This is a genomic window from Rhodanobacter sp. PCA2, assembly GCF_013620825.1.
Classification (GTDB): domain Bacteria; phylum Pseudomonadota; class Gammaproteobacteria; order Xanthomonadales; family Rhodanobacteraceae; genus Rhodanobacter_A.
Genome location: NZ_NJIC01000040.1, coordinates 1 through 57,048, shown reverse-complemented (window position 1 = coordinate 57,048; position 57,048 = coordinate 1). Strand labels below are relative to the sequence as shown.

At 70.0% G+C, this 57,048-nt stretch carries 48 protein-coding genes and 1 other RNA gene (1 of these 49 only partly in view); 29 read left to right on the top strand and 20 right to left on the bottom strand.

Annotated features, from left to right (window positions below; translation table 11 throughout):
• A protein-coding gene (locus PCA_RS12920) for a GGDEF domain-containing protein (RefSeq protein WP_181303027.1) crosses the window boundary here: on the top strand, positions 1–1,267 show its 3' portion. The gene continues 512 nt to the left of window position 1, outside the view; only the last 1,267 of its 1,779 coding nucleotides appear in the window; its start codon lies beyond the left edge, outside the window; it ends in the stop codon at positions 1,265–1,267.
• A 22-nt stretch (positions 1,268–1,289) separates the two neighbouring features.
• Here PCA_RS12920 and PCA_RS12915 read toward each other — a convergent pair whose 3' ends face one another.
• A complete protein-coding gene (locus tag PCA_RS12915; protein WP_181303026.1) occupies positions 1,290–2,576 on the bottom strand; it encodes a nucleoside permease in 1,287 nt (428 codons plus the stop codon).
• Positions 2,577–2,733: 157 nt separating this feature from the next.
• Between PCA_RS12915 and rhtC the strand changes: the two genes are divergently transcribed.
• The gene (gene rhtC, locus PCA_RS12910) at positions 2,734–3,363 is read left to right on the top strand and encodes a threonine export protein RhtC (protein WP_181303025.1); all 630 of its coding nucleotides are present in this window, start codon (positions 2,734–2,736) and stop codon (positions 3,361–3,363) included.
• Positions 3,364–3,573: 210 nt separating this feature from the next.
• On the opposite strand, the gene PCA_RS12905 is transcribed toward rhtC, so the two are convergent.
• The 4 genes from PCA_RS12905 to PCA_RS12890 are packed head-to-tail and all read right to left on the bottom strand — an operon-like array spanning position 3,574 to position 7,820.
• Positions 3,574–4,164: a uracil-DNA glycosylase family protein gene (locus PCA_RS12905; RefSeq protein ID WP_255436837.1), complete on the bottom strand. Its 591-nt coding sequence runs from the start codon at positions 4,162–4,164 to the stop codon at positions 3,574–3,576.
• Positions 4,161–5,534, bottom strand: a complete 1,374-nt coding sequence (locus tag PCA_RS12900) for an FAD-linked oxidase C-terminal domain-containing protein (protein WP_181303024.1) — start codon at positions 5,532–5,534, stop codon at positions 4,161–4,163. The genes PCA_RS12905 and PCA_RS12900 overlap by 4 nt, the downstream gene beginning before the upstream one ends.
• 25 nt (positions 5,535–5,559) lie before the next feature.
• Entirely contained in the window at positions 5,560–5,916 is a 357-nt protein-coding gene (locus tag PCA_RS12895) for a YraN family protein (RefSeq protein WP_181303023.1), read from the bottom strand.
• A complete protein-coding gene (locus PCA_RS12890; protein ID WP_181303153.1) occupies positions 5,916–7,820 on the bottom strand; it encodes a penicillin-binding protein activator in 1,905 nt (634 codons plus the stop codon). Before PCA_RS12890 ends, PCA_RS12895 begins: the two co-directional genes overlap by 1 nt.
• Positions 7,821–7,953: 133 nt before the next feature.
• On the opposite strand from PCA_RS12890, the gene rsmI reads away from it, so the two are divergent.
• The 17 genes from rsmI (at position 7,954) to lpxC (ending at position 26,566) form a co-directional block, all read left to right on the top strand.
• Positions 7,954–8,781 (top strand): 16S rRNA (cytidine(1402)-2'-O)-methyltransferase, encoded by an 828-nt coding sequence (gene rsmI / locus PCA_RS12885; protein ID WP_181303022.1) that lies wholly within the window; start codon positions 7,954–7,956, stop codon positions 8,779–8,781.
• A 71-nt stretch (positions 8,782–8,852) separates the two neighbouring features.
• Positions 8,853–9,215: RNase P RNA component class A (gene rnpB / locus PCA_RS12880), an RNA gene on the top strand.
• A 311-nt stretch (positions 9,216–9,526) separates the two neighbouring features.
• Positions 9,527–9,973 (top strand): division/cell wall cluster transcriptional repressor MraZ, encoded by a 447-nt coding sequence (mraZ, locus tag PCA_RS12875; protein ID WP_181303152.1) that lies wholly within the window; start codon positions 9,527–9,529, stop codon positions 9,971–9,973.
• A gap of 48 nt (positions 9,974–10,021) precedes the next feature.
• The gene (rsmH, locus tag PCA_RS12870; RefSeq protein WP_181303021.1) at positions 10,022–10,963 is read left to right on the top strand and encodes a 16S rRNA (cytosine(1402)-N(4))-methyltransferase RsmH; all 942 of its coding nucleotides are present in this window, start codon (positions 10,022–10,024) and stop codon (positions 10,961–10,963) included.
• Positions 10,964–10,968: 5 nt separating this feature from the next.
• Positions 10,969–11,232: a cell division protein FtsL gene (ftsL, locus tag PCA_RS12865; RefSeq protein WP_181303151.1), complete on the top strand. Its 264-nt coding sequence runs from the start codon at positions 10,969–10,971 to the stop codon at positions 11,230–11,232.
• Positions 11,229–13,091 (top strand): penicillin-binding protein 2, encoded by a 1,863-nt coding sequence (locus PCA_RS12860; RefSeq protein WP_181303020.1) that lies wholly within the window; start codon positions 11,229–11,231, stop codon positions 13,089–13,091. The genes ftsL and PCA_RS12860 overlap by 4 nt, the downstream gene beginning before the upstream one ends.
• Positions 13,088–14,578, top strand: coding sequence for a UDP-N-acetylmuramoyl-L-alanyl-D-glutamate--2,6-diaminopimelate ligase (locus tag PCA_RS12855; RefSeq protein ID WP_181303019.1), 1,491 nt, complete (start codon positions 13,088–13,090; stop codon positions 14,576–14,578). Before PCA_RS12860 ends, PCA_RS12855 begins: the two co-directional genes overlap by 4 nt.
• Entirely contained in the window at positions 14,575–15,942 is a 1,368-nt protein-coding gene (gene murF / locus PCA_RS12850) for a UDP-N-acetylmuramoyl-tripeptide--D-alanyl-D-alanine ligase (protein WP_181303018.1), read from the top strand. The genes PCA_RS12855 and murF overlap by 4 nt, the downstream gene beginning before the upstream one ends.
• A complete protein-coding gene (gene mraY / locus PCA_RS12845; RefSeq protein WP_181303017.1) occupies positions 15,932–17,032 on the top strand; it encodes a phospho-N-acetylmuramoyl-pentapeptide-transferase in 1,101 nt (366 codons plus the stop codon). Before murF ends, mraY begins: the two co-directional genes overlap by 11 nt.
• 1 nt (position 17,033) lies before the next feature.
• Positions 17,034–18,275 (top strand): putative lipid II flippase FtsW, encoded by a 1,242-nt coding sequence (ftsW, locus tag PCA_RS12840; RefSeq protein WP_181303016.1) that lies wholly within the window; start codon positions 17,034–17,036, stop codon positions 18,273–18,275.
• A gap of 149 nt (positions 18,276–18,424) precedes the next feature.
• Complete coding sequence (gene murG, locus PCA_RS12835; protein WP_343204449.1) at positions 18,425–19,480, top strand: undecaprenyldiphospho-muramoylpentapeptide beta-N-acetylglucosaminyltransferase; 1,056 nt, start codon at positions 18,425–18,427, stop codon at positions 19,478–19,480.
• Positions 19,477–20,916: a UDP-N-acetylmuramate--L-alanine ligase gene (gene murC, locus PCA_RS12830; RefSeq protein ID WP_181303014.1), complete on the top strand. Its 1,440-nt coding sequence runs from the start codon at positions 19,477–19,479 to the stop codon at positions 20,914–20,916. Before murG ends, murC begins: the two co-directional genes overlap by 4 nt.
• A complete protein-coding gene (locus PCA_RS12825) occupies positions 20,913–21,878 on the top strand; it encodes a D-alanine--D-alanine ligase (RefSeq protein ID WP_181303013.1) in 966 nt (321 codons plus the stop codon). Before murC ends, PCA_RS12825 begins: the two co-directional genes overlap by 4 nt.
• The gene (locus tag PCA_RS12820; protein WP_181303012.1) at positions 21,875–22,615 is read left to right on the top strand and encodes a cell division protein FtsQ/DivIB; all 741 of its coding nucleotides are present in this window, start codon (positions 21,875–21,877) and stop codon (positions 22,613–22,615) included. Before PCA_RS12825 ends, PCA_RS12820 begins: the two co-directional genes overlap by 4 nt.
• Before the next feature lie 13 nt (positions 22,616–22,628).
• A complete protein-coding gene (gene ftsA / locus PCA_RS12815; protein WP_181303011.1) occupies positions 22,629–23,864 on the top strand; it encodes a cell division protein FtsA in 1,236 nt (411 codons plus the stop codon).
• A gap of 145 nt (positions 23,865–24,009) precedes the next feature.
• Positions 24,010–25,191 carry a cell division protein FtsZ gene (ftsZ, locus tag PCA_RS12810; protein WP_181303010.1) on the top strand — a complete coding sequence of 394 codons (1,182 nt, stop codon included), beginning with the start codon at positions 24,010–24,012 and terminating at the stop codon, positions 25,189–25,191.
• A 460-nt stretch (positions 25,192–25,651) separates the two neighbouring features.
• Entirely contained in the window at positions 25,652–26,566 is a 915-nt protein-coding gene (gene lpxC, locus PCA_RS12805) for a UDP-3-O-acyl-N-acetylglucosamine deacetylase (protein WP_181303009.1), read from the top strand.
• Between the two features lie 124 nt (positions 26,567–26,690).
• Here lpxC and PCA_RS12800 read toward each other — a convergent pair whose 3' ends face one another.
• Positions 26,691–27,146 carry a DciA family protein gene (locus PCA_RS12800; RefSeq protein WP_181303008.1) on the bottom strand — a complete coding sequence of 152 codons (456 nt, stop codon included), beginning with the start codon at positions 27,144–27,146 and terminating at the stop codon, positions 26,691–26,693.
• Between the two features lie 198 nt (positions 27,147–27,344).
• On the opposite strand from PCA_RS12800, the gene secA reads away from it, so the two are divergent.
• Positions 27,345–30,077, top strand: coding sequence for a preprotein translocase subunit SecA (gene secA / locus PCA_RS12795; RefSeq protein WP_181303007.1), 2,733 nt, complete (start codon positions 27,345–27,347; stop codon positions 30,075–30,077).
• A 215-nt stretch (positions 30,078–30,292) separates the two neighbouring features.
• Here secA and PCA_RS12790 read toward each other — a convergent pair whose 3' ends face one another.
• The 9 genes from PCA_RS12790 to PCA_RS12750 form a co-directional block, all read right to left on the bottom strand.
• Complete coding sequence (locus PCA_RS12790) at positions 30,293–31,144, bottom strand: symmetrical bis(5'-nucleosyl)-tetraphosphatase (RefSeq protein WP_181303006.1); 852 nt, start codon at positions 31,142–31,144, stop codon at positions 30,293–30,295.
• Between the two features lie 13 nt (positions 31,145–31,157).
• The gene (gene apaG / locus PCA_RS12785) at positions 31,158–31,541 is read right to left on the bottom strand and encodes a Co2+/Mg2+ efflux protein ApaG (RefSeq protein WP_181303005.1); all 384 of its coding nucleotides are present in this window, start codon (positions 31,539–31,541) and stop codon (positions 31,158–31,160) included.
• Between the two features lie 63 nt (positions 31,542–31,604).
• A complete protein-coding gene (gene rsmA / locus PCA_RS12780) occupies positions 31,605–32,402 on the bottom strand; it encodes a 16S rRNA (adenine(1518)-N(6)/adenine(1519)-N(6))-dimethyltransferase RsmA (RefSeq protein WP_181303004.1) in 798 nt (265 codons plus the stop codon).
• Between the two features lie 5 nt (positions 32,403–32,407).
• Positions 32,408–33,445: a 4-hydroxythreonine-4-phosphate dehydrogenase PdxA gene (gene pdxA, locus PCA_RS12775; RefSeq protein ID WP_181303003.1), complete on the bottom strand. Its 1,038-nt coding sequence runs from the start codon at positions 33,443–33,445 to the stop codon at positions 32,408–32,410.
• Positions 33,446–33,461: 16 nt separating this feature from the next.
• On the bottom strand, positions 33,462–34,823 hold the full coding sequence (locus PCA_RS12770) for a peptidylprolyl isomerase (protein ID WP_181303002.1): 1,362 nt from the start codon (positions 34,821–34,823) through the stop codon (positions 33,462–33,464).
• Between the two features lie 31 nt (positions 34,824–34,854).
• The gene (gene lptD / locus PCA_RS12765) at positions 34,855–37,296 is read right to left on the bottom strand and encodes an LPS assembly protein LptD (protein WP_181303001.1); all 2,442 of its coding nucleotides are present in this window, start codon (positions 37,294–37,296) and stop codon (positions 34,855–34,857) included.
• 191 nt (positions 37,297–37,487) lie between these two features.
• The gene (locus PCA_RS12760) at positions 37,488–38,408 is read right to left on the bottom strand and encodes a histone deacetylase family protein (protein ID WP_255436857.1); all 921 of its coding nucleotides are present in this window, start codon (positions 38,406–38,408) and stop codon (positions 37,488–37,490) included.
• 12 nt (positions 38,409–38,420) lie between these two features.
• On the bottom strand, positions 38,421–38,993 hold the full coding sequence (locus PCA_RS12755) for a cob(I)yrinic acid a,c-diamide adenosyltransferase (protein ID WP_181302999.1): 573 nt from the start codon (positions 38,991–38,993) through the stop codon (positions 38,421–38,423).
• A 2-nt stretch (positions 38,994–38,995) separates the two neighbouring features.
• Entirely contained in the window at positions 38,996–39,595 is a 600-nt protein-coding gene (locus PCA_RS12750; protein ID WP_181302998.1) for a hypothetical protein, read from the bottom strand.
• Positions 39,596–39,694: 99 nt separating this feature from the next.
• On the opposite strand from PCA_RS12750, the gene ubiH reads away from it, so the two are divergent.
• From ubiH to PCA_RS12735, 3 genes are read left to right on the top strand one after another with little or no spacing between them, the layout of a single operon-like run.
• Positions 39,695–40,918 (top strand): 2-octaprenyl-6-methoxyphenyl hydroxylase, encoded by a 1,224-nt coding sequence (gene ubiH, locus PCA_RS12745; RefSeq protein WP_181302997.1) that lies wholly within the window; start codon positions 39,695–39,697, stop codon positions 40,916–40,918.
• Positions 40,915–42,117, top strand: coding sequence for a UbiH/UbiF/VisC/COQ6 family ubiquinone biosynthesis hydroxylase (locus tag PCA_RS12740; protein WP_181302996.1), 1,203 nt, complete (start codon positions 40,915–40,917; stop codon positions 42,115–42,117). Before ubiH ends, PCA_RS12740 begins: the two co-directional genes overlap by 4 nt.
• Before the next feature lie 46 nt (positions 42,118–42,163).
• Positions 42,164–42,958: a dienelactone hydrolase family protein gene (locus PCA_RS12735; protein WP_181302995.1), complete on the top strand. Its 795-nt coding sequence runs from the start codon at positions 42,164–42,166 to the stop codon at positions 42,956–42,958.
• Positions 42,959–43,033: 75 nt separating this feature from the next.
• Here the strand turns inward: PCA_RS12735 and ltaE are convergent, their stop codons facing one another.
• The 3 genes from ltaE to lptF are packed head-to-tail and all read right to left on the bottom strand — an operon-like array spanning position 43,034 to position 46,295.
• Positions 43,034–44,053 (bottom strand): low-specificity L-threonine aldolase, encoded by a 1,020-nt coding sequence (gene ltaE / locus PCA_RS12730; protein ID WP_181302994.1) that lies wholly within the window; start codon positions 44,051–44,053, stop codon positions 43,034–43,036.
• 35 nt (positions 44,054–44,088) lie between these two features.
• Positions 44,089–45,186, bottom strand: coding sequence for an LPS export ABC transporter permease LptG (lptG, locus tag PCA_RS12725; protein ID WP_181302993.1), 1,098 nt, complete (start codon positions 45,184–45,186; stop codon positions 44,089–44,091).
• The gene (gene lptF, locus PCA_RS12720; RefSeq protein WP_181302992.1) at positions 45,183–46,295 is read right to left on the bottom strand and encodes an LPS export ABC transporter permease LptF; all 1,113 of its coding nucleotides are present in this window, start codon (positions 46,293–46,295) and stop codon (positions 45,183–45,185) included. The genes lptG and lptF overlap by 4 nt, the downstream gene beginning before the upstream one ends.
• Positions 46,296–46,391: 96 nt before the next feature.
• On the opposite strand from lptF, the gene PCA_RS12715 reads away from it, so the two are divergent.
• Both PCA_RS12715 and PCA_RS12710 read left to right on the top strand, forming a co-directional pair.
• Positions 46,392–47,879 carry a leucyl aminopeptidase gene (locus PCA_RS12715; RefSeq protein WP_181302991.1) on the top strand — a complete coding sequence of 496 codons (1,488 nt, stop codon included), beginning with the start codon at positions 46,392–46,394 and terminating at the stop codon, positions 47,877–47,879.
• Between the two features lie 92 nt (positions 47,880–47,971).
• A complete protein-coding gene (locus PCA_RS12710) occupies positions 47,972–48,394 on the top strand; it encodes a DNA polymerase III subunit chi (RefSeq protein ID WP_181302990.1) in 423 nt (140 codons plus the stop codon).
• Positions 48,395–48,412: 18 nt separating this feature from the next.
• Here the strand turns inward: PCA_RS12710 and PCA_RS12705 are convergent, their stop codons facing one another.
• Entirely contained in the window at positions 48,413–51,982 is a 3,570-nt protein-coding gene (locus PCA_RS12705) for a hybrid sensor histidine kinase/response regulator (RefSeq protein ID WP_181302989.1), read from the bottom strand.
• Positions 51,983–52,238: 256 nt separating this feature from the next.
• Between PCA_RS12705 and PCA_RS12700 the strand changes: the two genes are divergently transcribed.
• Complete coding sequence (locus PCA_RS12700) at positions 52,239–52,820, top strand: cytochrome b (protein WP_181302988.1); 582 nt, start codon at positions 52,239–52,241, stop codon at positions 52,818–52,820.
• Positions 52,817–53,374: a YceI family protein gene (locus PCA_RS12695; protein WP_181302987.1), complete on the top strand. Its 558-nt coding sequence runs from the start codon at positions 52,817–52,819 to the stop codon at positions 53,372–53,374. Before PCA_RS12700 ends, PCA_RS12695 begins: the two co-directional genes overlap by 4 nt.
• Before the next feature lie 42 nt (positions 53,375–53,416).
• Here PCA_RS12695 and PCA_RS12690 read toward each other — a convergent pair whose 3' ends face one another.
• Complete coding sequence (locus tag PCA_RS12690) at positions 53,417–53,653, bottom strand: glutaredoxin family protein (protein WP_181302986.1); 237 nt, start codon at positions 53,651–53,653, stop codon at positions 53,417–53,419.
• Positions 53,654–53,729: 76 nt separating this feature from the next.
• Between PCA_RS12690 and PCA_RS12685 the strand changes: the two genes are divergently transcribed.
• The gene (locus PCA_RS12685; RefSeq protein ID WP_181302985.1) at positions 53,730–55,112 is read left to right on the top strand and encodes an L-serine ammonia-lyase; all 1,383 of its coding nucleotides are present in this window, start codon (positions 53,730–53,732) and stop codon (positions 55,110–55,112) included.
• Between the two features lie 179 nt (positions 55,113–55,291).
• A complete protein-coding gene (locus tag PCA_RS12680; protein WP_181302984.1) occupies positions 55,292–56,947 on the top strand; it encodes an APC family permease in 1,656 nt (551 codons plus the stop codon).
• Positions 56,948–57,048 lie beyond the last annotated feature (101 nt).

Here is a 57,048-nt window from a genome sequence, read left to right as displayed (position 1 = left end):
CGACGATTTCGGCGTCGGCGACGCCGAGAACGACGTGGGCATCGCGCTGGCCACGCTGGACCAGGTGGACGAGTCGTCCGCGGCCTACCAGCGTGCGCGCCAGGGCTACGCCAAGGTCAAGGCGGAGCAACTGGTGGTGATGGTGGGCGACAACCTCGCGCAGATGTACCTGAAGCAGGGGCGCGCACGCGAGGCGCTGGCCCTGTCCAGGGCCTCGTTGCGGCAGGAGCTGGCCGCGGGACGCATCAGCGACGCGCTGTTCTCCCGCACCGACATCGCCCGGGCCGAAGCCGCGCTGGGCCATCATCGCCGCGCCTATGCGCTGATGCGGGAGACCGTGGAGCAGGCGCGCAAGGCCGGCATCAATGGCCAGCTCGCCGACATGCTGCGGGTGGAAAGCGGCATGGCCGAACAGGTCGGCGACCTGCGCCAGGCGCTGGCCGACGAACGCGAGGCGGGGCGTATCGTCGGTGCGACCGAGACGCCGGCGCTGCGCGCCGTGGAGATCGAACTGGAGCAGCGCTACGCCGCGCGCGAGAAGGAATTGCGCATCGGCGAGCTGGAACACGCGAACGAACTGAAGGACCTGCAGCTGAAGTCGGCGCAGGCCGATGCGGCGCGCCGCCGCGAGGAGCAGCAGCGCGAGCGCGTGGCGAACACCACGATCGTGCTGCTGGCCACGGCCCTGCTGCTGGTCGTGGGCATGCTGGTGCTGCAGCTGCGCGCGCAGCGGCGGCTCGCCGGCGAGCTGCAGGCGCAGACCTTGCGCGATCCGCTTACCGGCATCGCGAACCGGCGCGGGTTCCAGCAGCGCGCCAGCGAGTTGCTGGGCGCGTCCCGCGACCCCCGCAGTCCGCCGCACGTGCTGCTGCTGATCGACATCGACCATTTCAAGAGCATCAACGACAGCATCGGGCATCTGCAGGGCGACCGCGTGCTGCGGCTGCTCACCGACCATCTGACCATGGCGGTGGACGACGGCTGCTTCGTGGCGCGCATCGGCGGCGAGGAATTCACCGTGATGTGCCCGCATGCCGGCCTCGCCGCCGGCATGCGCCTGGCCGAAACGCTGCGCAAGGGCGTGGCGGCGCTGGCGCTGCCGGAAGACCTGCCGCTGGACCGGCTCACCATCAGCATCGGCGTGGCGCAGTTCGACGGCGCGCGCTGCCACGACTTGTCGAGCTGGATGCGCGCCGCCGACATGGCGCTGTATTCGGCCAAGTCCGGCGGGCGCGACCGGGTGATGGCCAGCATGCAGGCGGGCTGACCCGCCGCCGCGGCGCGTGCGTTCAGTGGGTGGGCAGCGGCCGCGCCGCCGCGGCCGCATCGTGCCGGTGCTTGAACAGCGGCACGAACAGCACCGCCATCGCCAGCGCATAGGCCGCGAACGCCAGCCAGATGCCGCGCCAGTCCTTGCAGATCAGCACCGCATCGTCGCAGGCGTGGTTGGTGAAGAAGTGGTCGATCACGAAGCCGGCGAGCAGGCTGCCCAGCACCGCGCCCACGCCGTTCGTCATCAGCATGAACAGGCCTTGCGAGCTGGCGCGGATCTTCGGATCGGCCTGGCCTTCGACGAACAGCGAGCCGGAGATGTTGAAGAAGTCGAACGCCATGCCGTAGACGATGCACGACAGCACGATCATCCACAGCCCGCCCAGCGGTTCCGGGTCGCCGAACGCGAACAGCGCGAAGCGCAGCACCCAGGCCAGCATGCTCATCGTCATCACCGCCTTGATGCCGAAGCGCTTCAGGAAGAACGGGATGGTGAGGATGAACGCGGTTTCCGAGAACTGCGAGATCGAGATGATGATGGTGGAGTACTTCACCGTCAGCAGGTTCGCGTATTCGGGCACCTTCACGAAGTCGCTGAGGAAAGCGTCGCCGTAGGCGTTGGTGAGCTGCAGCGCCGCGCCCAGCAGCATCGCGAAGACGAAGAACACCGCCATGTTGCGGTTCCTGAACAGCACGAACGAGCTGAGGCCCAGGCGCTCGGTGAGGCTGCGGCTGTGCGCGGCGTCCAGCCGCGGCGGGCACTTCGGCAGGGTGAAGGCATACAGGCCCAGCAGCAGCGACGCGGCGGCGGCCACGTGGAACTGCGCCGGCGAGGCCTTGAAGCCGAGCAGGCTGGTGGTCCAGGTGGCGGCGATGAAACCGACCGTGCCCCACACGCGGATCGGCGGGTAGGTGATCACCACGTCCTGCCCCTGCTGCTTCAGCGCGTTGTACGCCACCGTGATCGAGAGCGAGATGGTGGGCATGTAGAAGCACATGTACAGCAGCACCACCCAGAACATCTGCTGCGGATCGCCCGCGTGCGGGATCGCGAGCAGCACCGCCGCGCCCGCGATCTGGAACGCGCCGTACAGGCGCTCCGCATTGACCCACTTGTCCGCCACGATGCCGGCGATCGAGGGCATGAACAGCGAGGCGATGCCCATGGTGGAGAAGATCGCGCCGAAGCTGGTGCCCGACCAGTGCAGGTTCTGGAACCACCACGTGCCGATGGTCAGCAGCCACGCGCCCCAGATGTAGTACTGGAAGAAATTCAGGATGACGAGGCGGAGCTTGAGGCTCATGGATTCCGGATTCCCCTGGCTTGGCCCGGGGAAAGCCCCGTGGCCGCATTGCTGGATCGGAGGAGGGTAGAGGAAGCGGCCGGAGCGCAGCAAGGCGCGGCACGGCGTCGCCGCGGGGCTACACTGCGGCTTCCCGTTCGTGTCCGGTGCGCATCGCATGAACCTGTTCCTCACCCTCGCCGTGGTGCAGCTGATCGCCTTGATGAGCCCGGGGCCGGACTTCTTCTACGTCTCGCAGACCGCCGTGAGCCATTCGCGCCGCGAGGCGCTGGCCGGCGTGGTCGGCATCGCGCTGGGCGTGGCGATCTGGGCGGCGCTGGCGCTGCTCGGCCTGCAACTGCTGCTGCACCGGCTGGCGTGGCTGGAACGGCTGATCGCCGCCTGCGGCGGCGCCTACCTGTGCTGGATGGGCTTGAAGATGCTGCGCGGCGCGCTGGCCGCGCCCGCGAACGGCGCGCCGACGCATGCGGTGCGACTGGCGAACGGCCCCTGGCGCGCGCTGCGCAACGGCTTGTTCACCAACCTCGCCAACCCCAAGGCGGTGGTGTACTTCGGCAGCATCTTCTCCGCCTTCGTCGGCGACGGGCTGGGCGCGGGCGCGCGCTGGGGCCTGTGGCTGATGGTGGTGGCCGAGACACTGCTGTGGTTCGCGCTGGTGGCCGGCGTGTTCGCGCTGCCGGCGATGCGCCGCGGCTACCTGCGCCTGCGCCGCTGGATCGACGGCTGCGCCGGCGCCGTGTTCGTGCTGTTCGGCCTGCACCTGATCTTCACGCGGCGCACGGCTTGAGGCGGGCTCCGAAACCGCAGCCATCGCCGCTACCGCCGCCACCCCGTTGCTGTTGCCGTCATTCCAGCGAAAGCTGGAATCCAGTCAAACGACTCGTGCAGAGCACGCAAATCAGGTTTCGTGTGCTTCGCACGCATGCTTCACTGGATTCCAGCTTTCGCTGGAATGACGATGAGGGGATGGACGACGGATGCGGTGCGGAGGGCGTTCCTAACGCAACGCCTCCGCCACCAGCCGCCGCAGCTCCGGCAGCAGCTCCGCCTCGAACCACGGATTGCGCGTGAGCCACAGCCGGTTGCGCGGGCTGGGGTGCGGCAGCGGCAGCACGCCGCGTGCGAGATGTTCGCGCCAGGCCAGCACGGTATCGGTGAGCGTGCGCCCGCGCCGCTCGCCGAGCAGGCCCGCCTGCGCGTACTGGCCGATCGCCAGCGTCAGCTGCACCTGCTTCAGTTGCGGCAGCAGGCGCGGATGCCAGGTGGGCGCGCATTCCGGCCGCGGCGGCAGGTCGCCGCCCTTGCCGGTGCCGGGGAAGCAGAAGCCCATCGGCACGATGGCGATCTTCCGCGCGTCGTAGAACGTCGCGCGATCCACGCCCAGCCAGTCGCGCAGGCGATCGCCGCTGACATCGTTGAACGGGATGCCGGTCTCGTGCACCTTGCGTCCCGGCGCCTGGCTCACGATCAGCAGCCGCGACTGCAGCGAGGCCTGCAGCACCGGCCGCGGCCCCAGCGGCAGTTGCGCCGCGCAGATGCGGCAGGCGCGCACCTCGGCGAGCAGCTGGTCGAAGGCGGCGGGTTTCAAGGCAGCAGCTTTCCGGGATTGAGGATGCCGTCGGGGTCGAACGCGGCCTTGATGCCGCGCATCAGCTCCAGCGTGCCGCCCTCCAGCGCCAGCGGCATGAACTCGCGCTTGACCACGCCGATGCCGTGCTCGCCCGAGATCGTGCCATCCAGCGCGAGCACCAGCGCGAACAGCTCGGGCAACGCCGCGCAGGCGCGCTCGATCTCGTCCACGTCGCGCGGCAGCAGGTTCACGTGCAGGTTGCCGTTGCCGGCATGGCCGAAGCTCACGATGGGCACGGCGTGCTTTTCCGCCAGCGCGTGCACGCCATCCACCAGCTCGGGCAGGCGGCTCACCGGCACCACCACGTCCTCGTTGATCTTGTGCTGGGTGGCGGCGCGCTGGGCGAAGGAAAGCGCCTTGCGCGCCGCCCACAGGGCGCGGGTCTGTGCCTCGTCGCGGGCGACTTCCAGTTGCACCAGTCCGTCCACACGGGCGGCGGATTCCACGGCCGCGACGGCGCCGTCCAGCGCATCGGGCGCCCCGTCCAGCTCGATCATCAGCAGCGCCTCGGCCACGGGCACGCCGGCTTCGGGCTGGTGTTCGCGCGCCAGCTTCAGCGCCAGCGCATCCATGAACTCCAGCGCGCACGGCGTGGCGGGCTGCGCCATGATGCGGGCCACCGCCTCCATCGCGGCCACGGTGCTGCGATAGGTGGCGCGCAGCGTGCGCAGGCCGGCAGGTTTCGGCGTGAGCTTGAGCGTGGCCTCGGTGATCACGGCCAGCGTGCCTTCCGAACCGACCAGCAGGCGCGTGAGGTCGTAGCCGATCGCGCTCTTGGTGGTCCGCGTGCCGCAGCGGAAACTCTCGCCGTTGCCGGCCACTGCGCACAGGCCCAGCACGTTGTCGCGGGTGGAACCGTACTTCACCGCGTGCGGCCCGGAGGCGTTGCACGCCAGGTTGCCGCCCACCGTGCACCACGGCGCCGAGCCCGGATCGGGCGCCCAGAAGAAGCCGTGCGGCGCCAGCGCCTGCTGCAACGCCTCGTTCGTCACGCCCGGCTCCACCACCGCGAGGCGGTCGTCCGGGGCGATGCGCAGGATGCGGTCCATGCGCAGGAAGTCCGCCACCACGCCGCCTTCCATCGGCACCGAGGCGCCGGTGGAACTGGTGCCGCCGCCGCGCGCGGTGAGCGGCACGCGATGCCCGCGGCACGCACGGACCAGCATTTCCACTTGCGCATGCGCGGTGGGAAACACCACCGCGTCGGGCAGCGCGTGCAGTCGCGAGTTGTCGTGGGCATGGGCGCGGCGATCGGCTTCCGCGAGGGAGAGCGCATCGCCGGGGAAAATCTCGCGCAGCGTATCGAGCAGGGCAGCGGGCAGGGGCATCGGCCTAGCGTAGCGGATTGCCGCCTCAGCCGGCTTCGAACGCTCCGCGCAACCACTCCATGCGCGCGTCGGCGGCGGGCCCGTCGTAGCTGACCACGTCGAAGCGGCAGGCGCGGTGCGCGTGCTGCGGATGGGCCGCAAGCCACAGCTGGGCGGTGCGGATCAGCTTGTCCCGCTTGCCGCGGGTGACCGAGGCAAGCGCGTCGCCGTGGCCGGCGCGCACGCGGTAGCGCACCTCGACGAACGCCACCGTGTCGCGGTCCAGCATGACCAGGTCGAGTTCGCCGTGGCGGGTGGTGTAGTTGCTCGCCAGCAGTTTCAGGCCGGCGCGTTCCAGCTCGGCGCGGGCGCGCTGTTCGAACGCAGCGCCGGCCGCGCGCATCAATGGGTGGACGCGGCGGCGGCCGGTACGCTGCCGCCGTCGGCGGGCGCGGCGACGGCGCCGCTCTGCGCGGGAAGGTCGTCCACCTGCAGGCTGCCGCCCAGCGGGCGGGCGAGGCCGTTCTGGAATTTCGCCCAGATCAGCACGCGGCTGATGCGGCCGAACTGGTCCGCGGTGAGCTGGCCGGAGGCGCCGGGCAGGTAGCTGCCGGGATGGCTGCGCAGCCAGTCGAGATAAGGCACCAGGTTCCAGGCGTCCATGCCGAACGCGAACAGCCGCGCACTGCCGTCGCGGGCGGCGGGCAGCAGGTTGGCGACGTCGTCGTGGCGCGGCAGGCCGGGCTGGGCGTCGAACAGCCACGGCGCGTCGCAGAACTCCACGCCGTTGAGGTCGCCGTCGGCGGTGGGATTGTCGGAGCCGGCGTAGACGTGCGAGGTGGCGAACACTGGCAGCGCAACCCGGGCGATCTGCAGCTGCGGCAGCAGCAGGCGCGCCTGGTTGGGACGCATGCTGATGAAGATGCCGGCGTTGCCCGCGGGGGCGCCGGCGTCGGCGGGGTTGCCGGCGGCGGCATCGGGCGCGGGCGTGGTGGCGGGCGGAAGTTGCAGGCTGGCGATCACGCCGGTGTAGGTCGCGCCGGTGGCTGGCAGCGTGGCCATGCCGCTGACCTCGCCGCCGCGGGCGATCAGCTCGGCCTTGAACGCGCTGGCCGCGCGCTGGGCGAAGTCGTCGCCGGAGATCACCACGTAGGCCTGGTGCAGCCCGCGTTCGATCATGTGGTCGGCGGCCTGGGCGCCTTCGGTTTCCGGCAGCAGGCCGAATTCGCTGGCGTCCGTGGCAGGCAACTGCCGGTTGTCGGGGTGGTTCAGCGCCAGCACCGGCACCGGCAGCGTGGGCTGGGCGAACAGCGCCGCCACCTCGCCGCGGGTGAGCGGCCCGACTACCAGTTGCGCGCCGTCGCTGGTGGCCTGCTGGTAGGCCTTGACCGCGCCGTCGTTGCTGCCGTGCGTGTCGTAGATGCGCACCGAGGCACGCGGCGCACGGGTGCGCGCATCTTCCGCATAGGCAGCAAAGAAGCCTTCGCGGATCGCGTTGCTGGCGGCCGCATACACGCCGTTCTCGGGCAGCAGCAGCGCCACGTGGGCGGGCATCTTGTAGCCCTCGCGCACCTCGGCGCCTGTGCCCGGCACCAGCGTGCCCACCGGTTGCTGCAGCGACGGCGGCGCCTGCGCCACGGTGACGCCGAGCTGGGTGAGCGCCTCGTTCGTCCACGACAGCATGCGGTCGCCCGGTTTCATCGCGGCGGCGCGCTGCTTGAGCGAGGCCACGTCGAGCCTGGTGAGCTGGGCGAGGATCTGCTTGCGGTTCTCCGCGCGGTCCATGCCTTGCAGGCGGTCGTCCATCTGCACGCGCGTGCGGGCGGCGCCCCAATGGTCGCCGGTGGCGGCCTGGGCTTGCGCGCGCAACTCGAACAGCCGGAACTGCAGCTTGTCCGGCACCGCGACGGTGGGCTGGGTGGTCAGCTGCAGCGCAGTGGCGGCGTCGTGGTGGCGCAGCGCGAGTTCGGCACGCAGCAGGTCGAAACGCACGGCGTCGTCGCCCTGCAGGTTCGCGCGCTTGATCTGCGCCAGGATGGGCGCAGCCGTTTCGATCTTGCCTTCCTCGCGCCACGCTTCGGCCGCCAGCAGGCGGTAGCGGTCGGCATGGCCGTCGTATTGCGATGCCAGCGCGAGATAGGCTTGCGCGGCCTGGTCGAACCGGCCTTGCGTGGCCAGCGCTGCGGCGCTGTCCGCCGCGGCGATTTCGGCAGGCGTGGGCTTCGTGTTGCCGGGAACGCAACTGCCCAGTATCAGCGTGGCGGCCAGCAACAGGATGGGGCCGAGGGCCGGCAGGGACGGCCGCATGACGGGGAGCAGGCGCATCGGGAGTCTCTTGTCGTTATTCGCGGCGTATCTGCGCGATGATAGCCGATCGTTTCCGTGACTTGAGGATGCGCCGGACGCCATCGGCGCCCGCCGCCACCGCAGGAGCTTGCGCATGTCGTCCGTTCAACCAGGCTGCCTGTGGGTGGTCGCCACGCCGATCGGCCACCGCGACGATTTCTCCGCGCGCGCGATCGCGACGCTGCGCGAGGCGACGGTGATCGCCGCCGAAGACACCCGCCACAGCCGCCCGCTGCTGCTTCATCACAATATCGTCACGCCGCTGCTGGCGCTGCACGAGCACAACGAGCGCGAAGTGGTGGACGCCGTCGTGCAGCGCCTGCTGGGCGGCGAATCCGTGGCGCTGATTTCCGATGCGGGCACGCCGCTGATTTCCGATCCGGGCTTCCGGCTGGTGCGCGCGGCGCGCGCGGCAGGCATACGCTGCGCACCGGTGCCGGGCGCCTGCGCGGCGATCGCCGCGTTGTCGGTGGCCGGCTTGCCCAGCGACCGGTTCGTGTTCGAGGGTTTCCTGCCGCCGAAATCCGCGGCGCGGCGCGCGCGCCTGCAGGAGCTGGCGGGCGATCCGCGCACGCTGATCTTCTACGAGTCCTCGCATCGCGTGGCCGAAAGCCTGGACGACATGCGTGCGGTGTTCGGCGACGAACGCGAAGCCGTGCTGGCGCGCGAACTCACCAAGCTGTTCGAGACGGTGATCGACGAACCGCTGGCGCAGCTCGCCGCACGCGTGGCGGCCGATCCCGACCAGCAGCGCGGCGAATGCGTGATCCTCGTCGCCGGCCGCGGCGAGGAAGCCGACGCGAAACTCGCCGAGGGCCGGCGCGTGTTCGCGATCCTGCGCGACGAGCTGCCGCCGGCCAAGGCGGCGAAGCTGGCCGCGGCGATCAGCGGCGCCCCGCGCAAGGCCTTGTACGAATCCTGAAGGCTGGCGACGGCGCGCTTTGCCGAATCCCGACTCCCCAATCCCGCATCCCGGCCATTACAATGGTCGCCGGAGTCGGCCGGACAGTCGCGTCGCGCGCAAGCGCGTCGAGGAAAGTCCGGGCTCCACAGGGCAGAGTGCCAGGTAACGCCTGGGCGGCGCGAGCCGACGGCCAGTGCAACAGAAAGCAAACCGCCGATGGCCCGCAAGGGCACAGGCAAGGGTGAAACGGTGCGGTAAGAGCGCACCGCGCGCGGGGCCAACGCCGCGTGGCACGGTAAACCCCACTCGGAGCAAGACCAAATAGGGGAACGATAACGCGGCCCGCGTTGTTCCCGGGTAGGTTGCTGGAGCCAGGCGGCGACGCCTGGCCGAGAGGAATGACTGTCGCGCCGCAAGGCGTACAGAACCCGGCTTACAGGCCGACTCCACCTTTCCCGTCCGACCCCGGCGCAGGCATGCGCCGGGGCTTGGCGCGTGTCCGGGGCGGGCGTGAACGGCGATTCATGCTGGATCGCCTGCACCGGGGCACGGACCGGCCTTTGCGCTGTGGCCGGTCAAATCGATTGCAGAAAAATTTCCGTGCATTCAAGCACCTTGGGAGTGTTCCTCAGAAAGTGCTGGAAACGCGGTCATAACTTCGCCTTTCTCCTTGATTCACAAGCAAAAATGCCTTGACAGTCTCAGGGCCTGCGACTATCGTGGCTTTCAGTGTGAAATCGTGGATATTCGTGGAGTCTGTTACGTGTTCCAGGGCGAGACCGCCATCACCGTCGACGACAAGGGCCGCCTGGCCATACCGACCGCGTACCGCGAGTTGGTGGCGGGCGCCTGCGCGAACCGGCTGGTGGTCACCTACAACCCGTTCGAGCCGGGCTGCCTGTGGCTGTTCCCGCATGCCGAGTGGGAAAAGGTGCGCGACCAGGTCAACGCGTTGTCCAAGGTGGTCAAGGCGCACCGCGACATGCAGATGAAGATCGTGGGCGCCGCCGCGGTGGTGGAGCCGGATGGCGCTGCGCGCATCCTGCTGCCGGCCAGCCAGCGCGCGACCACGGGTATCGAGAAGAAGGCGGTTCTGCTGGGCATGGGCAACAAGTTCGAGCTGTGGAGCGAACAGGCTCACCTCGCCAAGATCCGCCAGACCATCGGCGAAGGCGAAATCACCAACGACATGGCCGCGCTGCAGCTCTAGAGCGCGGCGCGCGGTTTTGCGGGCGGGATACGGGACGGGAGGTGCGGCATGGCCGAATTGCGGCACATCCCGGTAATGCTGGACGAAGCGGTGGAGGGCCTTGCCGTGCAGGCAGGCGGGCGTTATCTGGATGGCACCTTCGGGCGCGGCGGTCATGCCCGCGCGGTGCTGTCGCGCCTCGATGCCGACGGACGGCTGCTGCTGATGGACCGCGACCCGATCGCGGTCGCCGCCGCGAAGGAGGCGTTCGCCGCCGAGCCGCGCGTCGCCATCCGTCACGCCAACTTCGCCAGCCTCGCCGACTGGGACGAGACCGCCGCCGGCCTCGACGGCGTGCTGCTCGATCTCGGCGTGTCCTCGCCGCAGCTCGACGAGGCCGCGCGCGGCTTCAGCTTCATGGCCGATGCGCCGCTGGACATGCGCATGGACACCACCCAGGGCGAGAGCGCGGCGGACTTCCTCGCCCATGCCTCCGAGCGCGAGATCGCCGACGTGCTGTGGCAGTTCGGCGAGGAGCGTTTCAGCCGCAAGATCGCCCGCGCCATCGTGGAGCGCCGCGCGGAAAACCCGTTCACCCGCACCGGCGAACTGGCCGCGCTGATCGAGCGCGTGGTGGGCCGGCGCGAACCGGGCAAGCATCCGGCCACGCGCAGCTTCCAGGCGCTGCGCATCCGCGTGAACGGCGAGCTGGACGCGGTGCGCCGCGGGCTGGATGCCGCGCTGGCGCGACTGAAGCCCGGCGGCCGGCTCGCGGTGATCAGCTTCCACTCGCTGGAAGACCGCATCGTCAAGCAGTTCATCCGCGACCATTCCGGGCGCGTGCAGGGCAGCCGGCGCGGTCCGCCGCAGGCCGCGGCGCCGGCCGAGCTGGCCGCGGTGGGCAAGGCGCAGTTTCCGTCCGAGGCCGAGCTCGCGGCGAATCCGCGCGCCCGTTCGGCCGTGCTGCGGGTGGCCGAGAAGCTGCCCGGGCCGCAGGCGGGGCACGCATGAAGGCGATCCAGGCCATCCTCATGCTCGCGCTGCTGGGCGCCGTGCTGGCCAGCGCGATCAGCGTGGTGTGGGCGCGCCACGAGAGCCGCGTGCTGTTCGTCAGGCTGACCGGGCTGCAGAACCAGCGCGACGACATGAACATCGAATACGGCAAGCTCGAACTGGAGCAGGCCACGTTCGCCGAGCCGCGCCGCGTCGACGAAGAGGCGCGCAGGCAGCTGGGCATGGTCGATCCCAGCCCGCAAGACATCCGGTTGCTGCGCCGATGAGGTGGCGCGACCGCACACGCCCGCAACTGCAGCGTGCCACGCCATCGCCCAGCCGTCGCCGCGGCGCCGGTCCCAGCGCGCGCCAGCGCATGGTGGTGGTGGTGGGCATCCTCGGCCTGGTCTCGCTGGGCCTGGTGGCGCGCGCGTTCGACCTGCAGGTGGTGCGCAAGCAGTTCTACCAGAAGCAGGGCGACGCGCGCTTCCTGCGCGAGGTGCCGATCCCGGTGTCGCGCGGCACCATCTTCGACCGCAACGGCGAGCCGCTGGCGGTCTCCACGCCGGTCACCTCGATCTGGGCGAACCCCGCGGAGCTGCTGGCCAACGACGACCGCCTGCCCGAGCTGGCGAAGGCGCTGGGCGGCAACGCCACCGACATCAAGCGCTACCTGGAGCAGCGCGCGAGCCGCGAGTTCGTCTACCTGCGCCGGCAGATGGCGCCGGAGGCGGCGCAGGCCGTGCTCGACCTGGACATCCCCGGCATCAACGGCCAGCGCGAATTCAAGCGCTTCTACCCGTCGGGCGAGGTGACCGCGCACATCCTCGGCTTCACCAACATCGACGACCACGGCCAGGAAGGCCTGGAACTCGCCTACGACGACTGGCTGGCCGGCAAGCCGGGCGCCAAGCGCGTGATCCGCGACGGCAAGGGCCACGTGGTCGAGGATCTGGAGCAGGTGCGTGCGCCCAAGCCCGGGCAGAACCTCACGCTCAGCATCGACCGCGGCCTGCAGTTCCTCGCCTACAACGAACTGAAGAACACGCTGGAGAAGTTCAACGCCCCGTCCGGCTCGATGGTGGTGCTGGACGTGCGCACCGGCGAGATCCTGGCGATGGCCAGCCTGCCCACCTACAACCCGAACGCGGTGAGCGGCAGCAAGCCGGCGCAGCGGCGCAACCGCGCGCTCACCGACGTGGTGGAGCCGGGCTCCACGATGAAGGCGTTCACGCTGGCGGCGGCGCTGTCCAGCGGCAAGTACACGCCGACCGGTCCGATCATCGATACCGGCAACGGCCACTGGTACTTCTACGGCCACGACATCCGCGACGACGACCCGAACGGCCTGCTCACCCCGACCGGCGTGCTCACCCGCTCCAGCAACGTGGGCGCGGCGAAGATCGCGATGACGCTGGATACCTCGCTGATGTACGACACCTACCGCGCGTTCGGCTTCGGCAACAGCACCGGCAGCGGCTTCCCTGGCGAGGCCTCGGGCTACCTGAAGATCGGCCGCGGCTGGCGGCCGCTGGAAAAGGCGATCATGGCCTACGGCTACGGCCTGAACGTCACGCCGCTGCAGCTCGCGAACGCCTACGCCACCATCGCCGACGGCGGCGTGATGCACACGCCCACCTTCATCAAGGGCGACGACAGCCCGGGCAAGCAGATCATCTCGCCGCAGGTGGCGCACGAACTGGTCGGCATGCTGGAGACCATCACCGGCCCCAACAGCACCGGCGCCAGGGCGCGCATCGCGAATTACAGCGTGGCGGGCAAGACCGGCACGTCGCACCAGGCGATCGCCGGCGGCTATTCCAAGAACACCTACAACTCGCTGTTCGCCGGCATCGTGCCGGCCAGCGACCCGCGCCTTGTCGGCGTGGTGGTGATCAACGGCACCACCAAGGGCGGCTACTTCGGCGGCACCGTGTCGGCGCCGGCGTTCGCCGCGGTGATGAGCGGCGCGGTGCGCCTGCTCGACATCCCGCCGGACAACATCGGCCGCTGGTACGTGGGCGGCCCGCTGCAGGGCAACGGCGGCCTGGTCGGCAGCGACCAGGTGCAGAAGCCGGCGCCGAACGACGTGCCGGCGAACGAGGCGCCGGTGGACGAGGCTCCCGCGGAAGGAGCGCTGCCATGAGCACCGGCCACCTCGACCAGTTGCTGCTGGGCATCGCCGACGCGCCGCTGGCGGCCGCGCCGGGCGCGGCGCGCATCGTGGTCTCCGGTCTGGCGCTGGATTCGCGCAAGGTGCGCCGCGGCGACGCTTTCCTCGCACTGCGCGGCGCGCACAGCCACGGCATCCAGTTCGCCGCCATCGCCGCGCAGCGCGGCGCGGAAGTGGTGCTGGCCGAGGCGCCGGCGGTGGAGCACGCGCCGCTGGACGTGCCGGTGCTGTGGATCGACGGCCTGCAGGACAAGGTGGGCGAGATCGCCGCGCGCTTCCACGGGCGTCCGTCCGAGGCGGTGCGCGTGGTCGGCGTCACCGGCACCAACGGCAAGACCTCCACCGTGCAGTTGCTGGCGCAGGCGCTGACCTTCCTGGGCCATCGCGCCGCCAGCATCGGCACGCTGGGCGCGGGCCTGCACGGTCGCCTGCGCGAAGGCGATCGCACCACGCCGGACGCGGTCAGCGTGCACGGCCTGCTGGCGGAGTTCCGCGATGCCGGCGCCACCCACGTGGCGATGGAAGTGTCCTCGCACGCGCTGGAGCAGGGCCGCGTGGGCGCGGTGGATTTCGAGGTCGCCGCGTTCACCAACCTCACCCGCGACCATCTCGACTACCACGGCAGCATGGAAGCCTACGGCGCGGCGAAGGCGAAGCTGTTCGCATGGCCGGGGCTGCGCAACGCGGTGATCAACGTCGACGACGCATTCGGCGCGCAGCTGCTGCAGGCGCTGCCGCCCGGCGTGCGCGCGTTGCGCGTGAGCGCGCGCGGCGATGCCGCGGCGGACGTGGCGGCCGGCGCCGTGGTCAGCACGGCCGAAGGCCTGGCCTTCGTGCTGCGCACGCCCTGGGGCACGCACACGCTGAAGAGCCACCTGCTGGGCCTGTTCAACGTCGCCAACCTGCTCACCGTGGCGGCCTGCCTCGGCGCGCTGGACGAACCGTTCGAGCGCATCGTGGCGGCGCTGGAAAACCTGCAGCCGGTCAATGGCCGCATGAGCCGGCTGGGCGGCCGTCACGGCCTGCCGCTGGCGGTGGTGGACTACGCGCACACGCCCGACGCGCTGGAACAGGTGCTGAGCGCGGTGCGCGCGCACTGCCGCGGGCGGCTGATCTGCGTGTTCGGCTGCGGCGGCGAGCGCGACGCGGGCAAGCGCCCGGAGATGGGCGCGATCGCGGCGCGGCTGGCGGATGTCTGCATCGTCACCGACGACAACCCGCGCGGCGAGAACGGCGACGCCATCGTGGCGCAGATCGTGGCCGGCATGGGCGCGGCGCGCGAACGCTTCGTGCAGCGCGACCGCGCCGCCGCGATCGGGCAGGCGCTGGCGATGGCCGAGCCGGCCGACGTGGTGGTGATCGCCGGCAAGGGCCACGAAACCTACCAGGAAGGCGCGGGCGGCAAGCGTCCGTTCGACGACATGCTGGTCGCGCGTGCGGCCCTGGAGCGGCGCGCATGATGCAGCTGAGCGCGATCGCCATGTGGACCCGCGGCCACCTGCTGGGCGAGGACGCCGCCGTGGGCGGCGTCGCCATCGATACCCGCGGGCTGAAGGCCGGCGACCTGTTCGCCGCGTTCAAGGGCGAGCGCGTGGACGGCCACGATTACCTGGCCCAGGCCGCCGCCGCCGGCGCCGCCGGCGCGCTGGTCGCGCGCAAGGTGGACAGCCCGCTGCCGCAGGTGCTGGTGGACGACGTGGAAGCGGCGCTGGGCGACCTCGCCAGCGCGGTGCGCGCACAGCGTCAGGCGCGGGTGATCGGCATCACCGGTTCCAACGGCAAGACCACGGTGAAGATGCTGACGGCGGCGATCCTGTCGCTGCACGGGCGCACCCACGTCAACACCGGCAGCTACAACAACGAGATCGGCCTGCCGCTGACCCTGCTGGCGATGCCCGAGGACACCGAATACGCGGTGCTGGAGATGGGCGCCGGCAAGCCGGGCGACATCGCCTACCTCGCCGCCATCGCGCGGCCCGATATCGGCCTCGTCAACATCATCGCGCCCGCGCATCTTGAGCGCATGGGCAGCGTGGAAGGCGTGGCCGAGACCAAGGGCGCGCTGTACCAGGCACTGCCGGCGGACGGCGTGGCGATCATCAATGCGGACGACGCGTTCGCCGGCTTCTTCGCCGGGCTGGCCGGCACGCGCCGCGTGCTGCGCTTCGGCCTGGAACACAAGGCTGACGTGGGCGCGGACATCGTGGAGCAGCGCACCGACGGCTCGCTGTTCGTGCTGAGCACGCCGACCGGCGACGCCGAAGTGGAGCTGGCGCTGCCCGGACGCCACAACATCGCGAACGCACTGGCCGCCGCCGCCGTGGCGCTGGCGCTGGACGTGCCGCTGGACACCATCGCGGCGGGGCTGGCGCAGGCGCGTCCGGTCGCGGGGCGTCTGCGCCACGTGGCGCTGCCCGGCGGCGCCACGCTGATCGACGACAGCTACAACGCGAACCCCGGCTCGCTGGCCGCGGCGATCGACACGCTGGCGCTGGCCGCAGGCGAGCGCTGGCTGGTGCTGGGCGACATGGCCGAACTCGGCGCCGACGCCCGCGCGCTGCACGCCGGCGTGGGCGTGCGGGCGCGCGAGCACGGCATCCAGCGCCTGTTCGCGGTCGGCCCGCTGGGCGCCGCGGCGGTGGAGGCGTTCGGCGCCGGCGGCGCGCATTTCGCCGACAAGGCGGCGTTGATCGGTGAGCTGAAGGCCGATCTGCATGCAGGCGTGACCTGCCTGGTCAAGGGCTCGCACTCATCGGGCATGGATGAGGTGGTGCGCGCGCTGGAAGGGGCCACGAGCAAGGAGGGCGCGCACCATGCTGCTTGATCTCGCCGACTGGATGGCGCGGCACTTCACCACGCTGCACCTGTTCCAGTACATCACCTTCCGTACCATCATGGCCGCGCTCACCGCGCTGGCGGTGTCGCTGCTGCTGGGCCCGGCGCTGATCCGCAAGCTGGCGGCGCTGAAGGCCGGCCAGGTGGTGCGCAGCGACGGTCCGCAGACGCACCTGTCCAAGGCCGGCACGCCGACCATGGGCGGCGTGATGATCCTGCTCGCGGTGACCGTGGCCACGCTGCTGTGGGCCGACCTGCACAGCCGCTACGTGTGGGTGGTGCTGGCGGTGATGCTGGCGTTCGGCGTGATCGGCTTCTACGACGACTACCGCAAGCTGGTGCTGAAGGACAGCCGCGGCCTCGCCTCGCGCTGGAAGTATTTCTGGCAGTCGCTGTTCGGCCTGTGCGCGGCGCTGTTCCTGTACTACACCGCGCCGCACGCGGTCGGCAACGCGCCGGTGGCGGAAACCGCGCTGTACCTGCCGTTGTTCAAGCACGTGGCGATTCCGCTCGGCGTGTTCTTCGTGGTGGTGACCTATTTCATCATCGTGGGCTTCTCCAACGCGGTGAACCTCACCGACGGCCTCGACGGCCTCGCGATCATGCCCACCGTGCTGGTGTCCGGCGCGCTGGGCGTGTTCGCCTACCTCGCCGGCAACAAGGTGTTCTCCGAATACCTGGGCATCCCGTCGATCCCCGGCGCGGGCGAGCTGTCGATCTACTGCGGCGCGCTGGCCGGCGCGGGGCTGGGCTTCCTGTGGTTCAACACCTATCCGGCCCAGGTGTTCATGGGCGACGTGGGCGCGCTGGCGATCGGCGCCGCGCTGGGCTGCATCGCGGTGATCGTGCGCCAGGAGATCGTGCTGCTGGTGATGGGCGGCGTGTTCGTGCTGGAAACCGCCTCGGTGATGATCCAGGTGGCCAGCTTCAAGCTCACCGGCAAGCGCGTGTTCCGCATGGCGCCGATCCACCACCACTTCGAGCTCAAGGGCTGGCCCGAGCCGCGGGTGATCGTGCGCTTCTGGATCATCAGCGTCGTGCTGGTGCTGATCGGCCTCGCCACGTTGAAGGTGCGCTGACATGTTCGGTCTCTTCGGCACATCGCAGGCGGTGAAGCGGCAGGGGCCGCGCGGCAGCTACGACCTGTGGCTGCTGGTCGCGCTGGTCGGCCTGGCCAGCGTCGGCGTGGTGATGGTGACGTCCAGCTCGATGGCCGTGGCCGACAGCACCCAGAGCGGGGCGTTCTATTTCCTGAAGAGGGATCTGTTCTTCCTTGCGCTCGGCTTGCTGGCGGCCGGCGTGGCGATGCGCACCGAGCTGAAGTTCGTCGAGAAGCGCGCATTCCCGCTGCTCGGGCTGGCGGTGGTGCTGCTGCTGGCGGTGTTCGTGCCGCACCTGGGCATGCGCATCAACGGCGCGCACCGCTGGTTGAACCTGGTGGTGACCAGCTTCCAGCCGGTGGAGGCGGTGAAGCTGATCCTGGTGATCTATCTCGCCAGCTACCTGGTGCGCCACCGCGACAGCATCGAGACGGAATTCCTCGGCCTGATCAAGCCGATCGCGGTGGCCGGCGTGATCGTGCTGCTGCTGCTGGGGCAGCCCGACTTCGGCTCCGCCACGCTGGTGATCTCGGTGACCATCGCGATGGTGTGGCTGGGCGGCGCGCGCCCGATCTACCTGTTCGTGATGGGCCTGCCGCTGATGCCGCTGCTGGTGATCGCGGCGACCGGCGAAAGCTATCGCGTGAAGCGCCTCACCTCCTTCATGAACCCGTGGGAGCACCCGTTCACCGACGGCTTCCAGCTCACCCAGTCGCTGATGGCGATCGGGCGCGGCGAGTGGACCGGCGTGGGCCTGGGCTCCAGCGTGCTGAAGCTGTCCTACCTGCCCGAGGCGCATACCGACTTCATCTTCGCGGTGATCGGCGAGGAACTGGGCCTGGTCGGCGTGCTGCTGGTGATGGGCCTGTTCGCGCTGGCGGTGGGCCGCGGCCTGTATCTCGGCCTCAAGGGCGTCGAGGTGGGGCAGCGTTTCGCCGGCTACATCGCGTTCGGCATCTCGCTGATGCTGGCGATGCAGGCGATCGTCTCGGTGGGCGTGAACCTCGGCGCGTTGCCCACCAAGGGCCTGACCCTGCCGCTGATCAGCTACGGCGGCTCGTCGATGGTGCTGACCTGCGCGATGGCCGGCGTGCTGCTGCGCGCCACCTTCGAGATCAACCGCGCGCTGGACGCGCGGCAGATGGCCAAGCGCATGCCAGAAGCGGTGGCGGCTCCCGACGTGAACGACGCGGCGCGTCCGCGCGAGGCGGCGGTGGCATGAATACCGGGATTCGGGAGTCGGGATTCGGGATACGCCAAGGCGCGTCACGCGACTGGATGGCGATGTCCGATGTCCGTGGCCGCGAGAGCGTCGGGGCGGGTGCGGTGCGGCCGGTCGAATCCCGACTCCCGACTCCAGACTCCCGGCCTGTGCTCATCATGGCGGGCGGCACGGGCGGACATATCTTTCCCGGCCTCGCGGTGGCCGAGACGCTGCGCGCGCAGGGCGTGCCTGTGGCGTGGCTGGGCGCGGTCGGCGGCATGGAGACCAGGGTGGTGCCGGCGCACGGCATCGAGCTGCACGAGATCCGTGTCGGCGGCCTGCGCGGCAAGGGCTGGAAGACGCGTCTCGGCGCGCCGCTGATGCTGGTGCGCGCGCTGCTGTCCGCGATCGCCGTGCTGCGCCGGCTGAAGCCGCGCAGCGTGCTGTCGATGGGTGGCTATGTGGCTGGCCCCGGCGGCCTGGCCGCGCGGCTGCTGCATCGGCCGCTGCTGGTGCACGAACAGAATCGCGTGGCCGGCTTCACCAACCGCAAGCTCGCCGCGCATGCGCAGCGCGTGCTGGCCGGTTTCGCCGATGCGCTGCCGAACGCGGAGTGGGTGGGCAACCCGGTGCGCGGCGCGATCGCCGCGCTGGCGCCGCCGGCGCAGCGCTTCGCGGGCCGCGCCGGTCGCGCGCGCCTGCTGGTGCTGGGCGGCAGCCTGGGCGCACGCGCGCTGAATCTCGCGCTGCCGCAGGCGTTGGCGCTGCTACCGCCGGAACGGCGTCCCGAGGTGCTGCACCAGTGCGGCAACCGTGGCCTCGACGAAGCGCGCGAGGCGTATGCGAAGGCCGGCGTCGAAGCCCAGGTGGTGCCCTTCATCGAGGACATGGCCGGCACCTACGCCTGGGCCGATCTCGCGGTCTGCCGCGCCGGCGCGCTGACCCTGGCCGAACTCACCGCGGCCGGGCTGGGCGCGGTGCTGGTGCCGTTCCCGCACGCGGTGGACGACCACCAGACCCGCAATGGCGAAGCGCTGGTTTCCGCCGGCGCCGCCGAACTGATCCAGGAACGCGATTTGAACGTGGAACAACTTGCGCAGCGCCTGGACGCGCTGCTGGCCGACCGCGCACGCCTGCTCGCCATGGCGGAAGCCGCGCGCACGCTGGCCAAGCCCGATGCGGCCGCCGTGATCGCCCGCGCCTGCGTGGAGGTGGCCGCATGACGCCGCGCCGCCTGCTGGCACATGAAGACCTGATGACCACGTTCCGCCGCGTGCATTTCATCGGCATCGGCGGCGTGGGCATGAGCGGCATCGCCGAAGTGCTGCACAACCTCGGTTATGCGGTGTCGGGCTCCGACAAGTCGAACTCGCCCACCGCGCAGCGCCTGGCCCGGCTGGGCCTGGTGGTGCAGGTGGGGCACGACGCCGCGAACGTGGGCGACGCCGACGTGGTGGTGACCTCCAGCGCGATCCGGGCAGACAACCCGGAGCTGGTGGCGGCGCGCGAGGCGCGCATCCCGGTGATCCCGCGCGCGGAGATGCTGGGCGAGCTGATGCGCTTCCGCCGCGGCGTCGCCATCGCCGGCACGCACGGCAAGACCACAACGACCAGCCTGGTCGCCAGCGTGCTGGCCGAGGCGAACTACGATCCCACCTTCGTGATCGGCGGCCAGCTCACCGCGGCCGGCGCCAACGCGCGGCTGGGCACCGGCCAGTACCTGGTGGCGGAGGCGGACGAATCGGACGGTTCCTTCCTGTTGCTGTCGCCGGTGATCGCCGTGGTCACCAACATCGACGCCGACCATCTCGAGAACTACCACGGCGACTTCGCCGAGGTGAAGAAGGCCTTCGCCGATTTCCTGCACCGCCTGCCGTTCTACGGCCTTGCCGTGCTGTGCGTGGACGACGCGGAAGTGGCGCAGCTGGCGAAGACCACCAGCCGCCGCGTGATGACCTACGGCATCGCCACCGCGGATGCCGACGTGCGCGCGTCCAACGTCGTGCAATGCGGGTTCGAGATGCATTTCGACCTGCACCTGCCGGGCCGCCCCGAGGCCTTGCCGGTGACGCTGAACCTGCCGGGCCGGCACAACGTGCTCAACGCGCTCGCCGCCGCCAGCATCGGCTGGCAGCTCGGCGTGGGCGCGGAGGCGATTGCGCACGCGCTGGCGAATTTCCAGGGCGTGGGCCGGCGCTTCCATCGTCGCGGCGAGTTGGCGCTGGATCACGGCAACGTGCTGCTGGTCGACGACTACGGCCACCATCCCAGCGAACTCGCTGCGGTGTTCGCCGCGGCGCGCGGCGGCTGGCCGGAGCGGCGCCTGGTGGTGGGCTTCCAGCCGCACCGCTACAGCCGCACGCGCGACCTGCTGGACGACTTCGCGAACGTGCTGGCCGAGGCCGACGTGCTGGTGCTCACCGATGTATACCCCGCGGGCGAGGCGCCGATCGCGGGCGCCGACGGCCGTGCGCTGGCCCGCGCGGTACGCGCGCGCGGCAAGGTCGATCCGGTGCTGATCGAGCATCCGCGCGAATTCAAGGACACCCTGCCGACGCTGCTGCGCGACGGCGATCTGCTGTTGCTGCTCGGCGCCGGCGACATCGGCGCGGCGGCGGTGGAAATCGCGCAGGCCGGCCATCTGAGGACAAGCAAGTGAGCAACACGGGCAAGACGAACAGGATCAGCGACGCCGTGCAGTTCGGCCGCGTCGCCGTGGTGATGGGCGGCAGCTCCGCCGAACGCGAGGTGTCGCTGGACTCCGGCCGCAACGTGCTGGCGGCGCTGAAGGCGCGCGGCGTCGACGCGCACGCGATCGACGGCATCCCGGCGCTGCTCGACGCGCTGCGCGCCGGCCACTTCGCGCGCGTGTTCAACATCCTGCACGGCCAGCACGGCGGCGGCGAGGACGGCGTGCTGCAGGGCGCGCTGGAATCGCTCAACGTGCCGTACACCGGCTCGGGCGTGCTCGGCTCGGCGCTGGCGATGGACAAGACGCGCTCCAAGCGCGTGTGGCAGTCGCTGGGGCTGCCCACGCCGAAGTTCGTGGCGCTGTCGCGCGGCGCCGATGCCGCCGCGGTGCATGCGGCCGCGCGCACGGTCGGTTTCCCGCTGATCGTGAAACCCGCCTCCGAGGGCTCCAGCGTGGGCGTCACCCGCGTGTTCGAGGAGGCGCAGCTGGACAGCGCCGTCGAACTGGCGGCGAAGTATCCCGGCGACCTGTTGATGGAAACCCTGATCGAGGGCGACGAGCTGACCATCGGCATACTCGGTCGCGAGGTGCTGCCTTCCATCCATATCGTGCCGAAGGCTGCGTTCTACGACTACAACGCGAAATACGTCGCCGAGGACACGCTTTATCTGTGCCCCGGCCTGGAAGGTGCGGCCGAAGCGGAGTTGCGTGCGCTGTCGCTGACCGCGTTCGACGCGCTGGGCTGCGCCGGCTGGGGCCGCGTGGACGTGATGCGCGACCGCCAGGGCCGCAACTGGCTGCTGGAAGTGAACACCGCCCCGGGCATGACCTCGCACTCGCTGGTGCCGAAGGCGGCCGCCCAGGCCGGCATCGATTACCAGGAACTGTGCTGGCGCGTGCTCGAGACCAGCTTCAGGGAGGGCGCATGAGGGGAAGCATGCGCCTGGTCGCCTGGAGCCTGGCCATCGTGCTGGTGGCGCTGCCGGTCGTGGGCGTGCTGCACGGCTGGTTCGCCGCCGGCCGCTGGCCGGTGACCCAGCTCATGGTGCAGGGCGAATTCCGCCACGTGGGCATGGAGGAAATCCGTGCCGCCGTGCTGCCGCGGCTGGGCAAGGGCTTCTTCGCGCTCGATCTCGACAGCGTGCAGCAGGCCGTGGCGGCGCTGCCGTGGGTGGAATCGGTGGAGGCGCGCAAGCGCTGGCCGGACGCCTTGCAGTTGCGCGTGATCGAGCGCCAGCCCTTCGCGCGCTGGAACGACAAGCAGCTGATCAGCCGCCAGGGCAAGGTGTTCGAGGCGCCGATCGGCACGGCCGATGCCGCCGCGCTGCCCGACCTCGAAGGCCCGGACGACCGCCTCGCCGAGGTGGTGAGTTTCTATTCCGACGTGAACAAGGCCTTCGCCGGCACCCATCTGGTGATCAACGGCGTGGCGCTCACCGCGCGCGGCAACTGGAGCGTCACCACGGCGACCGGCGCACGCATCGTGATCGGCGACCGCGACCTGGCCGGCGCGCGGCTGCGCCGTTTCCTCGATGTCTATCCGCAACTGATGGCCGGCCACGACGCGGGTTTCGTCTACGCCGACCTGCGCTACACCAATGGGTTCGCCGTGCGCTGGCCGCAGCAGACGGCCCCCGCCAAGGCAGGAGCCACGCGCCGCTCATGAGGACGCTATGCATATGAAGACGCGCAACGACAAGCAACTCGTGGTCGGCCTCGACATCGGCACCTCGAAGGTGACCGCGATCGTGGGCGAGTACGAGCCGGGCGAGCCGATCACCGTGATCGGCATCGGCACCCACGTGTCGCGCGGCATGCGCAAGGGCATGGTGGTGGACATCGAATCCACCGTGCATTCCATCCAGCGCGCGGTGGAGGAAGCCGAGCTGATGGCCGGCTGCGACATCCGCTCGGTCTGCGCCTCGATCTCCGGCAGCCACCTGGAAACCCGCAACTCGCACGGCAACGCGGCGATCCGCGACCGCGAGGTCACCCCCGGCGACCTGGAGCAGGTGCTGGAGGCGGCCAGCGCGGTGGCGATCCCGGCCGACCACAAGGTGCTCTACAAGGAGCCGCAGGAATACCGCATCGACGGCCAGGACGGCATCCGCGCGCCGGTCGGCATGAGCGGCGTGCGGCTGGAGGCGAACGTGCACCTGGTCACCGGCGCGGCGGCGGCGGTGCAGAACATCACCAAGTCGATCCAGCGCTGCGGGCTGTCGGTGGACGAGCTGGTGCCCTCGGCGCTGGCCAGCGCCAAGGCGGTGCTCACCGACGACGAGCGCGAGCTGGGCGTGTGCCTGGTCGACATCGGCGCCGGCACCACCGACATCGCGATCTACACCCAGGGCTCGATCCGCTACACCGCCTCGCTGCCGATCGGCGGCGACCAGGTCACCGGCGACATCGCCTACGGCGTGCATACGCCGACCGCGCACGCCGAGGAGATCAAGATCAAGTACGCCTGCGCGCAGACCGGCCTCGCGCACGCCGAGGAAACCATCCAGGTGCCCAGCGTGGGCGACCGCCCGCCGCGGCGGCTGGCGCGGCAGGCGCTGGCGCAGAGCGTGCAGGCGCGCTACGAGGAAATCTTCGAGATGGTGCAGGACCGGCTGCGCAGCTCCGGCTACGAAAGCCTGGTCGCGGCCGGCGTGGTGCTCACCGGCGGCGCCTCGAAGATGGAAGGCGCGCTGGAGCTGGCCGAGGAGATCTTCCACAAGATGGTGCGCCTCGGCGTGCCGCAGGACATCAGCGGCCTCGGCGAAGTGATCAGCAGCCCGCTGCACTCCACCGGCGTGGGCCTGCTGCTGCACGGCTCGCGCCACAACGCGCCGGTGCGCGGCGGCAATCCGGCGCTCGGCAATGTCGGCGGCGTGATCGGCAAGTGGCGCAACTGGCTCACGAAGAACTTCTAGCGGGCGCCGGCAGGCGCCCGGCTGGAAGCAGGGTTTCGGCGGCGCAGGAGGCGCAGCCACGGGCGGCGGGATGTCCGCCCACCACCACGGAGCGACAGGAGTCGCCACCCGCGGTTACAACGACAACAACTCTGGAGGACGGGAAATGTTCGAACTGATCGAGAAACTCGCACCAAACGCAGTCATCAAGGTCATCGGCGTGGGCGGCGGCGGCGGCAATGCCGTTGCGCACATGATCAATGCCAACATCGAAGGCGTGGAGTTCATCGTCGCCAACACCGACGCGCAGGCGATGAGCAACTGCAATTCGCGCACCCACCTGCAACTGGGCGCGAACGTCACCAAGGGCCTGGGCGCAGGCGCCAACCCCGAGGTCGGCCGCCAGGCCGCGCTGGAGGACCGCGAGCGCATCGAGGCGATGCTGGAAGGCGCCGACATGGTGTTCATCACCGCCGGCATGGGCGGCGGCACCGGCACCGGCGCCGCGCCGGTGGTGGCGCAGCTGGCCAAGGAAAAGGGCATCCTGACCGTGGCCGTGGTCACCAAGCCGTTCCCGTTCGAGGGCCGCCGCCGCATGCAGGTCGCCCAGAAGGGCATCGAGGACCTCAGCCAGCACGTCGACTCGCTGATCACCGTGCCGAACGAGAAGCTGCTCAGCGTGCTGGGCCGCGAGGTCACCCTGATCAACGCGTTCAAGGCCGCCAACAACGTGCTGCAGGGCGCGGTGCAGGGCATCGCCGACCTGATCACGGCTCCGGGCCTGATCAACGTCGACTTCGCCGACGTGCGCACCGTGATGAGCGAGATGGGCCTGGCCATGATGGGCACCGGCACCGCCAGCGGCGACGACCGTGCCCAGGCCGCGGCCGAGGAGGCGATCAAGAACCCGCTGCTGGAAGACGTCAACCTCAACGGCGCCTGCGGCATCCTGGTCAACGTCACCGCCGGCCCCAACCTCACCATGCGCGAGTTCGACGAGATCGGCCGCATCATCCACGACTTCGCCAGCGAAGACGCCACCGTGGTGATCGGCACCTCGCTGGACGCCGAGCTGAAGGACGATGTGCGCGTCACCGTGGTCGCCACCGGCCTGAACCGGGCCCCGGCCTCGCGCAGCGTGCGCATGGTGGAGAACAAGCAGGTGGAGATGCGCCAGCGTCCGCGCCCCGTGGTGCTGCGCACCGGCACCGGCAACGAAGTGGTCGACTACGCGCAGCCGGAAGTGGCGATCAGCGCCAATCCGCGCAGCGAGGCGCCGGCCAAGAGCCAGGAAAACGGCCTGGAATACCTGGACATCCCGGCCTTCCTGCGTCGCCAGGCCGACTGAGACGTTGCCCAGGCGGCTGGAGCCTGAACAGAAACCGGTGCTTGTTAAGAGGAATTGAACAAAAGCCTGTCGAACTGGTCATTGCAACAGCATGAAGGGTGGGTGCAGGTCTCGTATGGCCGCGGTATGCGCCGCGGCTGTCATCGAACGGCCGTTTGGCGCGTTCGGGCGTGACTGCTACCAGACGATGCGTCAGGGACGTCGCATGATCCGCCGCAGCGGGCGCCAGCCCGGTATGGCCGATCCGTTACCCCGGTGCCGGAATCCCGTCCCGGCCCGGGGTATCGTGTCGCCCCGCACGCGCGGCGTGCGAAAGAACATGCGGATGACGCCGGCCTTCCGGGATGAAGGAGGCATGAAGATTGACCAGACTGTACGGTACGGTTTGCTATTGCAGCTGGTTAAAACTGTGTTAGCATCCGTCCCCTGACTGGCTGCTCCTTGGCAGGTACCAACAACAATGATCAAGCAGCGCACACTCAAAAACATCATTCGGGCCACAGGTGTAGGCCTGCATACCGGCGACAAGGTGTACATGACCCTGCGTCCGGCCGCGCCGAATACCGGCATCGTATTCCGTCGTACCGATCTCAATCCGCCGGTGGACATCCGTGCCCGCCAGGACAATGTCGGCGATACCCGTCTTTCCACCACGCTGGTGAACGGCGACGTGCGCGTCGCCACGGTCGAGCACCTGCTGTCGGCGATGGCCGGCCTCGGCATCGACAACGCCTATGTGGACCTGTCGGCCCCGGAGGTTCCCATCATGGATGGGAGCGCCGGTCCGTTCGTGTTCCTGCTGCAGTCCGCCGGCATCGAGGAACAGAACGCGGCCAAGCGCTTCATCCGGATCAAGAAGCCGGTGAAGGTGCAGGAAGGCGACAAGTGGGCCAGCTTCGAGCCGTTCGAAGGCTTCAAGGTCGGCTTCTCGATCGAGTTCAACCACCCCATCATCAGCAAGCGCACCTCGCGGGCGGAGATCGACTTCTCCACCACCTCGTTCGTGAAGGAAGTGAGCCGCGCGCGCACCTTCGGCTTCATGCGCGACATCGAGATGCTGCGCGAACACAACCTCGCGCTGGGCGGCTCGATGGACAACGCCGTGGTGCTGGACGACTACCGCGTGCTGAACGAGGACGGCCTCCGTTACGAGGACGAGTTCGTCAAGCACAAGATCCTCGACGCGATCGGCGACCTCTACCTGCTGGGCCACAGCCTGATCGGCGCGTACCACGCGCACAAGTCCGGCCACGAGCTCAACAACAAGCTGCTGCGCACCCTGATGGCCGATGCCTCGGCCTGGGAAGAAGTCAGCTACCAGGACGACCCGGCCACCTCGCCGATCTCCTACGCCCACCCCGCCCAGGCGATCTGATCGCCGGGGTTCGCCCGACCGCGGGCAGGAACAGGGACAGCAAGGGCCGCCGCATCCGTCGATGCGGCGGCCTTTTCATGTGTGTCGCGCGTGTGGACCGCCTGTGTGCGGTCGCAGTGGCCGTTCAGCGCGAAGCTTCGTCGGGCTTGGCCAGCGAGGCCAGCCGGCCGAACAGTTCCTGCCATTCCGGGTCCGTCGCCGCCGCGGCCGCGGCGCGCAGGTGAGCGGCGGCCGCGGGCGACAGCGTGCGCGTGCGCTCGGGCTCCATCTCGATCCGCGGCAGCGGGCTAACCTTGACCCCGAGGCTCTCGGCGCGGATGTCCAGGGCGCGGGCGGTCGCGAGAACCTGCGCCTGCAGCAGGCGCAAGCGCGTGGCCCACGCCGGCGTGCTGGCGAGGAACAGCAGCCGCCCGCCGCGCAGGTTCGCGAAACGCACCTGGTCGCGCAGCGGCAGCGGCAGGGTCTGGCGCAAGGCGCGGTCCAGCGCATCCAGCGCGGCCGCGCGGTTGGCCAGGGTGGCGAAGGACCCGCAGGCGGCCAGTGCGTGCGGGCCGCGGGGGCGCGAGGCGGCGGGGGACATGCCCGGCTCCGGAACGGGGCGACGCGCCGATGATACCCGCCGGGGCTCGCCCGCGCCGCCCTTGAATCCGCGCGCCGCCGCCGCCATGCCGGTAGCAGCCGGGACTTGCGCCACGCGTGCCGTCCAGGCCCCTGTAGTAACATGCCCGTTTGGTTCGTGCGCATGCACGGCCTTCAGTCCCCGCCATCCGGAAGATCGATGCTCAATCGTGCCCTCACCAGCATTTTCGGCAGCCGCAACGAGCGCGTGCTGCGCCAGTTGTCGCGCGCCGTGGCGCGCATCAACGCGCTGGAACCCGAGTTCGAGAAACTGAGCGACGACGCCCTGCGCGGCAAGACGGAAGAATTCAAGCAGCGCGTCGCCGGCGGCGAATCGCTGGACAAGCTGCTGCCCGAGGCGTTCGCGGTGGTGCGCGAGGGCGCCAAGCGCGTGCTCGGCATGCGCCACTACGACGTGCAGATGATCGGCGGCATGGTGCTGCACCAGGGCAAGATCGCCGAGATGCGCACCGGCGAGGGCAAGACCCTGGTCGCCACGCTGCCGGTGTACCTCAACGCGCTGGAAGGCAAGGGCGTGCACGTGGTCACCGTGAACGACTACCTGGCCCGCCGCGACGCCGCGCAGATGGGCAAGCTGTACGGCTTCCTCGGCCTGACCACCGACGTGGTGTGGCCGGGCATGGAGCACTCCGACAAGCACAAGGCCTACGCCGCCGACATCACCTACGGCACCAACAACGAATTCGGCTTCGACTACCTGCGCGACAACATGGCGCTCAGCAAGGAGCAGCGCTACCAGCGCGGCCTGCACTACGCGATCGTCGACGAGGTGGACTCCATCCTGATCGACGAGGCGCGCACGCCGCTGATCATCTCCGGCCCGGCCGAGGATTCGCCGCAGCTGTACCTCGCGGTGAACAAGGTCGTGCCGCGCATGATCCGCCAGCAGGAGGAGGACGGCGCCGGCGACTTCTGGGTCGACGAGAAGCAGAAGCAGGTCCACCTCTCCGAGGACGGCATGCAGCACGCCGACGAGCTGCTGCGCGAGGCCGGCGTGATCACCGAGGACAGCGGCCTCTACGACTCCAAGAACCTCGCCGTGGTGCACCACCTCAACGCGGCGCTGCGCGCGAACGCGATCTACCAGCGCGACGTGGACTACATCGTGCGCGACGGCGAAGTCATCATCGTCGACGAATTCACCGGCCGCACGCTGCCGGGCCGCCGCTGGTCCGACGGCCTGCACCAGGCGGTGGAGGCGAAGGAAGGCGTGCCGATCCAGCGCGAGAACCAGACGCTGGCCACGGTGACGTTCCAGAACCTGTTCCGCATGTACAAGAAGCTGTCCGGCATGACCGGCACGGCCGACACCGAAGCGTTCGAGTTCCAGAGCATCTACGGCCTGGAAGTGGTGGTGATCCCCACCCACAAGCCGATGATCCGCAAGGACAACGCCGACCTGGTCTTCCTCGGCCAGCAGGCCAAGTACAACTCGGTGATCGAGGACATCAAGGACTGCCACAAGCGCGGCCAGCCGGTGCTGGTGGGCACCACCTCGATCGAGGTGTCCGAGCTGCTGTCGGACCAGTTGCGCAAGGCCAGGGTGGAGCACGAGGTGCTCAACGCGAAGCAGCACGAGCGCGAGGCGAACATCGTGGCCCAGGCCGGCCGCCCCGGCCAGGTCACCATCGCCACCAACATGGCCGGCCGCGGCACCGACATCGTGCTCGGCGGCAGCCTCGATGCCGAGCTGGCGGCGCTGCCGCCTGAGGCCTCCGAGGTGGAGCGCGCGCGCATCAAGGCCGAGTGGAAGAAGCGCCACGAGCAGGTGCTGGCCGCCGGCGGCCTGCACATCATCGGCACCGAACGCCATGAATCGCGCCGCATCGACAACCAGCTGCGCGGTCGCTCCGGTCGCCAGGGCGATCCGGGTTCCTCGCGCTTCTACCTGTCGCTGGAAGACAACCTGCTGCGCATCTTCGGCGGCGAGGGCCTGATCCGCTGGATGAAGCGCTTCGGCATGAAGGAAAACGACGCGCTCGAAGACAAGATGATCAGCCGCCAGATCGAGAAGGCGCAGCGCAAGGTCGAGCAGCACAACTTCGACATCCGCAAGCACCTGCTGGAATTCGACAACGTCGCCAACGACCAGCGCAAGGTGATCTACCGCCAGCGCGACGAGCTGCTGGAAGGCGAGGACGTGTCCGCCACCGTGGCCGACGTGCGCCACGACGTGGTGGAGGCCATCGTGCGCGAGCACGTGCCGCCGGACAGCATCGACGAGCAGTGGGACGTCCCGGGGCTGGACCGCGAGCTGGAAGGCAAGTTCGGCCTGTCGCTGGACCTGCCGCACTGGCTGGAGCAGCAGTCCGAGATGGACGCCGCGATGCTGCTGGGCCACGTGCGCGACGAGGTGGACAACCTGTTCCGGGGCAAGGAGGCGCAGATCGGCGCCGACACCATGCGCCAGCTCGAAAAGCACATCATGCTCACCGTGGTGGACAACGCCTGGAAGGAACACCTGGCGAACATGGACTACCTGCGCCAGGGCATCTACCTGGTGGGCTACGCGCAGCAGGATCCCAAGCAGGCGTTCAAGCGCGAGTCGTTCCGGCTGTTCTCCGACATGCTCGACCGCATCAAGGCCGAGGTGGTGCAGATGCTGGCGCGCATCCGCATCCGCAGCGAGGAGGAAGTCGCCGCGATGGAAGCCGAGCAGCAGCGCCTTGCCGAGCGCCTGCAGCGGCAGATGCTGGCCAGCGGCGGCGGCGCGCCCACCGGCGGCCTCGAAGCCGACCCGGCCGCCGTGGCGGCCGGCGCCACCGGCGCCATGCAATTGCAGCAGCCGGACATGCCGCGCGTGGGCCGCAACGATCCCTGCCCCTGCGGTTCGGGCAAGAAGTACAAGCATTGCCACGGGCAGTTGGCCTGAGGGCGCCTGAGACCGTTGGCGGGCGCGTTGATCCGGGCCGCCAGATCAAAAGCCTGTTCTTTGAGTCCGGGAAAGCGCTTCCTGCGCTTTCCCGGACTCGCCCCGACTGACTTGCCGGTCAGCCGTGGCTCCGCCACGCAGCTGCCGCTGCGTGGCGTGCGATCCCTCCGTGGATCGCGGGTGGGGGCGACTGAAGGACCGTCGCAGACGGTCCTTCAGTCGCCCCCACCTGGCGGCCGCTTGCGATGCGGCTCGGCGTTCACGGTGATGTAGCGGGGCTCCTCGCTGTCCAGCTGCAGCGCGGTGAGCTGGCCGCCCCAGACGCAGCCGGTGTCGATCGCGTACACGCCGAGGCCGGCGAAGCGGCCCAGCGCCGACCAGTGGCCGCAGACGATGCGCGTCTCGCGCCGGCGCACGCCGGGCACCTCGAACCAGGGATACAGCCCCGGCCGCTGCGTGCCGGGCTCGCCCTTGCCGTCGAAGTCGATGCGGCCGTTGACGTCGCAGTAGCGCATGCGGGTGAGCAGGTTGATCGTGGCGCGATGGCGGTCCAGCCCCTGCAGGCGGCTCGACCAGCCGGCCGGCCGGTTGCCGAACAGGTTGCGCAGGATGCGCGCATGGCGCGGGCTGGAGAGCTCGCGTTCCACCTCCTGCGCGGCCTTCTGCGCCTGACGCAGCGTCCACGTGGGCGCGAGGCCTGCGTGGATCATCGTCCAGCCGAGCTGCTCGTCGTGGTGCAGCAGCTTCTGCGAGCGCAGCCATTCGAACAGCACGGGCGCGTCGTCGGCGTACAGCACCTCGCGCAGTTCCGGGTTCACCTTGGCCTGGGCGTCGGGCTTGCGCAGCGAGATCGCCAGCAGGCTGAGGTCGTGGTTGCCGAGGGTGACGACGCTCTGCTCGCGCAGGTCGTGGATCAGCCGCAGCGTGGCCAGCGACTCGCCGCCGCGGTTCACCAGGTCGCCGCAGAACCACAACCGGTCCGCTGCCGGGTCGAAGCGCAGCTTGTCGAGCAGACGCTGCAGTTCCGGGTAGCAACCCTGCACGTCGCCGATCGCGTAGGTGGCCATCAGCGCGCCGCCATCAATGCAGGGTGCGCGGTATGGACAGGGTGAACGACGGGATCGGTGCGTCGAAGCGGGTGCCGTCGTCGGCCAGCATCTGGTAACTGCCGCCCATGGTGCCCACCGGCGTCTCCAGCACCGCGCCGGAGGTGTATTCGAAATCGTCGCCCGGGCGCATCCACGGCTGCTCGCCGACCACGCCGTCGCCGCGCACTTCCTCCACCTTGCCGTTCGCGTCCGTGATCAGCCAGTGCCGGGTCAGCAGTTGTGCCGGCACGCTGCCTGCGTTGCGCAGGGTGATGGTGTAGGCGAACACGTAGCGGTTGTCGCCGGGGCGCGACTGGTCGGGGACGAAGCGTGTGCTTACCTGTACGTCGATCGTGTACGGACTGTTCTTGCTCATGCCCCGATTGTAAGGCCTGCCGCCGGCGAGCGGTCGCCTGCGTGTCGCGGCAGGAGGGCGGATTCAGCGTGCGGCGAGCTGCCTGGCCAGCCGCACGAAGTCCTCCGGCGCCAGCATTTCGGCACGCGCCCTGGGGTCGATGTCGGCAGCGCGGATCGCGTCGGCATCCAGCAGTTGCCGCAGCGCGTTGCCCAGCGTCTTGCGGCGCTGGCCGAAGGCGGCCTTCACCACCGCGTGAAGCAATTCGGGGTCGGCGTCGTGGCGTTCGTGCGGCTCCAGCGGCACCAGCCGCACCACCGCGGAATCCACCTTGGGCGGCGGCCGGAACGCCTCCGGCGGCACCTCGAACAGCGGCACCACGTGGCAAGCCAGCTGCAGCATCACCGACAGCCGGCCGTACACCTTGCTGCCGGGTCCGGCGGCCATGCGGTCCACCACTTCCTTCTGCAGCATGAAGTGCATGTCCTGGATGGCCGACGCATGCTCCACGCAATGGAACAGGATGGGGCTGGAGATGTAATAGGGCAGGTTGCCCGCGATGCGCAGGCGTTCCACGCCGTGGCGATGCGCCAGCGCGGCGAAATCCACCTTGAGCACGTCGGCGTGGATCACCGCGAGTTCGCCCACGCTGGCGGCGCGATCCTTCAGCGCGGGGATCAGGTCGGTGTCCAGCTCGATCGCGGTGAGCGAGCCGGCGGCGGCCAGCAGGGGCAGGGTGAGCGCACCTTCGCCGGGGCCGATCTCCACCAGGAAGTCGCCGGCGCGCGGCGCGATCGCGCGCACGATGTCGTCGATGTAGCGGCGGTCGTGCAGGAAGTGCTGGCCGAAGCTTTTCTTGGGGCGGGCGGGGGCGTGGTTCATGGGGTTCATCGCGAGGTTGGCCCCTCACCTCGTTCCTCTCCCCGGAGGGGAGAGGATGAGCAAGGGTCGCGGCGCGCCACGAGTTCCAATGCCATGTTCGCCGCCGCGATCAGGCTGGCGGGATCGGCGCGGCCGCTGCCGGCGAGATCCAGCGCGGTGCCGTGGTCGACCGAGGTGCGGATGAAGGGCAGGCCCAGGGTGAGATTCACGGTGCGGTCGAAGGCTTCGCTCTTGAGCACCGGCAGCGCCTGGTCGTGGTACATCGCCAGCACCGCGTCGTAGCGTGCGCGCTGCGCGGGCACGAACGCGGTGTCGGCGGGCAGCGGGCCGATCAGCTGCATGCCTTCGGCGCGCAGTTCGTGCAGCAACGGAATGATGGTGTCCAGTTCCTCGTGGCCCAGGTGGCCGGCCTCGCCCGCGTGCGGGTTGAGGCCGAGCACGGCGATGCGCGGCGCAGCGAGGCCGAACTTCGCGCGCAGCTCCGCATGCACGATGCGCAGCGTGCGCCGCAGCGACTCGCCGGTGATCGCGGCAGGCACGGCGGCCAGCGGCAGGTGGGTGGTGGCGAGCGCCACGCGCAGCTCGGGGCTGGCCAGCATCATCACCACGTCGGCGCGGGCGCGCTCGGCGAAGTACTCGGTGTGGCCGCTGAAGCGGATGCCGGCCTCGTTGATCGAGGCCTTCTGCAGCGGTGCGGTGACCACCGCGGCGTAGCGGCCGGCCATGCAGCCGTCGGCGGCCTCGTCCAGGGTGGCGAGCACGTGCCGCGCGTTGCGCGGGTCGGGCTGGCCAGGTGTTTCCGCGACGCCCAGCGGCACGTGGCGCACGCGCAGGCTGCCGGGTTCGCGCCGTTCGCGCGGTGCGCCGTCGTCGTCCTCGAGGGAGATGGGCAACTTGCAGCGCGCGGCGGCGCGTTCGAGCAGATCGCGGTCGGTGATCGCCACCAGGTCGGCCGCCAGCGGCGTGGCGGCCAGCCGCGCGATCAGTTCCGGGCCGACCCCGGCCGGCTCACCGGCAGTGACGGCGAGCCGGGGCAGCGTCATGTCCGAAGATCCCCGGTCAGGAGGATTTTCCGGCGTCGGCCGGGGTGTTGGTGTCGTCGCGCAGCTCGGGCACCAGCACGTTGATGAAGGCGTTCGCGCGCAGGTCGCGCAGGAAGTCGTCGTAGGCCTGCTCGGCCTTGCGGTTGCCGATCGCCTGGCGTGCCTGGTCGCGTTCCATCTGGGTGGTGAGGTCGCTCTGGCGCGTGCCCAGCAGCTGCAGGATGTCCCAGCCGCTGCCGGTCTGGAACGGCTGCGAGACCTGGTTCTCCTTCAGCTGGCCGATCTGCTGCGCGATCGCGCCGCCCCAGGCCTGCTGCGCGAACCAGCCCATGTCGCCGCCGAGGTTGGCGGTGGTGTCGTCCTTGGAGTTTTCCTTGGCCAGCTTGGCGAAGTCCGCGTGCTTGTTGACGATCTGGTCGTACAGCTCCTGCGCCTTCTGCTGCGCCTGGTCGGCGGTCATCAGTTCGCTGGGCTTGATCAGGATCTGGCGCGCGTGGTACTCGGTGACGATCTGCTTGGACGGCTCGCGCTGGCCCACCAGCTTGAGGATGTGGAAGCCGGTGGGGCCGCGCAGCGCGGGGCTGACGTCGCCGGGCTTCATGTTGGTCACGGTGTCGGCGAACGCGGCCGGGATCTCGTCCATGCGGCGCCAGCCGAGGTCGCCGCCGTCCAGCGCGTCGGGCGCGTCGGAGTAGCGGATCGCCGCGGCGTTGAAATCCATGCCGCCCTTGATCGCGTTGATCGCCTGCTCGGCCTTGCTGGAGGCCGCCTGGATCGCGGCGGCGTCGGCACCGCCCGGGATGCTGATCTGGATGTGCGCCAGGTGCACCTCGCCGGCCTTGTAGCTGGGGCTGGCGAGCAGGTTGTCGATCTCGCTGTCGGTGACCGCGACCGAGTCGTGCACCACGCTCTGGTGCAGGCGCTGCACGATGAGCTGGTCGGCGAGCTGCTGGCGGAACGCGCCGAAGTCCTCGCCGCTGCGCTGCACTTCGGCACGCAGCTGGTCGGGGCTCATCTTGTTCTGCTGCGCCACTTCGGCCACCGCCTGGTCGACGTCGGCGTCGGCGACGTGGACGCCCTGGTCGTCGGCCTTCTGCAGCTGCAGCTTCATCAGGACCAGGCGATCCAGCACCTGCTGCTGCAGCACGTTCAGCGGCGGTAGCTGGCCGGGCTGGCTGGCGTACTGCTGCTGGATCGAGCGCACCGCGTTGTCGAGATCGCTTTGCAGGACCACGTCCTCGTTCACCACCGCCACGATGCGGTCGAGCCGCTGCGACTGCCCGGCAGAGGGCGCGGCGCCGGCGTTCGGCAGCAGTTGGGCCTGCGCGGGCAGCGCAAGCGCGAGGGCGGGGAGGAGCAGGGCGAGGAATCGCTTCATCAGGGAGCAGCCAGAGGGTAGGTGCAGCGGTTTATTGATAGCCGAGAATATCACGGCGCAGCAGCGGGTCGACCTTGCCGCCGGTGGAGCCCAGGCCCTTGAACACGACCTCGAACATCACCGCGTTGTCCCGCAGGTTGGTACGGCCCGGCGTCGGGGACGGTCCGACGCCGTAGTAACCCTGGTTCACGTAGCTGCGGTCGACCAGCCGCAGGGTGACGCAACAGCTGTCGTACTCCACGCCGGCCAGCGCCTCGATCGTGCCCTTGAGCGGGTTGACCACGCCCCTGACCGGTTCCGCATACGTCCAGGCGCCGATCAGGCGCCAGCGGTCGGACAGCGGGTAGACCGCCGAGACGCTGTATTGTTCCATCAGGCCGCTGCGGTAGCGGTAGGCGAAGTTGACCACCCCGTCCTGGCCCAGCCGGCCCTGCACCTGGAGCATCGCCATGTCGTTGTGGCGGGTGTTCGGGTTCCACTGGTAGGAGCTGCCGAGCTTCCAGCGGTCGCTGAGCTGCAGGTCGAGCTGGGCCACGTAGGCCGAGCCGGACCAGTCGGTGGCCGGCGCGGAGGTGTTCGCGCCGTTCGGCGCCTGCACCTTCTGCGGGGTGAAGTAGCGGATCTGGCCGAAACTCGCCGACAGCCGCTCCACGCCGCCGTCGTCGAGCAGGCGGGTGGTGATCGCGGCGGTGAGGTTGTTCGCGTTCATCTGGCGGTCGGCGCCGGAGAACTGGTTGGTGGAGAACAGCTGCCAGTAGTCGAACGACATCATGCTGGTGTCGAACAGCGGCAGGTTGTTCTGGTCGCGGTAGGGCACGTACAGGTAGTACAGCCGCGGCTCCAGCGTCTGCGTGTAGTCCTTGCCGAACAGCGAGGTGTCGCGGTCGAACACCAGGCCGCTGTCCACGCTGACGATGGGCAGCGAGCGGCTGGGCGAGCTCTGCGTGAACGGCGTGCTCGTGCCGCTGCCCAGCAGGCCGAAGTAGCCGTAGTTCTGGTAGCCGTTGCGGAGCTGGTAGGCGGTGTAGCGCCAGGCCGCGCGGGGGCGCACGAACCAGGCCTGGTTGCCGAAATCCGCGGCGATCCAGGGCTCGATGTCCTCGCGGCCGCCTTCCACGAAGCCCGGCTTGCGGAACGCGACGAACTGGTTCGTCATGCCGAATTCCAGCCAGCGGTTCAACGGCAGGTCCACGTTGAAGTTCGCGTACGGCAGCTGCCGGTACGGCAGCGAAGCATCGGTGAGGAACGGGTTCATGTTCTGGTACGCGGTGCCGCCCACCGAGGCGTTCCACCACTTGCCGCCGCCCGCGATCTGCGCGGTGGACGTCAGCAGGTACACCGGCGCCCCGCCCAGCTGGTTGCCGAAGTCGTACAGGAAGTTGTTGTCGGAGGTGCGGTCGATCGAGGTGGAGAAGTTCCAGCTCTCCCACAGGTGGGTGGAGTCCTTGATCGTGTAGCGGTAGCGGTTCGTGCCCTTGGTGTCGGTGGTGGTGTCGAGATCGGTGGGGCCGTGGTCGTGCGGCAGGTACTGCACGTCGATGATCCCGCTGCTGCCCGCGGTCAGGTAGCGGAACTCGGTGTCCAGCAGGAAGCCGCGCGTGGTGTAGATGCGCGGGTCCAGCGTGGCGTCGTAGTTCGGCGCCAGGTTCAGGTAGTACGGCGTGCTGAGCATGTAGCCCGAGCGGCTGGTGTGGCCGAAGGTGGGCTGCAGGAAGCCGGTCATGCGCCGGTTGTCCACCGGGAAGCTGAACCAGGGCAGGTACAGCAGCGGCACCTTGCCGACGCGGAACGTCGCGTTGCGCGCCACGCCGCGGCCGGTTTCCTTGTTGATGGAGATCGTGCCACCGCGGAATTCCCACAGGCGGTCGCCCACGTCGCAGGTGGAGTAGGTGGCCCGCGTGTAGAGGGTGCGGTCGGCATCGAACATCTGCGCCCGCCTGGCCACGCCGTTGCCGCGCGAATCGAGCATCTGGTAGCGCACGTCGTCGGCGGTGCCGGTGCTGGCGTCGTTGTTGCCGCGGACGTGGGTGGAGGCCATCAGCTGGCCGGCGTCCTGGTAGCGCACGTTGCCGCGGGCGTCGTAGTCGGTGGTGTCGTCGTTGTAGTCGATCGTGTCCGCCTGCAGCCGCTGGTCGGCCCGGTCCATGCGCACGTTGCCGGACAGGTGATAGACGGTCTGGTCGGAGCTGTCGACGTGGGTCGCCCGCACGTAGGTGTTGCTGGTGTCGCGCAGGCTGCTGTCGCGGCTCAGCGTGGGGTCGTAGAACTCCAGCATCGCGTTGGGGCGGCACATCGCATAGTTGTACGGCCGCGGCGGGCACAGGAAGGTGCCCAGCGGGCAGGCCGGCTCGCTGCCGTCCAGCGTGGCCTTGCGATGCGGTCCGTTGCCGGCCATGGCGTCGATCGGGCCCCCGACCAGGGCAAGTGCAGCGGCGACCGCCAGCAGGCGTCGGGGAGGTAGCGTGCGCGTCACTGTGAAAATCCGGCGGCCGTGAGGTTCGTAAAACTAACAGAAAGACCCCGGATCAGGCAGACGCGGGGGCCGCGGAGCGCAACGGGGATTCAGGCATGCACGGGCCCGGCAAGCCGGGAAGCGACGCGGAACGGCATGCCGGGGCGAGCGTCGCGTTCGTCTCCGGCCGCAGGATCACGCGGCCGTGCCGTTCATTCCATCAACGCCTCGACGTGCGCGGCGGCGCTGGAGGCCAGCGCGGCGACGTCGTAGCCGCCCTCCAGCGTGGACACCAGCCGGCCCTCCGCATGGTGGTTCGCCAGCTCGACCAGCTTGGCGGTGATCCAGGCGTAGTCCTCGCTGCCCAGGCACAGGTTGGCGAGCGGATCGTTCTGGTGGGCGTCGAAGCCGGCCGACACCAGCACCAGCTGCGGCCGGAACGCGCGGATGCGCGGCAGCAGGTCGCCTTCCCACAGCTCGCGGAACAGGTAGGAGCCGTCGCCGGCCGACATCGGCCGGTTGAGGATGTTGCCCGCGCCGCGTTCGTCCGGATTGCCGCTGCCCGGGTACAGCGGCATCTCGTGGCTGGAGGCGAACAGCACTCGCGGCTCGTGCCAGAAGATGTCCTGGGTGCCGTTGCCGTGGTGCACGTCGAAATCGGCGATCGCCACGCGCCGGAGGCCGTGCGCCACCATCGCCTGCGCCGCGCCCACCGCCACGTTGTTGAACAGGCAGAATCCCATCGCCTCGCTGCGGGTGGCGTGGTGGCCGGGCGGACGCACCGCGCAGAACGCGCGGCGCACGTGGCCGCTGCTGAGCACCGCATCCACCGCCGCCACCACCGCACCCGCGGCGCGCAGCGCGGCCTCGGCCGAGCCGGGCGACAGCGCGGTGTCGTCGTCCAGCCATTGCGTCTCGCCCATCGGCACCGTGTCGAGCACGCGCTGGACGTGCGCTTCGTCGTGCACGCGCAGCAACTGGTCGCGGGTGGCGCGGGGCGCTTCCACGCGATCCAGGGCGGCGTAGTGGTCGCGGTCCAGCACGCGCAGCACGGCGGCGAGGCGCGCCGGCGATTCCGGATGGTGGGGGCCGGTGTCGTGCTGCAGGCAGGCCGGATGGGTGTACAACCGCAGCATGCGACCGTTTCAGCCGGCGGCGGGCTTGCGCCGCCGCTCGTGCTGCCACAGCACCTCGCCGTGGCCGCCGGCGCGCGCCAGCACGCGGCACAGCACGAACAGCAGGTCGGAAAGGCGGTTGAGGTAGCGCTGGGTCTGTTCGCGCACCTCGGGTTCCGCGCGGCGCAAGGTGATCACCTCGCGTTCGGCGCGGCGGCACACGGTGCGCGCCAGGTGGCAGCAGGAGGCGGCCATGCCGCCGCCGGGCAGGATGAAATCCTTCAGCGGCGGCAGCGGTTCGTTGAACGCGTCCAGCACGGTTTCAAGGCGGGCGACCTCGGCGTCCCCGATCATCGCCATGCCGGGGATGCACAGCTCGCCGCCCAGGTCGAACAGCTCGTGCTGCACCTGGGTCAGCGCTTCGCGCACGGCCTCGTCCACGCCCTCGCACGCCAGCACCATGCCGATCGTGCTGTTGAGTTCGTCCACGGTGCCGTAGGCGGCGACGCGGGGCGAATCCTTCGCCACGCGCGAACCATCGCCGAGGCCGGTGCTGCCGTCGTCGCCGGTGCGCGTGTAGATCTTCGAAAGGCGGTTGCCCATGTTCAGCGCTGGGCGTGGCCGCTGCGCTGCGCAGTGCGTGCCAGCTGGGTCGCCAACGCGTGCAGCACCGCACCCAGCGCCACGTAGGCGGCGGTGCCGGTGAGGAACGGCAGGTACCAGTCGCCGAGGTTCGCGAACCATGCGCCGAAGCTGCGCGGCAGCGGCACGCTGGCGCTGATCCAGTAGAAGCTGCCGTTGGAGATCAGGTAGCACAGGCCTTCGGCGACCAGCAACGCAGCGACCGCGAGGCCCAGCGTGGCGAGGCTCAGGCCCTGCTGGCGCTTCGCCAGCCAGCTGCCGCCCAGCCACAGCGCGCCGTAGGCCGGCAGCAGGAACCAGTACGCGGGCGACATGCAGTAATGGCTCCAGAAGTCGATGCCCTGGCCGTTGATGACCAGGTAGTCCACCAGCACCGCCTCGGCCATCAGCAGCGGGAAGGCCCAGCGGCCCTGGCCGCGCAGCCAGAAGCCGGCGAGGAAGAACACGCCCCAGGAGGCATCCCACAAGGCGTGGTTCAGCAGCGAGGGATGGAAGCGGGTGACGCCCATCACCAGGGCCAGACCCAGGAAGATGGCCAGGCGTCGGGTCGTTGTGGTTGCCATGTGTACTCCGTGCGGCGGTGCTGGATTCAGGCGCCCAGTTTAGCGCCAATGGCGCCGGAACGATGCGCCCGCGCCGCGCCGGCGCGTATCATCCTGCGCATGAATCCCCACGCATCCCCCGCCGCCGGCGGCGTGCTGATCGTCGGCGGCGGCCTGGTCGGCGCCAGCCTCGCCATCGCACTGGACGCCGCCGGCGTCGCCGCCACCCTGGTCGAAGCCGCCGCGCCGCGCATCGACGCCCAGCCCAGCTACGACGAGCGCAACCTTGCGCTGGCGCGCGCCACCGTCAACGGCCTCGCCGCCATCGGCGTGTGGCCGCATGCCGCCGCGCAGGCCACGCCGATCCGGCATATCCACGTCAGCCGCGCCGGCGAGTTCGGCAGCGCGCGCATCGACGCCGCGAGGCACGGCGTCGACGCGCTGGGCTGGACCCTGCCCGCGCGCGAGCTGGGCGCGGCCCTGCTGCGCCGGCTGGAGTCCTGCACCCGGCTGACCCGGCTGGCGCCGGCCAAGCTGGAATCGCTGGAAGCGCAGGCCGACGGCTGGCGCGCCCGCATCCGCACCGCCGACGGCGAGTGCACGGTCGAGGCCGCGCTGCTGGTGGGCGCGGACGGCACCGAATCCTTCGTGCGCGACCAGCTTGGCATCGGCACCGCGCGCCACGACTACGAACAGACCCTGTTCGTCGCCACCGTGACGCCCGAACGCGGGCATGCGAATCGTGCCTACGAACGTTTCTCCGACCTGGGCCCGGTGGCCATGCTGCCGCTGGGCGAGCAGCGCTGCGGGCTGGTGCTCACGGTGCCTGCGGAAACCGCCGACGAGGTCGCCGCGCTGGACGATGAGGCTTTCGTCGCGCTGGCGCAGCAGCGCTTCGGCTGGCGGCTGGGCCGGTTGTCGCGGCCTGGCAAGCGGCATCCCTACGTCATCCGCCGCGTGGCCGCGCAGCGGCTCACCGGGCCGCGCGCGGTGCTGGTGGGCAACGCCGCGCAGACCGTGCACCCGATCGGCGCGCAGGGTTTCAACCTGGGCCTGCGCGACGCGCTGACGCTGGCCGAGCTGGTGTCCGCCGCGGACGATCCGGGCGTGCCCGCTTTGCTGGAACGCTATGCCGCGCGCCGCGCGCCCGACCGCGAGGGCACCATGGCGATGAGCCATGGCCTGGTGCGCCTCGCCTGCCTCGAACAGCCGCTGCTGGCGCCGCTGCGCTCGCTGGCGCTGCTGGCGCACGATCGCCTGGCGCCGCTGCAGCAGCGGCTGGCGCGGCACGGCATGGGCTTCCGCGGCGAACCGCCGCAGGTGGTGCTGGAGAGGCTGCCATGAGCGGCGCACCGTTGGCATCGCGTCGCGGTCCCGCGCTGGACGTGGCGGTGGTCGGCGGCGGCATGGTCGGAGCGGCCGCCGCCCTGGCGCTGGCCCGGGCCGGCTTCGCCACCGCGCTGCTGGAGGCGCGCGCGCCGCAGGCATGGAACGCTGCCGACGAGGTGGACCTGCGCGTGGTGGGGCTGGCGCCTTCGTCCATCGCCCTGCTGGACGAAACCGGCGTCTGGGCGTCCATACGGGAATCGCGCTCCGGCCCCTATGCGCACATGCACGTATGGGACGCCGAAACCGGTGCGGCCATCGATTTCGACGCCGCCGCCGAAGGGCGCGATCTGCTCGGCCACATCGTCGAGAACAACCTCGTGCAATGGGCGCTCTGGCAGGCGCTGGAAGGCGCCGGCGTGCGTCGGTTGTGTCCGGCCGAAGTGCGCGGGCTGGAGGTGCGCGAGGATCGCGTGGCGCTGGAGCTGGCCGACGGCGAAAGCCTGTCGGCGCGCCTGGTGGTGGCGGCCGATGGCGCCGCCTCGCCGCTGCGCGCGATGGCCGGCATCGCCGTGCGCGGCCGCGACTATGCGCAGCGCGCCGTGGTGGCGCACGTGGCCACCGAACGGCCGCACGAGCGCACGGCATGGCAGCGCTTCCTGCCCAGCGGACCGCTGGCGTTGCTGCCGCTGGCCGACGGGCGCAGCTCCATCGTCTGGTCGCTGCCGGAGGCCGAGGCGCAGCGCGTGCTGGCGCTGGACGACGCGGCCTTCCTGCAGGAGCTTGGCGTCGCCAGCGATTTCCGGCTGGGGCGCATCGTGTCCACCACGAAGCGCGCGGCTTTCCCGCTCAGGCTGCAGCTCGCGGAGACCTATCAGGCCGACCGCCTCGTGTTGCTGGGCGATGCCGCGCATGCGGTGCATCCGCTGGCGGGGCAGGGCGTGAACCTGGGCTTGCGCGACGTGGTGGAACTGCGCGAGGTGTTGCGCTCCGCGCGCGATGCGGGTCGCGACTTCGCCGCGGCCCACGTGCTGCGCCGCTACGCGCGGCGCCGCCGCAGCGCCGACACGCTGGATGCGCGCGGTTTCGACGCGCTGGCGCGCGTCTACGCCTGGCAGGCGCCACCGCTGGTCGCTGCGCGCGGCATCGGCGTGCGCCTGCTGGATCGGTTGACGCCGTTGAAACGTCGCCTGGCGGAGCATGCCGCCGGACTTTGAATTTCGTCCCTCGGCAAGGCCGGGACATCCACCAGGAGTGGTCGCCATGCGCATCGTCCGATTCTGCAGTGCCGCGTTGCTTTCGCTGTTCGCGTTCGCCGCCCAGGCGAAGATGGTGCATCGCCCGGTCGAATGGACGCTGGATGGCACCCGCTTCCACAGCGTGCTGGTCTACGACGATGCGGTGACGACGAAACGCCCCGGACTGGTGATGGTGCCGAACTGGTTCGGCGTGAACGACCAGGCGATCACGAAGGCCGAGATGATCGCCGGCAAGGACTACGTGATCCTGCTTACCGACATGTACGGCGCCGGCGTGCGCCCGCAGCAGGGCAACGCGGAACAGGCGCAGGCGGCGGTGAAGCCGCTGTACGCGAACCGCGCCCTGATGCGCCAGCGCATGAACGAGGCGCTGGCCCAGCTCAAGGCGCAGGCGCAGAACGCGCCAATCGACACCGCGAGGCTTGCCGCGATCGGCTTCTGCTTCGGCGGGGCGGCGGTGCTCGATCTCGCGCGCAGCGGCGCCGATGTCGCCGCCGTCGTCTCCTTCCACGGCGATCTCTCCACCGACGATGCGGCGCAGGCGAAGCACATCAAGGCCCGCGTGCTGGCGATGAACGGCGCCGACGACACGTGGACGATGAAGGATGCCGGCAAGTTCACGGACGAGATGCGCCAGAGCCCGGCCGACTGGCAGTTCGTGGTGCTGGGCCACGCCGTGCACTGCTTCACGGAGGTGGGCGAGAACTCGCCGGGCTGCAAATACGACGCGAAGGTGGCTGCGCGTTCCTACGGCCTGATGCATGCGTGGTTGCGGGAGGCGTTCGCGGGGCGCGATTGATCGCGCCCCTGGCGTCCTGGTCGTCGCGGGGTCCGTAGCGGCGGTACAGCTCGCGCAGGCAACGAAGCGCCCGCATCAACCCCGCGCAAAGAACGAGCGGAACGCCTGGGTCACGCGTTCGATGCCGGCGTCGTCCACATCGAGATGCGTCACCAGCCGCAGCGTCGGCAGGTAGCCGATGCTGATGCGGATGCCGGCGCCGCGCAGATGGGCGTCCAGTGCCTGCAGGCGGTCCGCCGGCACGTCGACGAACACCATGTTGGTGTGCTGGCCGAGCAGGCTCACGCCGGCGACTTCCCGCAGGCAGCCCGCGAGGTAGGCGGCGCGGCGGTGATCGTCGGCCAGGCGCGCCACGTGGTGGTCCAGCGCGTGCAGACCCGCCGCGGCGAGCATGCCGGCCTGGCGCCAGCCGCCGCCGGCCACCTTGCGCCAGCGCCGCGCCTTCTCGATCAGCGGCGCGGAACCCACCAGCACCGAGCCCACCGGCGCGCCGAGCCCCTTGGACAGGCAGATCGACACGCTGTCGAAGTGCTGCGCGATGGCGCGCGCACTCACGCCGCCCGCCACGGCCGCGTTGTACAGGCGTGCGCCGTCCAGATGCAGCGCCAGCCTGTGCCCGCGGGCGAAATCCTGCGCGGCCTGCAGGTAATCCAGCGGCAGCGCGCGGCCGTGCCAGGTGTTTTCCAGCGCCAGCAGGCGGGTGCGCGCGAAGTGCGGATCGACCGGCTTGATCGCGGCAGCCACGTGCTCCAGCGGCAGCGTGCCGTCCTCGGCCTGCACGATGGGCTGCGGCTGGATCGAGCCCAGCACTGCTGCGCCGCCGCCCTCGAACTTGTAGGTGTGCGCGTCGGCGCCGACCAGGTATTCGTCGCCGCGCTCGCAGTGGCTCATCAGCGCCAGCAGGTTGCCCTGCGTGCCGCTGGGCACGAACAGCGCGTCCTCGAATCCAAGATCCGTGGCGAGCCGCTGCTGCAGCGCGTTGACGGTGGGGTCCTCGCCGTAGACGTCGTCGCCCACCTCGGCATCGAGCATCGCGGCGCGCATCGCCGCGGTGGGGCGGGTGACGGTATCGCTGCGCAGGTCGACCACGTTCATCGCCGGTATTCCTTCTCGGTCAGGCCCGCACGGACTCAGGCGTGCCGGCGGAAATACAGCCACGCCACCAGCGCCAGCAGCATCGCGGGCAGCAGGTTCGCGAGCAGCGGCGGCAGGCCGTAGACGGTGCCGAAGTTCACCATCGCCTTCTGCAGGAAGTACCAGGCGATGGCCAGCAACATGCCGATGAAGATGCGCTTGCCGAGGCCGCCGGAGCGCATGGTGCCGAACGCGAACGGCATCGCGCACAGCACCAGCACCAGCACGTTGAGCGCGTACAGCGCGCGGGTCCAGAACGCCACGGCGTAGACGCCGGGGCTTTCGCCGTTGCTTTCCAGATAATTCATGTTGCGGCGCAGGTCGCGCATCGACAGGTACTGCGGAAGAATCACCGACTGCGCCAGCACCTGCGGGTTGAGGCTGGAATGCCATTCCTCGCTGGCGGTGCTGTTGTGGTGCACGCCGGTATCGTCCAGCGTGGTGCTCTGCACGTCGTGCAGCAGCCATTCGTTGCCGTCGTGGTCGGCGCTCCTGGCCCAGTCGAAGCGGCTGAGCTGGCCGTCCTTGCCGAGCGTGAACACGCGCACGTCGGCGAGCGCCACGGTGTCGTGGTCGCGGCCGTGGTGGACCACGGCGCCGCCGCGTGCGTTGATGATGCGGTCGCCGTCGCGCGCCCACAGGCCGCTGCCGGTGCTGCCGATGTTGTTGGACTTCAGCCGTAGCTGCATCGTCTGCGCGAGCTGGTCGCCCCACGGCGCCGCGGTCTCGCCCAGGATCACCACGCCCGCGACCAGCACCGCGATCACCCCGGTGGCCGAGGCGGCGATGCGCAGGCGCGACATGCCGGAGGCGCGCAGCGCGGTCAGCTCGCCGGTGGCGGCGAGGCCGCCCAGGCCCAGCAGGCCGCCGATCAGGGCCGCGTTGCCGAACATTTCGTAAGCGCGGCGCGGCGTGGTGATCAGCACGTACACCGCTGCGTCGGTCAACGTGTAGCCGTTCTTGCCGATGTTGGAGAGTTGCCGCAGGAACTGGGTCACCGCGTCGAAGCCGGTCAGCACCAGCCACACGCCGACCAGCGAACCGAGCACGCTGAGCGCCACCAGCTTGTCCACGCGCTTGATCGCGAGGCTCATGCGGGCAGCGCCTTGTCGTCGCGCGGCCTGCGTGGCGAGTACTGCTTCCACAGCAGCCAGCCAGCGACCGCGATCATCACCAGGTGCAGCAGCCACAGCGCGGTCTGGTGGTGCCAGTGGCCCTTGCTGATCTGCGCGCGGCCCAGCGCGAGCAGCAGGTAGTAGAGGTAGAAGCTCAGCATCGCCAGCATCAGCCGCCCGTAGCGGGCCTCGCGCGGACTCTGGCGCGACATCGACAACGCCAGCATCAGCATCACCAGGGTCAGCGCTGGCGCGTTGGTGCGCCAGGCCAGTTCGGAGCGGGCGTCCGGCGTCGCGGTGCGCATCAGCTGCAGCGTGCCCATGCTCTCGGCCGGGTCCTCGGCGTCGCTGCTGGTCACGCTGGAAAGCGCGGTGTCGTTGCCCTGGTACTGCATCACCCGCCAGTTGTTCGCGCCCAGCGGAATGTCGTACTGCCAGCCGTCGTGGAACGCGATGAAACGGTTGCCGCCGTTGCTCTCCTGGTACAGCTCGCCGTTGCTGCCGGTGACCACCTTGACGTGGTCGATGCCGCCCTTGCCGGGACGCTGGGTGGCGACGAAGCTGCGTCCCAGCCGGGTGCCGTCCTGGCTCAGCGAGTCGGTGAAGATGATGCCGCCCTTGCCCGGCAGTTCGGTGAAGCGGCCTGCGTCGAGGCCGGCGGCGATCACCGAGCGGTTCGCCGTGGCCACCAGCGTATTGCTGGTGGCGGCCGCCCACGGCCCCAGCCACAGCGCGACCAGCGCGGTGAGCGACACCAGCACCACCGCCAGGATCGCGGTCGGCCGCAGCAGGCCGCGCGGGCCCATGCCGGACGACATCAGCACGTGCATCTCGCTCTCGCGGTACATGCGGCCCAGCGCCATCAGCACGCCGATCATGCTGGCCAGCGGCAGCATGTTGGTGATCTGCTGCAGCGTGCGCAGGCCCAGCACCTGGAACATCACGCTGGCGGGAAAGCTGCCCTTGGCCACCTGCTGCAGCACCGAGGCGAACGCGGTGCCGGCGACGATCACCACCAGCACCACCACGGTGGCGGCCACGGTCTGCGCCAGTTCACGCAACAAATAGCGGTCGAGAATGCTCAGCATCGGATAGACTTGTGGGCTTGCATCAACACCCGATCCGGGCGGCGAAACACCAGTCTAGCCGGTTCGCCGCCCACCGCGCCCAAGCAGGAACGCTCCATGACCCTCCAGTTCAGCCTCGCCACCGCCGCCCCGGAAACCGCCGCCACCGCCTGCATCCTGCTGGGCGTCTACGAGCAGGGCGTGCTGACCAGCGCGGCGGCGCGCGTGGACGGCGCGATCGGCGGCGCGATCAAGCGCCAGGTGGAGAGCGGCGACATCACCGGCAAGGCCGGCAGCACCACGTTGATCTACGCGCCCGCGGGCATCGCGGCGAAGCGCGTGCTGGTGGTGGGCCTGGGCGCGCAGAAGGGTTTCGACGCGGCGCGCTACCAGAAGGTGGCGATCGAGGCCGCGCGCGCGCTTGGCAAGCTGCCGCTGACCGAGGCGGTCTCCTACCTCACCGGCGTGGAAGTGCCCGGCCGCGATGCCGGGTGGCGCGTGCGCACCGCCGCGCTGGCCGCCGACCACGTCGCCTACCGCTACACCGCCACGGTGAAGCCGCGCGACAAGAACGCGCCGCCGGAACTCGCCACGCTGGCGTTCGCCGCCGACATCGGGGCTGAATCGGGTCTGGCGCAGGCCCGCGGCATCGCCGAAGGCGTGCGCTTCGCGCGCGAACTCGCGAACCTGCCGCCGAACCTCTGCACGCCCGCCTACATCGCCGACCAGGCCGAAGCCTTTGCCGAGGCGCACGCGCAGGTGAGCTGCACGGTGCTCGATCATGTCGAGATGGAAAAGCAGGGCTTCGGCTCGCTGCTCGCGGTTGCGCGCGGCTCGGCGAACAAGCCGAAGCTGATCGCGCTGCAGTATCGCGGCGGTGCCGAGGGCGCGGCGCCCTACGCCCTCATCGGCAAGGGCATCACCTTCGACACCGGCGGCATCAGCCTCAAGCCCGGCCCCGGCATGGAGGAGATGAAGTTCGACATGGGCGGCGCGGCCGGCATGCTCGGCGCGTTCGTCGCCGCGGTGGAGATGGGCCTCAAGCTCAACCTGGTCTGCGTGGTGCCCGCGGCCGAGAACATGCCCGACGGCGACAGCTACCGCCCTGGCGACGTGCTCACCAGCCTGTCCGGCCAGACCATCGAGGTGCTCAACACCGACGCCGAAGGCCGCCTGATCCTGTGCGACGCGCTGACGTACACCGTGCGTACGTTTCAGCCGCAGGCGATGGTCGATGCCGCCACGCTCACCGGCGCCTGCGTGATCGCGCTGGGCAAGCACGCCAGCGGCCTGTTCAGCAAGCACGACGACCTCGCCGCCGAACTGCTCGCGGCGGGCGAGCACACGCTGGACCGCGCCTGGCGCCTGCCGCTGTGGGACGACTACCAGGTGCAGCTCGACTCCGGCTTCGCCGACGTCGCCAACATCGGCGGCAAGAGCGCCGGCGCGATCACCGCCGCCTGCTTCCTGGCGCGCTTCGTCGAAGGCCAGCGCTGGGCGCACCTGGACATCGCCGGCACCGCCTGGGACGAAGGCCGCAAGGGCAGCGCCACCGGCCGCCCGGTGGCGCTGCTGGCGCAGTGGCTGCTGGACCGGGAGTCGTGATTCGGGATACGGGATTGGCAAAAGCGTGAGGCCTGCTCCATCCTGCTCTACCGTATCCCCGATCCCGACTCCCTGATCCCGGCTTCCCCGCCATGCCCCGAGCCGACTTCTACCTGATCGACAAGCCGCGCTTCCGCGAGCAGCCGCTGCTGCTGGTGTGCGAGCTGGCGAAACGGGCGTTCGCGACGCAGCAGCCCGCCTTGATACTGGCGCGCGACCACGCGCAGGCCGAGGCGATCGACGAGCTGCTGTGGGCGTTCGACGAGGACGCGTTCATTCCGCACCAGCTCGCGGGCGACGACGACGACGCGGATACCGCGGTGCTGATCGTGCCGCCGGGCGTGGAGACGCCGGACCGGCCGCTGCTGATCAACCTGCGCGAAACCTGCCCCGACGGCCGCTGCGAACGCGTGCTGGAGGTGGTGGCGGCCGATCCGGCCGAACGCGACGGCTCGCGCGTGCGCTGGCGCGAGTACCAGCGCCGCGGTTTCGAATTGCACAAGAACGACATGTGAAGCCGTGCGCCGCGGCGCTCACTCCGCCGCGGCTGCCGCGTGCGCGTCGGCGTCGTGCAGCACCTGCGCCAGCATCGCCGCCAGCTCGTCGCCGCTGAGCGGCTTGCGCAGGAAGCCGTCCATGCCGGCCGCCCGTGCCTGCTCCTCGTCGTTGCCTCCCGAACGCGCGGTCACCGCCACGATGGGCAGACGCCTGCCGCCCTCGCGCTGACGGATCAGCCGCGCCACCTGGAACCCGTCCACGCCCGGCAGGTCCAGGTCCAGCAGCACGGCGTCGCAGGGATTGCGTTCCAGTTCGGCCAGCGCAAGCAAGCCGTTCGCCGCGTGGCTGACCGTGTGGCCCTGCTGCTGCAGCAGGCCGGTGATGACGGCGGCCACGATGGGATCGTCCTCCACCAGCAGCAGGTGCAGCTCCCGCCCGTGGACCGACGGCGGCGGTGGCGCCTCGCTGGCCGCGGCGCCCACCTCGAGCAGCGGCAGCCGCACCAGGAACGTGCTGCCGTGGCCCATGCGCGACTGCAGCTCGATGCTGCCGCCCATCATCTCCACCAGCTCGTGGCAGATCGCGAGGCCGAGGCCGCTGCCGGCGCGGCGCTGCGGACTGTCCTCCTGCTCGAAGCGCTGGAACAGGCGTGCCTGGCTGCCTTCGGGAATGCCGGGGCCGGTATCGCTGACGCTGAACAGCAAGTCGTCGCCGCCGCGCGTGGCGCGCAGCGTGACGCTGCCGTGCTCGGTGAACTTCAGCGCGTTGTTGGCGAGGTTCAGCAGCACCTGCTTGATGCGCACCGCGTCGCCCATCGCCTGTGCCGGCAGGCCGTCGGTGATTTCCAGCACGAAGCGCAGGCCCTTGCTCCACGCCAGGCCCTGTTCCAGTTGCGCCACGTCTTCCGCCAGCTGGCGCGGATCGAACGGCGCCGGCTCCAGCTCCAGCCTGCCGGCGTCGATGCGCACCAGGTCCAGCGCGTCGTTGAGCAGCTTCAGCAACATCTTGCCGGAGCGCTGCATGGCCCTGGTGTAGTCCTGCTGCCGGTTGTCCAGCGGCGTGTTGAGCAGCAGTTCGGCCATGCCCATCACGCCGGTCATGGGCGTGCGGATCTCGTGGCTGAGCGTGGCCAGGAATTGCGTCTTCGCCGCACTGGCCTGTTCGGCCAGCGCCCGGCGCTGCTCGATCAGCTCGAAGCGGTGACGCTGCGCCAGCCGCCGTCGCCACGCCCACATGATCCAGCCCACCACCACCGTCAGCGCCAGCGTGTACAGCAACCATGCCCACCAGCGCAGCCAGGGCGGCGCCTCCACGTCGATGTGCAGCGGCTGCGCCGCGCCCCACACGCCATCGGCGCCGGCGGCCTGCACTTCCAGCGTATAGGCGCCGGCGGCGAGCCCGGCGAATTCGCGTTCGCCGTGGTTGCCCGTGCCCACCCATTGCGTGTCCAGGCCCAGCAGGCGGAACCGATAGCAGTTCGCCGCGGGGTCGATGTACGAACTGGCGCGCGCCCCGACGCGCAGGTTGCGGTCGGACCACGCCAGCCGGATCGTTCCCTTGTCCACCGGCAGCGACTGCAGGGTCTTGCGATGCAGCACGCTGGCCGAGGTGATCACCACCCCGGGCGGGGTCGGCGCCACCTCCGGATAGTCCGGCCGGAAACCCAGCACGCCGCCCAGGCTGGCCGCGTAGACGGTGCCGTCGGGCGTCATGGTGGGCGAGTCGCCGCGCACCTCGCCATTGACCAGGCCATTGCGCAGGCCGAACGAACTCAGCCGTCCGGTTTTCGGGTCGAAGCGCCACAGGCCGTTCTTGCAGAACAGCCAGAAACGGCCGGCGCGATCCACGTGGATGGCCACCAGCACCATCGGCGGCCAGGACTCGGGGATCGCGATCTCCCGGTCCTTCACCGCCGAGGCGCCGTCCATGCGGTAGTGCTCGAATGCCTTGTCGCGCGCCAGCCACACGCCGTCCGGAGTGGATTCGATCGCATAGATGTCGCTGCCCGCGGCGGCCGGCACGTCCTCCAGCCGCGTCGTCGACGCATTCCAGCGCATCAGCGTGCCCGCGTGGGAATACCAGAACGCACCGGTGTCCACTGCCGTGCGGCTGCTGAAGAAGCCGGTGTCGCCCTCGGGCGCCACCGGCGCGGCATCGATCGCCAGGCTGTCGGGGTCGATGCGGAACAGGCCGGCGCGCTTCGCCACCAGATAGATGCGGCCGTCCGGCGCGACGGTGACGCGCAAGGGCTGGGTGATGTCCGCGGGGGCCAGGTCGACTTCGGCCAGCCGGCGGTCGGCATAGCGGTAGACGCCGTTCTCGCTGACGATCCACAGTCGTCCGTGCGCGTCCTCCGTCATGTCCAGCACGCTGCCCTGCAAGCCGTCGATGGCGTGCTGCACGTAACCGGTGACCGGATCGAGCAGATCGACCACGCCGTGTCCACCGACCCACAGCGTGCGGTCGCCGCGGGCCAGCACGGCGCTGGCCGCGGCATCGCGCAGGCTGTGGGTATCGTCGGGCACATGGGTATAGCGGCTGAACTCGCTCCAGCCCGGGGCGAGATAGGCGATGCCGCCGGCGCCCATCACGAACCAGATTCCGCCTTCGCGGTCGCGCAGTGCCTGCCACACCTGCGGTGCCGGCAAGCCGCCCAGCAGCAACGGCTCGCTGCCGATGGCCCGGATGCGCGCGCCGCCGTCGTCGAGATAGAGGCCTTGCCGGGTGGCCACCCAGAGATGGCCCGCGTCATCCACGGTGCTGCCGTACACGTCGGTGTCCGGCAGCTGGCCGGACCCGAACAGCCGTGCGACGCCGTCCGCGCCCACACGCAGCAGGCCGCCGCGTATGGCGATGCGCACGTCGCGGCCGCCGCCCTGGATGCGCCAGATCTTCAGCGACTTCACGCGCGGATCGACGGCAATGCGGCGCATGTCGCCGCCGGGCTCGCGCACGAAGATGCCTTCGTCGGCGCCTATCCACAGCCGACCATCCGGTTCGGCCAGCAACGCGCGCACCGCGCCGAACCGGCCTTCGCCGGCCAGCGGATTGCGCACGTGATCGAAATGTTTGCCATCGGGCAGCAGGCGATCCAGGCCGGCCGAGGTGCCCGTCCAGACGTCGCCATCCGTCGTCTGGGCGATCGCCCACACGGTGTTTGCGGACAGGCTGGCGGCGTCGGCTGGATCGTGCGTCCAGTGCAGGAATCCGCCCGTTTCCGGCAGGTAGCGGTTGAGGCCGGAACCGAAGCCGCCCACCCACAGGCGGTTCGAGCGGTCCACCAGCATGCTGTACACCGAGCCCTGCGGCAGCGAGGACGAGTCGCCCGTGTGGTGGCTGTAGGTCTTGAAGCCGACGCCGTCGTAGCGCACCAGGTCCACGCCCACGGCAAACCACATGAAGCCCTGGCGATCCTGCACCACGTTGTAGACGGTGCTGCTGGGGAGGCCGTCGGCCACGCCGTAGCGGCGGAACTGCGGGGTGGGAAGCGGCTCTTCCGCGACCGATGTGGCGGTCGCCGGCACGGCCGCGGCATGGCCGCCGCCGGCGGCCGCGATCGCTGGAGCGACAGCCAGGGCTGCGCCCAGCACGAGTGATGCGAACATGCGTGCTCCCCAGGCCCCGGGGAGACATCATGCCAAAACGGCGAATCGCGCGCGAGCGCCGCATCCGCGCCACGCGGCCGGGTGGCGCGTGGCATGAACGCTGTGTTCGCGCGCACCGGCTGGCGCCGGGACCGTCGATCGTCCAGACTTGGCGGCACCGGTTTCGCCCCGCGCCGGCCATGCCGGACTCGCGCCGGAACCTGCGCGGCGCATCCCGGTCAACCGCATGTCGACGGATACGCCACGAAGGATTCCCATGAAACTGCGCAGCGACGCCAACCGCTGGGGTGCGGTCGCCAAGTTCTTCCACTGGATCGTGGCGCTGGCCATCCTGGGCAACGGCGTGTTCGGCCTGTGCATGGACCTGGCCGGCAACCCCATGCAGAAGATCAACTGGCTGGCGCTGCACAAGTCGATCGGCCTCACCGTGCTGGCGCTGATGCTGCTGCGGCTGGCCTGGCGCATGGGCGACGGCCGGCCGCGCGAGGAACCGGCGCCGCAGTGGCAACAGCTGGGCGCGCGCGTCGTGCACGCGCTGCTTTACCTGCTGGCGCTGGCGCTGCCGCTGAGCGGCTGGTGGTTCAACTCGGTGACCGGCAAGCCGCTGCAGTGGTTCAAGCTGTTCAACCTGCCGGACATCGCGGCGAAGGACGACGCCCTCAAGCACCTCTCGCATGCCGTGCACGAATACCTGTTCTGGTTCCTGGTGCTGGTGCTGGTGGCGCACGTGGGCGCCGCGCTGAAGCACCACGTGTTCGACCGTGACGACGTGCTGAGGCGCATGCTGCCGTTCGGCAAGCTGCGCAACGATTCAACGCAAGCAGGAGAACGTCCATGAAACGCACCCGCCACCTCCGCGCCGGCCTGCTGCTGGCGCTGGTGTTGCCCGGCGCCGCGCTGGCGGCCGACTACGCCGTGCAGCCCGCCAGCACGCTGGGCTTCACCGGCAGTTTCCAGGGCACCAGCTTCGACGGCAGCTTCAGGCAGTGGCACGCCGCGATCAGCTACGACCCCGCGCAGCTCGCGCAGTCGAAGTTCGACGTCGAGGTGACCATGGCCAGCGTCGCGGTGAGCGACAAGGACCAGCAGTCCGCGCTGCCCGGCAAGGATTTCTTCGACGTGGCGCAGTATTCCACCGCGCACTTCGTCACCACCGGCTTCCGCCAGGCGGGCGGCAAGGTGATCGCCGACGGCAAGCTCACCCTGCGCGGCGTCACCAAGCCGGTGAGCCTCGCCGTGGATTTCAAGCCGCAAGGGAAGGGCGCCACGCTCGACGTGGCCGGCACGCTCAAGCGGCTGGACTTCGGCGTGGGCGGCGGCGAATACGCGGATACCTCGGTGATCGGCGCCGACGTGAAGGTGCGTGCGCACCTGGTGCTGGTGGCGAAGTAGGCACTCGCGGGAACGCGCCTCGCCGCTGCCGGCGGCTGGCGCTCAGGACGCCGCGGACAGGAACGCCCGCACCGCCGCCGCATCGAACGGCCAGTCCAGTTCGCGGCCGTCGCGTGCATCGCGCAACACCGGCACGCGCGTGCCGTAGCGCGCCTCCAGCGCGGGCGCGTCGTCCACCCACACGCTGTCGAACTCCGGCGCCTGCGCCTCGGCCAGCACCGCCAGCGCCTGGTCGCAGAGGTGGCAATAGTCGCGCTGGTAGAGGACGAGATCGGGCATGCGGGTGCGAATGGACTGCCAAGGGGCAGGTGCCCGCGTAGAATAGCGTCACTCCCTTCCGCACTCGCAGCGCACCATGGCCGTCAGCGTATTCGACCTGTTCAAGATCGGCATCGGGCCGTCCTCCTCGCACACGGTGGGGCCGATGCGCGCCGCGGCGCGCTTCGCCGAGCGCTGGCTGGAGGAAAAAGGCGTGCTGGACCGCGTGGTGCGCGTGCGCGCCGAGCTGTACGGCTCGCTGGCGATGACCGGTCGCGGCCACGGCACCGACAAGGCGGTGCTGCTGGGCTTCGAGGGCCAGCATCCCGACACGATCGATCCGGACGCGATCCCCGGCATCCTCGAACGCGTCCGCGGCAGCGGCCGCATCCGCCTGCTCGGCAAGCGCGAGATCGCGTTCGACGAGAAGGCCGACCTGGTGTTCAACAAGCGCCAGAAGCTGCCGTTCCACACCAACGGCATGCGCTTCAGCGCCTACGACGCGAGCGGCAACGAGCTGGCCACGCGCGACTACTACTCGGTGGGCGGCGGCTTCGTGGTGAACCAGGACGAGGCCGCTGAAGACCGCATCGTCGCCGACACCACCGAGCAGCCCTATCCGTTCTCCACCGGCGACCAGTTGCTGGCGCTGTGCGAGAAACACCACCTGTCCATCGCGCAGCTGATGCTGGCGAACGAGGCCGTGTGGCGACCCGAGGCGGAGACCCGCGCCGGCCTGCTGAACATCTGGAAGGCGATGCAGGACTGCGTCACCCGCGGCCTGCGCTCGCCCGGCACCTTGCCCGGCGGCCTGCACGTGGCGCGCCGCGCGCCCGCGATGGCGGAGGAATTGCGCAACCAGCCGGAAGCCGCGCTGCGCGATCCGCTGACCATCCTCGACTGGGTCAACCTCTATGCGCTGGCGGTGAACGAGGAAAACGCCGCGGGCGGGCGCGTGGTCACCGCGCCCACCAACGGCGCCGCCGGCATCGTGCCCGCGGTGGGCCACTACTACCTGCGCTTCTGCCCCAAGGCCGACGAGAACGGCATCCTCGACTACCTGCTCACCGCTGCCGCGATCGGCATCCTGTACAAGGAAAATGCCTCGATTTCCGGCGCCGAAGTGGGCTGCCAGGGCGAAGTGGGCGTGGCCTGTTCGATGGCTGCCGGCGGCCTCGTCGCCGCGCTGGGCGGCAGCATCCACCAGGTGGAGAACGCCGCCGAGATCGGCATGGAACACAACCTCGGCCTCACCTGCGACCCGATCGGCGGCCTCGTGCAGATTCCCTGCATCGAGCGCAACGCGATGGGTTCGGTGAAGGCGATCAACGCCAGCCGCATGGCGCTGAAGAGCGACGGCAAGCACCGCGTCAGCCTGGACAAGGTGATCAAGACCATGCGCGACACCGGCCGCGACATGAAGGACAAGTACAAGGAAACCTCGCGCGGCGGCCTCGCGGTGAACGTGGTCGAGTGCTGAGGCGCGCCCTGCGTCCGCCGGACGCCAGCCCGGAGCGCCGTGGTTTGCCCCGCGGCGCAACAAATCCCGTACTGCCACGCACGGCCTCCGCATGACCTCTGCGGGGTGACAGGCGGCGCCCGAGTCTGCAACCATCGGCCCCCTTGTGGGGATGCGCGCCGTGCGCTTCGGGAGTTTCCATGTCTTCAAGCAGTTCCATCCGCCGCGACGTCGGCCCGTTCGCCCTGATGCTCACCGGACTGGGATCGATCATCGGCTCCGGCTGGTTGTTCGGCGCGTGGCGCGCGGCGGGACTCGCGGGACCGGGCGCGATCTGGGCGTGGGTGCTGGGCGCGGCGATCATCATGAGCATCGCGCTGACCTACGCGGAACTCGGCTCGATGTTCCCCGAGTCCGGCGGCATGGTGCGCTACAGCCATTACTCGCACGGCTCGCTGGTCGGCTTCATCGGCGCGTGGGCGAACTGGATCGCGATCGTCTCGGTGATCCCGGTGGAAGCCGAGGCCTCGGTGCAGTACATGGCCTCGTGGCCGTGGCAGTGGGCGCAGGACCTGTACGTGCACGCGCCCGGCGGCCACGGCGAACTGACGCCGCCTGGACTGGCGATCGCCGCGGTGCTGGTGATCGTCTACTTCCTGCTGAACTTCTGGAGCGTGAAGCTGTTCGCGCATTCCAACACCGCGATCACCGTGTTCAAGCTGGTGGTGCCCGCGGCCACCGGCATCGCGCTGATCGCCAGCGGTTTCCACAGCGGCAACTTCTCCGTGGGCATCCACGGCGATGCGCACGCGATCGATTTCGCCGCCGTGCTCACCGCGGTGGCCACCGCGGGCATCGTCTTCAGCTTCAACGGCTTCCAGAGTCCGGTGAACCTTGCCGGCGAGGCGCGCGACCCCGGCAAGAGCATTCCGTTCGCGGTGATCGGCTCCATCGTGCTGGCCACCATCATCTACGTGATCCTGCAGGTGGCCTACCTCGGCGCGGTGCCGCCGGACCTGCTGGCCAAGGCCGGCTGGCACGGCATCGACTTCCGCTCGCCGTTCGCCGAACTGGCGATCATCGTCAACCTGCACTGGCTGGCGATGCTGCTGTACATCGATGCGTTCATCAGCCCCAGCGGCACCGGCATGACCTACACCGCCACCACCGCGCGCATGCTCTACGGCATGGAGCGCAACGGCACGCTGCCGAAGATCCTCGGCAGCGTGCACCCGAAGTGGGGCGTGCCGCGTCCGGCGATGTGGGTGAACCTGGCGGTGTCGTTCCTGTTCCTGTTCTTCTTCCGCGGCTGGGGCACGCTGGCCGCGGTGATCTCGGTGGCCACGATCATCTCCTACCTCACCGGCCCGGTCAGCGTGATGACCCTGCGCCGCACCGCACCCAGCCTGCAGCGCCCGCTGCGCCTCGTCGGCCTGCCGGTGCTCGCCGGCGTCGCGTTCGTGATGTCCACCGAACTGCTGTACTGGGCCAGGTGGCCACTGACCGGCGAGATCATCCTGCTGATGGTCGTGGCGCTGCCGATCTACCTGTACTACCAGGCCAAGGCCGCCTGGCGCGACTTCGGCCGGCAGCTGAGAGGCGCCTGGTGGCTGATCGTCTACCTGCCCGTCATCGCCCTCGTCTCCTGGGCCGGCAGCACCACGTTCGGCGGCAAGGGTTTCCTGCCTTATGGCTGGGATCTGGTGGTGGTGGGGGTGGTCGGCCTTGTGTTCTACATCTGGGGCGTGAAGTCGGGTTGGCGGACGCCTTCGGTGGAGGATGCCGAGAGGGAGGCTTTGGCGCAGGGGGATGCGCGGGAGGGTGACGTGGTGGCGGGGCGAGCCTCCGGACACTGAACCTGTTTCCGGCTGCAGCCTGCCCTGCAATTTGTGCTGCATTCAAAGCGGTTTCGAGCGCCTGCCGGCGCCCGAGTCACTTTCTCTCGCGTGCCCGAGAG

Coding starts and splice junctions, on each gene's coding strand:
- PCA_RS12915 (WP_181303026.1), bottom strand. CDS start 2,576: ATGAGCCTCAAGCTCCGCCTCGTCATCCTGAATTTCTTCCAGTACTAC.
- rhtC (WP_181303025.1), top strand. CDS start 2,734: ATGAACCTGTTCCTCACCCTCGCCGTGGTGCAGCTGATCGCCTTGATG.
- PCA_RS12900 (WP_181303024.1), bottom strand. CDS start 5,534: ATGCCCCTGCCCGCTGCCCTGCTCGATACGCTGCGCGAGATTTTCCCC.
- PCA_RS12895 (WP_181303023.1), bottom strand. CDS start 5,916: ATGCGCGCGGCCGGCGCTGCGTTCGAACAGCGCGCCCGCGCCGAGCTG.
- PCA_RS12890 (WP_181303153.1), bottom strand. CDS start 7,820: ATGCGGCCGTCCCTGCCGGCCCTCGGCCCCATCCTGTTGCTGGCCGCC.
- rsmI (WP_181303022.1), top strand. CDS start 7,954: ATGTCGTCCGTTCAACCAGGCTGCCTGTGGGTGGTCGCCACGCCGATC.
- rsmH (WP_181303021.1), top strand. CDS start 10,022: ATGGCCGAATTGCGGCACATCCCGGTAATGCTGGACGAAGCGGTGGAG.
- PCA_RS12860 (WP_181303020.1), top strand. CDS start 11,229: ATGAGGTGGCGCGACCGCACACGCCCGCAACTGCAGCGTGCCACGCCA.
- PCA_RS12855 (WP_181303019.1), top strand. CDS start 13,088: ATGAGCACCGGCCACCTCGACCAGTTGCTGCTGGGCATCGCCGACGCG.
- murF (WP_181303018.1), top strand. CDS start 14,575: ATGATGCAGCTGAGCGCGATCGCCATGTGGACCCGCGGCCACCTGCTG.
- mraY (WP_181303017.1), top strand. CDS start 15,932: ATGCTGCTTGATCTCGCCGACTGGATGGCGCGGCACTTCACCACGCTG.
- ftsW (WP_181303016.1), top strand. CDS start 17,034: ATGTTCGGTCTCTTCGGCACATCGCAGGCGGTGAAGCGGCAGGGGCCG.
- murC (WP_181303014.1), top strand. CDS start 19,477: ATGACGCCGCGCCGCCTGCTGGCACATGAAGACCTGATGACCACGTTC.
- PCA_RS12820 (WP_181303012.1), top strand. CDS start 21,875: ATGAGGGGAAGCATGCGCCTGGTCGCCTGGAGCCTGGCCATCGTGCTG.
- ftsA (WP_181303011.1), top strand. CDS start 22,629: ATGAAGACGCGCAACGACAAGCAACTCGTGGTCGGCCTCGACATCGGC.
- ftsZ (WP_181303010.1), top strand. CDS start 24,010: ATGTTCGAACTGATCGAGAAACTCGCACCAAACGCAGTCATCAAGGTC.
- lpxC (WP_181303009.1), top strand. CDS start 25,652: ATGATCAAGCAGCGCACACTCAAAAACATCATTCGGGCCACAGGTGTA.
- PCA_RS12800 (WP_181303008.1), bottom strand. CDS start 27,146: ATGTCCCCCGCCGCCTCGCGCCCCCGCGGCCCGCACGCACTGGCCGCC.
- secA (WP_181303007.1), top strand. CDS start 27,345: ATGCTCAATCGTGCCCTCACCAGCATTTTCGGCAGCCGCAACGAGCGC.
- PCA_RS12790 (WP_181303006.1), bottom strand. CDS start 31,144: ATGGCCACCTACGCGATCGGCGACGTGCAGGGTTGCTACCCGGAACTG.
- apaG (WP_181303005.1), bottom strand. CDS start 31,541: ATGAGCAAGAACAGTCCGTACACGATCGACGTACAGGTAAGCACACGC.
- rsmA (WP_181303004.1), bottom strand. CDS start 32,402: ATGAACCACGCCCCCGCCCGCCCCAAGAAAAGCTTCGGCCAGCACTTC.
- pdxA (WP_181303003.1), bottom strand. CDS start 33,445: ATGACGCTGCCCCGGCTCGCCGTCACTGCCGGTGAGCCGGCCGGGGTC.
- PCA_RS12770 (WP_181303002.1), bottom strand. CDS start 34,823: ATGAAGCGATTCCTCGCCCTGCTCCTCCCCGCCCTCGCGCTTGCGCTG.
- PCA_RS12755 (WP_181302999.1), bottom strand. CDS start 38,993: ATGGGCAACCGCCTTTCGAAGATCTACACGCGCACCGGCGACGACGGC.
- PCA_RS12750 (WP_181302998.1), bottom strand. CDS start 39,595: ATGGCAACCACAACGACCCGACGCCTGGCCATCTTCCTGGGTCTGGCC.
- ubiH (WP_181302997.1), top strand. CDS start 39,695: ATGAATCCCCACGCATCCCCCGCCGCCGGCGGCGTGCTGATCGTCGGC.
- PCA_RS12740 (WP_181302996.1), top strand. CDS start 40,915: ATGAGCGGCGCACCGTTGGCATCGCGTCGCGGTCCCGCGCTGGACGTG.
- PCA_RS12735 (WP_181302995.1), top strand. CDS start 42,164: ATGCGCATCGTCCGATTCTGCAGTGCCGCGTTGCTTTCGCTGTTCGCG.
- ltaE (WP_181302994.1), bottom strand. CDS start 44,053: ATGAACGTGGTCGACCTGCGCAGCGATACCGTCACCCGCCCCACCGCG.
- lptG (WP_181302993.1), bottom strand. CDS start 45,186: ATGAGCCTCGCGATCAAGCGCGTGGACAAGCTGGTGGCGCTCAGCGTG.
- lptF (WP_181302992.1), bottom strand. CDS start 46,295: ATGCTGAGCATTCTCGACCGCTATTTGTTGCGTGAACTGGCGCAGACC.
- PCA_RS12715 (WP_181302991.1), top strand. CDS start 46,392: ATGACCCTCCAGTTCAGCCTCGCCACCGCCGCCCCGGAAACCGCCGCC.
- PCA_RS12710 (WP_181302990.1), top strand. CDS start 47,972: ATGCCCCGAGCCGACTTCTACCTGATCGACAAGCCGCGCTTCCGCGAG.
- PCA_RS12705 (WP_181302989.1), bottom strand. CDS start 51,982: ATGTTCGCATCACTCGTGCTGGGCGCAGCCCTGGCTGTCGCTCCAGCG.
- PCA_RS12700 (WP_181302988.1), top strand. CDS start 52,239: ATGAAACTGCGCAGCGACGCCAACCGCTGGGGTGCGGTCGCCAAGTTC.
- PCA_RS12695 (WP_181302987.1), top strand. CDS start 52,817: ATGAAACGCACCCGCCACCTCCGCGCCGGCCTGCTGCTGGCGCTGGTG.
- PCA_RS12690 (WP_181302986.1), bottom strand. CDS start 53,653: ATGCCCGATCTCGTCCTCTACCAGCGCGACTATTGCCACCTCTGCGAC.
- PCA_RS12685 (WP_181302985.1), top strand. CDS start 53,730: ATGGCCGTCAGCGTATTCGACCTGTTCAAGATCGGCATCGGGCCGTCC.
- PCA_RS12680 (WP_181302984.1), top strand. CDS start 55,292: ATGTCTTCAAGCAGTTCCATCCGCCGCGACGTCGGCCCGTTCGCCCTG.